Origin of the sequence: Lachnoclostridium sp. An181, from assembly GCF_002160325.1 — a bacterium.
In the GTDB taxonomy this organism is placed as follows: domain Bacteria; phylum Bacillota; class Clostridia; order Lachnospirales; family Lachnospiraceae; genus An181.
In genome coordinates, this window is the sequence record NZ_NFKJ01000011.1 from 57672 (window position 1) to 100713 (window position 43042).

The window sequence follows — 43042 nt, forward strand, 5'->3', positions numbered from 1 at the left end:
CGGCGTGGAGATCATTCCGCAGGCGATTGAGGATGCAAGGGACAATGCAAGAAGAAATGGAATTGAAAACGCAAAATTTTTCGTTGGGAAAGCAGAGGAAGTGCTGCCAAGAGAGTATGAGAAGAATCAGGTGTACGCGGATGTCATTGTGGTGGATCCTCCGAGAAAAGGGTGCGATGAGAGCCTGCTGGACACGATGCTTAGAATGCAGCCAAAAAGAATTGTGTATGTGAGCTGCGACAGTGCGACACTTGCGAGAGATTTGAAGATCTTGTGTGAGGGCGGATATGAGATTGTGAAGGTAAGAGGAGTGGACCAGTTTCCGCACACGGTGCATGTGGAGACGGTTGCTCTACTCATACGAAATGCTGTATAAATAAAATGAAAAATCAGATAAATACCACGAGATATAGTTATTTCTCCTTTGGGAGGAAAGCTCAAGGATGTGTCTTTGTACATCATTCTCACCGATCTTTTGATTTGATAATAAGCTTATAAAGAATCCGTATCGTTCTGATGTCAATTCTCCTATACTTGCCAAAGCAATCATTGTATCTAGTATTTTCTTATCTTCAATTTGTTTATAGGAGTATGGAAATACTATGTGTGGCAGATGCTTTTATGGATTTTGAAATAGCAATCAGGACAGAAAGCGTATATAATTTTGAAGGGGGCTAAAGTTGTCAAAATAGCATGATGGGAGAGAAGTATTTCTTTCCGATTGGAATTTTCCGGGATGTTGTCTTTAGTTGTCAGATTGCCAACAATAGTTGGTTGCCTATCAATTGGAAACTTTTGAGGTGTTTAGTTATGTATGAGAGAGAAAAAATAATCCGGTTATGGTTTAGTATGTGGCTTACACAACAGGATTTTGGCATTGATGATATTTTCGCAGAAGATGTGGTTTATATAGAGAGCTGGGGGCCAAAATATGATAACCGCAAAACAGTAAAACACTGGTTTGATGAATGGAATACGCGTGGTAAGGTCATCAGTTGGGATATTAAACAATTTATTCATAAAGACAATCAAACTGTTGTAGTGTGGTATTTCAAAAACGAAATGTACAATGGTAAAATAGAAGAATTTGACGGAATTTCTATGATTGAATGGGCAGCAGATAATAAGATAAAGTTATTAAAAGAATTTGGCTGTAATCGGAATAACTATAATCCTTATGAAAATGGGGACAAACCTCAATTTAGAGATGAAAAGGCAAGTTGGTTTTAATAGTTGAATCGTCCTTGTAACTATCGAAAAACCAATAGCGGCGCATGAAGATAATGCAGTTTTGGCGGGTCAGCGTGTTCAACGGTTTTCTGATCTGCGATACAGGTCCGATTTCCTGTAAAGCAATCGCATAGTAGCTGCTTTGTTTGGCTGCTCCCTTTCGCCAATAGATTTTCCGTAAAATGTTCCGAACAAGTATCCTTATTGACAAACCCCATAAAAATTTCTATAATACTAATGCTTGCTCGGAGGGCAGATCATTCGTTGGAAATGATTGGCTGGATAAGGCACAGGCTGAAATGTCTGTTCTTTATCCGGCTTTTTTTGTTTTTAACAATATAAGCGGAGGTGTGAAAAAAGAATGGATTTTCTAAACGAAAAAATTAAAAAGATTTACTTTAAATATTTAGCGGCAGCTTTTGGGAGTGCCTTGATCACGGCGATTTATTCCATAGTAGATATGGCGATGGTCGGTCAGTATCATGGACCAGAAGGGTCGGCAGCTCTGGCAGTGGTTGCTCCTATATGGAATATCATCTACAGTTTTGGCCTTTTGATGGGCATCGGTGGGTCAGTGCTTTTTAGTATTATCCGCGGCAAATCAGAGGGTGACCAGAAGAAATCAAACGAATATTTTACGGCCTCAGTGATCGGCTCTCTTATTCTTACTGCGATTATTTGGCTTGTGATCGTATTTTTTGATGAGAAACTGCTGTTGATTTTTGGGGCAAAGGACAACACGCTGGTACTGGCAAAAGAATATGTTGCTCCGATCAAGTTTGCAATCCCGTGTTTCCTGTTCAATCAGATGTTGGCAGCATATTTGCGAAACGATAAGAATCCGGCTCTTGCAACAGGAGCTGTTTTGACAGGTGGAATCTTTAATATATTTGGAGACTATTTCTTTGTGTTTACCTGTGATATGGGTGCATATGGAGCAGGGCTTGCCACAGCCATTGGTTCGGCCATCAGTTTTGTTGTCATGATGTCCCATTTCTTTCAGAAGAAAAATTCCCTGCATCTGGTCAGGCCGACTCATTTATTCAAAAAATTGAAAGAGATTTTTGTCACAGGGTTTTCGACCTTTTTTATCGATGTGGCAATGGGGATCCTTACGATCCTGTTTAACAGACAGATCATGAAGTATCTGGGAACAAATGCCTTGGCTGTGTACGGGATAATCGTTAATATCAGTACATTTGTACAGTGCTGTGCTTACAGTGTCGGGCAGGCTGCTCAGCCGATCATTTCCACAAATTTTGGCGCAGGAAAGGGCAAAAGAATCAGAGAGACATTGAAATATGCATTGGGGACAACCGCATTTTTCAGCGTTCTGTGGACAGTGTTGAGTTTGGCGGTCCCAAATATGTTTATCCGCATTTTTATGGCCCCTACGCAAGAGGTGCTGCAAATAGCACCGGCAATCTTCAGGTACTATGGAATTTCTTTCCTTTTGTTGCCGCTGAACATTTTTTCGACTTATTATTTCCAGGCTTTGATGCAGCCGAAAGCGGCATTTGTTGTTTCTGTGAGCAGGGGATTGATCATCAGCGGAATTTTTATATATTTGCTGCCGTCAATTGTTGGGGCCGATTTCATTTGGTTCGCTATGCCGGTGACAGAAATGATCGTCGCAGTTTATGTCATAAAAGAGATGGTAAAATATACAAAACAGTTGAAAAATGAAAACAGCAGTGATGTTGATTGTAAATGTGAGAATGGCTTGCTATAATGTGGTTAGTTTTACGTTTGTTTTGGCTGGTGAACACCTGCTGGAAGGAAAATGATATCAATGGAGAGGCACATTGATAAAAGGCTATGGAAAGGAACCGTATATAAAAGACAATGGATTGTAAATTGAAAGAAAAAGGCTGCGGCGGATGTCCGATGCTTCTGATGCCGTATGAAGAACAGTTGAAAAAGAAACAAAAATATGTAAAAAAGCTGCTGGGATGCTTTGCAAAAGTGCAGCCCGTAAAAGGCATGGAACATCCATGGCATTACAGGAACAAAGCAATCTCCACCTTTGCCGAAATCCAAGGAAGGCAGCTGATCAGCGGTATTTATGCATCGGGCAGCCATTATGTTCTGCCTGTGGATACGTGTTTTTTGCATCACCCCGCGCTTGACGAGGCCATAAAGGCAGTGCGGAAAGCAGCGCGGGAATGCCGTTACCGGGCGTATGATGAGGATAAAAAAACAGGACTGATACGCCATGTTCTTGTGCGGCACAGCCTGAAGACAGATGAGCTTCTCGTGGTTTTGGTAACTTCAGAAAAAGTACTGCCCGGGGCAAAAGATTTTGTAAAAAGAGTAAGACAAAAGTGCCCGAAAATCACCACCATTGTCCAGAATATCAATCCGCGCTCTACGAGCGCAGTGCTGGGATTTTCCGAGAGAGTGCTTTATGGGAGAGGATTTATTGAGGACTGTCTGGGCGGAGTGGATTTTAGGATTTCTGCATCAAGCTTTTATCAGGTGAATCCTGTACAGACAGAAGTTTTGTACAAGACAGCCATTGAGATGGCAGCGCTAGACGGGACACAGAGTGTTTTGGACGCCTACTGTGGAGTGGGGACGATTGGATTGGTGGCAGCAGGACACGCAAAAAGTGTGATTGGGATTGAAAGAAATGGACAGGCCGTCAAATGTGCAGTGGAAAATGCGAAAATCAATGGGATTCAAAATGTCCGTTTCGTAAATGCAGATGCAAGTGATGCCATACAGCGCATGGCGGCAAGAGGTGAATGCGTGGACGTGGTATTTATGGATCCGCCAAGAGCCGGGAGTACTCCGCAATTTTTGGCGGCAGTAAACCTGATGGCCCCGAAAAAACTGGTGTATATTTCCTGCAATCCGGAAACCCAGAAAAGAGATTTGGAGATTTTGAGAAAAATGGGATGGAAGGTGCGGCGCATACAGCCGGTGGATATGTTTCCGCACACGGATCATGTGGAGACGGTTGTACTCCTGGAGCGGAAATCTTAATCTATGAATAGATAATTCTACCGGTACTCTGCCGGGATCGCAAAGCATCGAAGGATCCCGGCAGGTACGGTGGGTGATCTTCTTTATTTGGAAAATTTATTGTACGATTTGAATGTGGTATTTTTCCAGCCAATAATTTACCTGCAGCATATAGGCAAGCATTTGCGGTCCGGCCATCAGCTGTCCGTACCATGGTTTTCCATAATCGGACGGACTGTTTAAGAATGCGTGGACTTTTTTATCGTCCAATAATGGCCGGATCGGTGCGGAGGGGTCAAAAAGAACTTCCTTCAGCTGGTTTCCCAGCATTTTTTCATAGGCAGGATCATAAGTTTTGGGATATGGACTCTTTCGCCTCCAAAGGATGTCATCTGGCAGCATTCCTTCCCCAACGTGCCGCAGCAGCCCCTTTACAATGCCATTCGGGCATTTGATGTGCCATGGTATATTGAAAACATATTCCACGATCCGGTGGTCAGCAAGAGGCACTCTTGCCTCCAATCCGTTGTACATACTGGTGCGGTCCATCCGGTCCAGAAGCGTGACCATAAACCAGCGCAGATTCAGATATGCAATTTCCCGTCTCCGTTTCTCTTCCGGAGTGTCTTCGGGCAGGAGAGGGGTTTCGTGAATGGTTTGTTCATAAGCTGCGCGGGCATATTCCTCCATGTGCAGGGCTTGAATGACATCATCGCTTAAAAGTGCCTGCCTGGGTTCCATACTCATGGACCATGGAAATGCATCTGTTTGAAATGCTTTTGCATCGTGGAACCACGGATAACCGCCAAAGATTTCATCTGCACACTCACCGGTCAATGTGACCTTATTGTAATCCGTAACCTTTGAACAAAAATACAGCATGGAGGACTCTACATCAGCCATGCAGGGGAGATCTCTGGCATCCACTGCTTTATAGAGACACTCCAGCTGATCCTGGTTGCTGCATTCCAGAAAATGGTGGTTTGTGCCGGCAAAGGCAACCATTTGTTCCACATATGGCCGGTCCTGGCTGGGTTGGAAAGAATTTGACTCAAAATATTTGTTGTTATCCTGAAAATCAAAGGAAAATGTATTCAGTACTTTTCCCTGCTTTTTTAGCTCTCTGGCGCAGATTGCTGTGACAAGACTGCTGTCCAGGCCGCCGGAAAGAAAGGTACTGATTGGAATATCCGAAAGCATTTGCTTTTTTACAGCATCTTCCACAAGCCATGCGGTCTTTTCAATGGTTTCTTCCATGGAATCTTCATGAGGACGGCTTTCCAGTTTCCAGTAGGGTTCAATGGTACAGGATTCATGATTAAAGATAAGGCAGTGGCCCGGGAGGACTTCCTTGATATTTTTAAAAACACCTTTTCCATAAGTTTTTGCAGGGCCAAGTGCAAAAATTTCACAAAGTCCGCTGCTATCCAGAACGGGATTGATACCCGGATAGGCGAACAGACCTTTAATCTCAGAGGAGAAAACAAGTGTTTTGTTTATCATCGTATAGAACAGGGGTTTCACACCAAGGCGGTCCCGGAACAGATAAATCTGACCAGGTATGGAATCCCAAAGTGCAATCGCAAAAATTCCATTCAGTTTTTTGATATAGTCTTTACCGTGCAGCATATATCCGGCCAGTATCACTTCCGTATCACTGGTGGTATGGAATGTAGCTCCTTCCGACAAAAGTTCTGTTTTCAATTCTTGCATATTATAGATTTCACCGTTAAAGACAATCGCACATTCTCTGCCTGACTGTTTTCTTACCATGGGCTGCTGCCCGGTGAGCAGGTCAATGATTTCCAGCCGCACATGGGCCAGACCGCACAGAGGACTTAGATAAGTCCCCTCATCGTCAGGGCCTCTGCGTTTTTGCGCACGGTTCATATCATCCAGGATTTGCTCCCATTTGTCTTTTTTTGCGGTGTAATTTTCATTAGCATTATAAAAACCTGCAATTCCACACATCTTTTACACTCCTTTTAACATATGATAGGCTGATACTGTCTGCCCTCCAGAGCAGTTTCCAGGGAAGGGATCAAAAGCTCTGTATGCGCGATCATGGAATTTGGCTTTTTCTCCGGGTTATCCTGGCCAAAAGGAATAAAGTAAATATTTTTTGCATTCAGCAGCAGGCCAATATTTTTCATATTCATACCAAGGGCGTCGTTTGTGGAGATTGAGATCAGCAGAGGCTTATTATTCCGAAGATGTGCTTTTGCCGCCATCAATGCAGGGGTATCTGTGATGCCGTTGGCAAGTTTGGCAATCGTATTGCCGGTACATGGAAAAAGAACGAGGATATCCAGAAGGTTACCAGGCCCGATCGGTTCGGCATCAGAGATGGTAGTGATCGGCTTATTGCCTGTGATTTCCTCGGCTTTTTTCATAAAGTCTTCTGCTTTTCCAAAGCGGCTGTCAATGGTTGTGGCGGCATCTGAAAAGATTGTCTGTACTAAGGCTCCTTGGTCAGTGAGTTTCTGAAGTTCTTTAAATACCTTTTCGTATGTGCAAAAAGAGCCTGTAAGGGCTACTCCTACACGCTTTCCTTTTAAAGACATTTTTGTTCCTCCTTTAGAATCCTTTCAATTGTTTCTTTTATGGCTTTGGCGGATGAGGAAGGAGCATATTTTCCAGGGAGACCTGGGCAAGGCAGAGCATTGATCCCAAGTTTCTTGGCAGATGCAAAATCCACGCCGCCGGGAGCAGAGGCGATATCGATGATCGCAACAGTACATTTCATCTCTGATAAAAGGTCTGAAGTTATCACTTTGGAGGGGATTGTATTAAAGATAAAATCAAAATCTCCCACGCATGTTCCAAAATCTTTTAAGGTTCCGGTTCTGTCAGCAATAAGGGCGGCCTTCGCACGTTCGTCTTCTTCATTGGAAACAACATACAGATTGGCAAACATTCCTTTCAGGTAGCATGAGAGAGTGCTGCCGCATTTTCCATATCCTAATACTGCGCAGGAACTTTTGTGCAGATTTACAGGGCTTTGCCGGATTGCTTCACATATGGCGCCTTCGGCTGTTGCAATGCTGTTATAACGGGCCAGAGACTGATCTGACATCAGGTCAAAGACATGTACACCCCTTCCCACAGCTTCTAATCTGAATTTTTCAGGTATACATCCCGCAAAGAGTGTTTGATCGGGTTTCAGATTAGAAAGAATGAGGTTTATGGGCAGATCCTCGTCAAATACGGATTGATTCAAAAAATTCCCATTTCTGGTAAAAGGAATGGGGCAGATAATGCAAGAGGAGACATTACAGATTTTTTCCAGAGAACTTTTGGCGGCAACAAGAGAGGTATCCGAACAACGACGATGATCCGGTGTTGCACAAAGGGCATAGTGGCAGATACGGGTTGTATGGTGCGCAAGCTCTTCTACAAGATACACCTGACGCGTATCGCCGCCTATGACTGCATAATCGTACTGGTAGTTCATTGAGAACCTCCAAAGAAGTTTAATTTATAATATGTAGAAACGGGGAAATGTGTTATTTAGAAGAGATTGTCCTGCTGGTTATAACTGGGCTTTTTTATATTTGATACTTTCTGATCTCCACCGGAATATCTTCGGCCGCAATACATTTCACTGCGTCTTCTGTACCAGCGGCTACGGCTGTATCGTAATACCAGCATTTATATTTTAAAAGATTCATTGTCTCCTTGAGAGCCTCCATCTGCCGTTCTACTTCTTTCATACGGTTGTGGAACAATTCCTGGCGCTTTTTCAGGGAGGAGTCGCCTTCCTGACACCAGCTTAAGAATTCTTTGATATCCTTGATGGACATTCCGGTGTTTTTCAGGCATTCAATGACGCGCAGTGCAGCGACCTCCTTGTCGGAAAAGACGCGGATCCCTCCGTTGGAGCGCTCCAGTCCAGGGAACATTCCCTCTCTGTCGTAGTATCGCAGCGTGGATATCGCAATACCGGTCATATTTGAAATTTCTCCAATAGAATGATACATATACGTTCTCCTTTAAATAAAAAATTTTAATAAAATGTCTTGACCTAAAGTTAACTTCAGGTTCTATAATCATGTTAAAACTAAAAACCAACCATGTCAACAAGAGGTTGCTTTAATCGTAAAAATTGCAGATCAATGCGTTGATCTGGATGAAAGAAAGGAAGTTTAAACCATGAATATGAATTTTGATTTCAATAACCCAACAAGGATTTTGTTTGGAGCAGGTAAACTCAATGAATTGGGAGATCAGGCAATGCCGGGCAAGAAGGCAATGGTGATCATTTCAAATGGAAAATCCACAAAGGAAAACGGATATCTTGACCGCACACTTGCACAGCTTGAGAGGGCGAATGTGGAAAGTGTTGTATGGAATGGAATTATGGAAAACCCATTAAAAGAAGCAGTCATGGAAGGCGCGGCTTTTGCAAAAGATAATGGCTGTGATTTCCTCGTGGCATTGGGAGGAGGAGCAGTCCTGGATTCCTCCGTGGCGATCTCCGCGATGGCGGCAAATGAAGGCGATTTATGGGACTATGTGTGCGGCGGAACAGGGAAAGGCAAGATGTTAAAAAACAATGGGCTGCCGATCGTCACCATCACCACAACTGCAGGAACAGGCTCTGAGATCAATTGCTGGGGCGTAATCTCCAACCTGGAAACGAAAGAAAAAATCGGATTTGGCGATCCGAGACTGACTCCGGTGCTTGCGGTTGTTGATCCGGAACTGATGCGGACAGTTCCGCCAAAATACACGGCATACCAGGGATTTGACGCATTATTCCACAATACAGAGGTCATGATGTCAAAGGGTGTGAATATTTTAAGTGAAACAATCGCGCTTTCCGCGATCGAGCATATTGCCAAATATCTGCCAAGAGCAGTAAAGGATGGAAATGACCTGGAGGCGCGCGAGCATGTGGCCTATGGAAGTACCATGGCGGGAATGACCATGCAGCTTACGAGCACAACAGCCCAGCACTCCATGGAACATTCCATGAGTGCATATCACCATAACCTGCCGCATGGAGCAGGACTGATCATGATCTCCAAGGCATTTGCAGAGTTTTTCATTGAGCGCCATGCATGCGATGAACAGTTTATCAAAATGGCAAAGGCAATGGGAATAGAAGATGCCGATAAACCGGAAGATTTTATCACAGCTTTGGTAAATCTTCAGGAGGCGTGCGGGGTGGCTGATTTGAGAATGAGTGATTACGGTTTTACCCCGGAGGAGTCCATGACACTTGCCAAAGGCGCAAGAAGTATGCAGGGAGGCCTTTTCCTTGCAAATCCATGTGAGATGACGGACGAAGACTGCGCAGGAATTTTTGAGAAATCCTACCGTTAAAATAAGGAGAGTGAATTTGATGGAAAGACCATATATTTTCTGCCACATGATGACGTCCCTGGACGGCAAGATCATGGGAAATTATATGACAACCCAAAACAGTGAAAAAGCAGGAGAGGTTTTTTACAATATTGCATTTGGAGAACATCCGTATTATGAACACAGAGGCTGGCTGTCGGGAAGAGTGACAACAGATGACAACTTTACATTTTACAAAAAACCCAAATTGGATGAAAGTGCGCCTAAAGTGCCGGAAGGGGATTATATTGTAGCCCCGGATCTGCCGATGTATTATGTATCTGTAGATCCTTCGGGAAAACTTGGCTGGGAGTCCAATGAAGTGATATACCAGGATACAAAGGCACATGTGCTGGAAGTGCTGACGGAAAAAGCGTCCAATGCATACAAAGCTTTTTTGAGAAAAAGGGGGATTTCCTATATCATTTGTGGAAAAGAAGGACTGGATTACGCGCTGGTTTTGAAAAAAATAAAAGAAATATTTGGAATCAAGACATTGATGCTTGGCGGCGGGGGAGTACTGAACTGGTCGTTTATCCAGGCAGGCATGTGCGATGAACTCAGCATTGTGATGGCGGCCTCAGCGGACGGCTCTTCCAAGACACCTACGTTATTTGAATGCGGAGAGGGATTTGGCCGGGATCGGGCAATTGACTTCAAACTTTTGGATGTGCAAAGAAAAGAAGGAGACAGCCTTTGGCTGCGTTACAAAGTTTTATACGACGAAAATTAAAAATTTAGGAGGCGGTAAAGATGAGCAAAGCATTGGTAGCATATTTTTCAGCGAGCGGTGTGACCGCAAAACTGGCCAGCAAACTGGCCGAAACAACAGGAGCAGATTTACATGAGATTGAGCCAAAGCAGCCGTATTCTGCTGCGGATCTGAATTGGAACAATCCAAACAGCCGAAGCAGCGTGGAGATGAAAGATAAAGCGTTCCGCCCGGAAATCGCAAATAAGGTAGAGCATATGGACCAATATGATATCATTTATGTAGGATTTCCAATCTGGTGGTATGTGGCTCCGACCATTATCAATACATTTCTGGAACAGTATGATCTGAAAGGGAAAACAGTGATTCCTTTTGCAACTTCCGGCGGCAGCGGTATGGGAAATACAAACGCAGAGCTGGCAGGTTCCTGCCCGGGCGCGGTACTAAAAGAAGGAAAGAGATTTTCAATAAGCGTAAGCGAACCGGAATTGAAGGCGTGGACAGAACAAGCAACAGTATAAAACTGGCTGTACAGTAAAGGTCAGTCAGGAAACAGACAGTCTTAACAGGGGTAAGGAATGATTCATATGAATCATTCCTTACCCCTATAAATTTGTCCTTTCCATTGCCTTGTTCATTAGTAGGAAGTATAATCAGTTTAGAAATTTATGCTATAAGAAAAAGGAGACAGGCAGATGTATATCCGGAAATACAAACAAGAGGACTGTGTAGATTTAAGCAAACTGTTTTATGAAACCGTACACACTGTCAATTCCAAAGATTACACAGAAGAACAATTGTGTGTCTGGGCGACTGGAAAGATAGATTTGGAAAAATGGAACCAATCCTTTTTGGAGCACTGCACATATGTGGCAGTTGAAAAGGAAATGATCGTGGGATTTGCCGACATGGACGATACCGGATATCTGGACAGACTGTATGTGCATAAAGATTGTCAGGGCAGGGGTGTGGGAAAGGAACTCTGTGATGCGTTGGAATTGTCCGTGGGGAGCAAAAAGTTTACGACACATGCGTCCATTACTGCAAAACCCTTTTTTGAAAAAAGGGGGTATCAGGTTGTGAAAAAACAGCAGGTCGAAAGACAGGGCATTTTTTTGACGAATTATGTCATGGAAAAGAGACAAGAACAGGAAACGTTTCAGGATACACAAGGAGGGACGAAAAGATGAAGGCGTATAAGCAGATGCGGGGAAGATATGAGATTATTTATTACAGCGTAGAGATCACAGAGGATATGAAAGCACTGGCGCTTGACTTTGCAAAGAACATCATCCTTACAGACAATCAGTATTCCAGACTTTTGCCTGAAAATGTGAAAAATTCTCATGATGTGTCGCTGCAGCAGAAGATTGAGATACAGAGAACGTATATGGGGAAACTTGGGGAACTTGCCTTTGCCAAATTTTTGGATGAAAAAGGAAAACAGGTGGACATCCGGGGCATGTTTCAAATCTATGAGGGGCAGACAAATGTGGATAATTTTGATTTCAGGACCAGAAACGGAATGTCTGTGGATATCAAGACGGGATTTCGCAACATACACAGAAGGCTGCTTGTAAATGTGGAACAGTTTGAAAATCTTCCAAAGGATTATTATGTTGCAGTGAAATTAAACGCAAAAGACGTCAATTCCCAGGATAAGCTGGTAGACTGGGACGATATCACGGAAGCGTACATTCAAGGGTATGCCCAGTACACATATCTCAATGAACACCCACAGATCCAGGATTTTGGCGAAGGCCCGGCAAATTGGCTGATGTATGACCAGCTGATGGGAATTGACAGATTGCTGCCTTTGTTTTAATTCATTTTGTACACCGCAAAATTAAGGATTGCGGCAAATACACACCACAGAAAATACGGTATCTGCAGAATAGCGGCCAGAGGGCTGATTTGGTAAAAATAGTAGATCATCAAGGTGAGGATGAAAAGCAGTGCCAGCAGCCATAAAAATGCAAGAAAATATTGTGAAAATCCGAAGAACAGGATACTCCACGTAAAGTTGAAAAACAGCTGAAGTCCATAGAGGAACAGAGCTTTTTGTTTCTTCGGATCTTCTGTTTCATAGATCAGGTATGCACTGATGCCCATGAGGAGATAGAGTACGGCCCACACAATGGGGAACAGTGCGGCCGGCGGTGCAAATGATGGCAGGATCAGATCGTCATATCCTCTGGCATTTCCGCTAAGCAGAGAGGAAATGGAGCCGATGGCGAGGGGAGTGAGGAGAAAGATCGCAAAAACAGACTTATCTTTGATTTTCATAAGGTTTACTTCCGGAAATTTTGTTGATATATCCTATGAGGAAGAGGAAATAAATATACGAATATTTTGAGGACAATTGGGCATAATCGTTCATTATCCGAAGAATTGTTTGGAAAAAACCGGAGGGGACAACAATGGAAGTGGATCATAAAGAGAAAGCGGCCTGTATGAATGCAGGATGCAGTGCAGTATCGTGGGAGACAATGGATGGGAAACATTTGTGGGGGAGAAATTTTGATTTTAACCGGCTTGCAAAGGGGACAAATGTCTTTTTCATTCCGGCAAAAACTCCCTATCAAATCTGTCCGGAAGAGGAGCCGACGGGGAAAGGGGACAGGGAAAGAAAGACGATATACGGGATCATTGGAATCGGGGTTTCTCTTTCTTTGGATTGTCCCATTTTTTACGAGGGTATGAATGAAGAGGGGCTTATGGGGGGACAGCTCTACTACCGGGAGTTCGCAGATTTCTCCCGGAAAACAAATGAAGAGCGCACACCGGTGGCGCCGCCGTTACTGGTAACTTATCTTCTTGCAACCTGCAGGGATGTAGGGGAGGTTGCAAGGGAAATGAAAGAGAATATTCAGCTTGCCATGCAGCCGATATTTGGCAGCGTTCCACCATTACACTGGATGTTTACAGATAAACAAGGGCGTTCCATTGTAATCGAGTCAAGGAAAGAAGGCCTTTTTCTGTATGAAGATGCTATGGGTGTGCTGACAAACAGCCCGGGCTATGACTGGCACTGTACAAATTTACTCAATTACATGCACATTCGGGATGAGGACTATGGAAAGAGAGTGATAAATAGTCATGTACTAAATCCTTGTTTTTCCGGCAGCGGAGCTTTGGGGCTGCCGGGAGATTGTTCGTCTCCGTCCCGGTTTGTCAGGCTTGCATTTTTAAAGGAATTTATGCAAAAAGGAAGAAATGAGGAAGAAGGGGTTGCAGGTCTCTTTCATATGATGGGCCATGTCTCTTTTCCTGCCGGACTTGTGAAGGTAGGCCAAATAGGTGAGATTACAGAAATAGAGGAAGGGCTTGTCCCGTATGATTATACAGTTTATACGGCAGTGATGTGTGCAGAGTCTCTGAGTTTTTACTGGACAACGTACGAAAACCAACAAATCAGATGCGTGGACATGAGAACGCTTTTGCAGGACAGAAGAAAAAGGGAATTTCCGCTTAAGGAAAAGGCAGAGTTTTGCCGCCTTTCCTAAAAGGTTGGCCAGAATACAGAGAATGTAATAAATTTATCAGATTTCCTTCACAAATCATTAAGAAGCCGGTCACAGTTCCTTCACAAAAAAAGGGTATAGTATACTTAACAAAGGAAACAAACTCCTTTGTAAAAAATCTTTTTCATAAATACTTTCCTCTGCCGGAGCGTGGTGCTCCGGCTTTTTGTGTGGATGAACAGGATGATCTATGTTAAAATAGGAAAAGAACAAAAAGATAAAGAGGTTGAAATCATGACGAAAGAAAAGCTGACGTTGGAAATAATAGAAAGACTTAGAGAGGAGTATCCGGATGCAGATTGTACGCTCGAGTATGAAAAAGACCAGGCATGGAAACTGCTGGTCGGTGTGAGACTGGCCGCACAGTGTACGGATGCAAGAGTCAATGTGGTCGTGCAGGACCTGTACGCCAAATATCCGGATGTGAATGCACTTGCAGATGCGGATGTGGACGATATTGAAAGGATCGTAAGACCATGCGGACTTGGGAAGAGCAAGGCAAGGGATATCAGCGCGTGCATGAAAATTATCCGGGATGAGTATGACGGCATGGTGCCGGATGATTTTGACGCGCTTTTAAAACTGCCGGGAGTGGGAAGAAAAAGTGCCAATTTGATCATGGGAGATGTGTTTGGAAAGCCGGCCATTGTGACCGATACGCACTGTATCCGCCTTGTAAACCGGATGGGGCTTGTGGACAACATCAAAGAGCCGAAAAAAGTGGAGATGGCACTGTGGAAACTGGTTCCTCCACAGGAGGGCAGCAATTTTTGCCACAGGCTTGTGTATCATGGAAGAGATGTATGTACAGCAAGGACAACTCCGCACTGTGACAAATGCTGCATTGCGGATATTTGTCCGAAGATCGGAGTAAAGTAAAAGGACAATGAATTAAAAAAGGGGCGGGCACTTTGTGCCAGGCCCCTATTCAATCATGCTGATTCCTTTTTCCAAAGTTGCTTTGTCGATCGCGCCCTGTGCGCCTGTGACTACATTTCCATCTTTGTCAAGAAAATAGGTGGTCGGGAAAGCGGAAACTCCGTACGTGTAGACAGCCTCCTGGCTGGTGTCATAGTAGACAGGGAAGGTGAATTTTCCTTCCTCAACGTATTTTTTTCCAGCCTCCAGTGTCTCGCCCATAAATCCGACCGTATCCACCATGACGAAGGTGATGTCATCTTTTCTGGACTGATATACTTCTTCAAACTCCGGCATTTCCTGTTTGCACGGAGGGCAGTTGCTGTTCCAGAAATTAAGTACGATCGGTTTTCCAAAAAGGCTGTGCAAGGATACCTCTTTTCCGGATACATCATATACACTAAAGTCAGGTGCCTGCATGGACGAGGAACCGGCTCCCTCATTGGAATCGGAAGTATCGTTTGCATTGTCCGTTTGTTCGGATGATGCATTTTTTTTGTCTGTATCCTTCGTTGTATTTGCCTCTTTGAGCACATTTGCCTGCCCTTTGTCCTTTAATGCCTGGTATGCAATGACACTGCCCGCGATCAGGATAATAAAAACTGCCAGCAGAAGGATAAATTTTTTCTTTGATTTCATGATACACTCCTCCAAAATTACTATGCTAAGAAAAACAATAATTTGCTAAGCCATCCCGCGGCCATCGCAATGCCGACGATGATGAGAAGAATTCCGCACACTTTGTTGATCACACCATAATGCTTTTTGATCCAGGTAAATGCGGACTGCAGCTGCTTAAGAAGGATGGCGCTGAAGAAAAACGGCACGCCAAGTCCAAGTGAGTAAGCGAGTAAAAGCAGCACTCCTTTGAGCACGGAACCCTGCTGGGAGGCAAGCATCAGGGCGGAGCCTAAAAAAGCGCCGACACATGGTGTCCAGCCAATGGAAAAGATCATGCCAAAGATGATCGCTTTGAGAAAATTCATATTGTGGACATTTGCCTCGTGGTTATTTCCATGGAAAAACGGAAGACGGAAAATGCCAAGAAAACTAAGCCCGAACAATACAACGATAAGTCCGCTCACAAGATTGACGATCGTCTGGTGAGAGCGCAGCATCATGCCGATACTTCCGGCAAATGCGCCCATCACGACAAAGGCAATGGTAAAGCCAAGGATAAACCCCGAGGCGTTTATAAGGATGCGCCGTCCCTTTGCATCCGGTTCTCCCCCGGCCAGATAGGATACATAGACCGGGAGCATGGGGAGAAGGCATGGGGAAATGAAGGTGATCATGCCCTCTAAAAAAGTAATCAAAAATTCCATATGTCTGCTCCTTTAATTGATATCGTAATGTCTATAGATAATCATAAAATCCTGCTTTTGTAAAGTGATGAAATCACAAAAACAGCCGCGGAAAAATCATGGCCGCGGCTGTGGTCATTCAAGAATGCTAAACGGGGAAACGTATTTTCCGGCCTTTTCATATTGCTCCAAAGTCATGGTGATCTTCCCCTTTTCCAGTTTGATGATACCATCGTCTTTCAGTCTTGCAATCGTACGGTTGATGGTCTTCACAGTGACCCCGATCTCCTCGTACAGTTCCTGTCTTGTAAGAGGCACGGTAATCTGTCCTTTTTGGCGGATGCCGTTTGCATTGGCATAGCGTGTGAGAAAATCAAGGAGAAGGAAATGGGGCGGATAAAAAAGTTTTGCCCCGCGGTTGTAGGAGGAGCGGTAGAGTTTGAAAGCGACTTTGCGGGACACAAGTCTTAAAAAGTGGATGTCCCTGGAAATCCAGTATTCAAAATCTTTTCTGCTCATATAAATGATCGTGCTCTCTGTAGTCGTCTCAATAGTAACAGAGGTCCTTGGTTTCTCTGCGAGTATAGTCACTTCGCCGATAAAATCAATCGGTTCATTTCTTTCGATCATGAAAACATTTCCGTTTTCAAATTCATTGATCACCCGGTGTTCTCCGGAAGCAACAATGCCAAAATAGTCCAAAGGCGCGTCTTTTTGGTGGATGATATAGCCTGGCGGATGTACCTTTACCACGCATCTTTGCCGGATGTCATCCGGCATTGTCTGTATGTACTCTTTAAGTTCCGGCACTTTTTTTAAAACGTCGTCGATCGTCATGAAAAACCCTCCTCTTTGTTTCAACATTATAATACAAAAAAGGAAAAAAATGTTCAAAATCTTCCCATTTGTCCTTTTTTTCTGTGCCTGTTCCCGGATATAATAGGGCGAAAAATGAGAATACGAGGGAGAAAGTAATATGGAAAAACAATCTTACCCATCACTTGGGGCGCGCGTGAAGAACGAGTACAAAGTTTATATTCTTGGATTTCTGTTTATTTTGATCGCAGATTCTATCGGACAGATTCAGGTGCCGATGGGACCTGGGACATTTATTTTGTTCCCGATTTTTTATGCGATCATTCTTGGGATCCTTGTAGGACCGCAGGCTCTTAAGATTTTGAAGAAAAAGGAAGTTAAGGCGGCATCAAGCCTTGTCATTGTCGGAATCTGTCCTTTTATCGCAAAACTTGGTATCAATGCAGGAGCAAGTCTTGAGACTGTGATCTCAGCAGGGCCGGCGCTTTTGTTTCAGGAAATCGGAAATCTTGGGACCATTTTCCTGGCCCTTCCGGTTGCACTGCTTTTAGGGCTAAAGAGGGAAGCAGTCGGAGCGACACATTCTATCAACAGGGAGACAAACCTGGCGCTTATCACAGATATGTATGGCCCTAATTCACCGGAGGCAAGGGGAAGTCTTTCTATCTACATTGTAGGTGGAATGGTGGGAACCATTTATTTTGGATTTTTGACATCAATGGCCGCGGCAACCGGATTCTTCCACCCGTATGCGCTGGGAATGGCGTCCGGTGTGGGAGCGGGAATCATGATGGCGAGCGCAACGGCATCACTGTCCGCCATCTATCCGTCCATGTCTGAACAGATTTCAGCCCTGGCAAGTGCAAGTGAGACATTGTCCGGCATCACGGGAATCTATGTGGCGATCTTTGTGGGGATTCCGCTCTGCAATAAGCTGTACGATATATTGGAACCAAGGATCGGAAGGCTTGGGAAAAAGAACAAGGAGGAACAATAATCATGAGATATGTAGAATGGATCGTACTGTTTATTCTGGCAGGACTTGGAATCGCACTTGCAAACTTCGTTGGATTTCAGGTCGGCTTTCTGGAATCCCTCCCTGGGATCCTGGTACTTCTTGTCATCTCTTTGCTGGCAGTGGTGTGCACAAAAGTGATCCCTTTGAAACTTCCGATCGTGGCGTACTGCTCCATCATCGGCTTGTTGGCAGCATGCCCGATCTCACCGATCCGGGAGTTTGTCATTGATGCTGCAGGAAAGATCAATTTCACTGCACCGATCACTTTGGTAGGTGCGTTTGCGGGGATGTCCATCAGCGACCAGATTAAGACATTTGTGAAACAGGGTTGGAAAATGATCATCATTGGAATTTTTGTCATGACAGGTACATTTGTGGGTTCTGCCTTGATCTCACAACTTCTTTTGAAACTGACAGGCACGGTTTAGAGACAGGTGGTGTGTCTTTATGCTAATTAAGAATACAATGATTTTGGATGAAAACCTGAACATTCAGGAGAAAAAAGATATCCGGATCCGGGATGGAAAAATTGCAAAAATCGGGGAACAGCTGTCCTTTGAGGAAAAGGAGGAAGTGCTGGAAGGGAAAGGTTTCCTTTTTATGCCAGGGCTCATTGACAGCCATATGCACACAGGGCAGCAGCTGCTGCGAGGAAAAGTGCTGGATGAGATGCCGATGATATGGACAAGGGTCATGCTGCCTTTTGAGAGTACACTGACAGAGGAAAAAATGAGGCTTAGTGCAAAGGTGGCTGCTCTTGAAATGATAAAATCCGGGACCACCGGGTTTGTGGATGCAGGAAGCTATTTTATGGAAACAGCGGCAGAGGTTTATGAAAAATCAGGTCTTAGGGGCGCACTGTCCTACTCCACCATGGATCAAAAAGGGCTGCCAAAAAGTATTGAGGATAATGCGGACAGTGCCGTGAAAAAAACAGACGAGCTATATGAGAGTGTGCATGGAAGGGGAAATCTGAAAGTGTATTATTCTCTGCGCTCCCTGATATCCTGCTCAGAAGAGTTGATGGAGAAGGCGGCCATGAGAGCTTTGGAGAAGGAAACCATGCTGCAGGCGCACATGAATGAATATCCGGGGGAAATCAATTATTTTCTTGAGCACTATAAGATGAGACCGTATGAATTTTTGGAGAGCAGAAAGCTGTTGGGCGAAAACTTTCTGGGTGCCCACAGTCTCCTTTTATCAGAGGATGAGATGGAGATCTTAAAAGAGCGGAAAGTGAAAATTTGTCACTGTCCGTTCAGCAATTGTGGAAAAGCTGCTCCAAAGACGCCGCAGCTGTTGAAAAAAGGAATTTCCGTAGGCCTTGGGACAGACGGAACCGCGCACGGGGGAATGAGTCTGTGGAATGAGATGAAAATTTTTCGGTCCATTGTGAACCTTGTACAGGGGGTGCCTCTGGCAGAGCCGAAGATCATGCCGGCAGGGCAGATTTTAAAGATCGTTCTCGAGGGCGGAGCAAAGGCGCTCAACGAAGAAGGCAGTCTCGGAGTATTGAAAGAGGGCGCAAAAGCGGACATCATTGGGATCCGGCTGATGCAGCCACATCTCCTCCCAAGCGGAAATCTTGTAAACACGCTTGTGGAGAGCGTAAACGCAGGGGATGTTTCCCACATGATCGTGGGAGGAGAGCTGCTCATGAAGGACAGAAGGGTGCTGACTATGGATGAGGAGGAAATCCTCTTTGAGGCAGCCAAATATCAGAAGGGAGAACTTGGATGGTAGTGGAGATACTCATTATTGCCGCGGCCAATCTGGTCATCGGAGGACTGATCGGGATGACCGGGATCGCCGGTTTTCTTTTGCCTATGCTGTATGCAGGATATCTGCATATGAGCGTGACGGAAAGTCTGGCGCTTAGCTTTTTTGCATTTTTGATTTCAGGAGTGCTTGGCTCAAGAACTTATTATAAGAAAAAAAACTTGGACATGCCGCTTGCGTGGACATTGAGCGCAGGCAGTTTTTTGGGGGCTTTGCTGGGCGTGTTTTTGAATGTGCAGATACCGGAGGATAAAGTCAAGATCTTGCTGTACCTGGTGGTTCTGCTCTCAGGAATTTCCATTCTTCTTAGAAAAGAGCCAAATGAAACACGGAAAGAAAAAGGGAATTTATTAAAAAAATATCCGGCAGCAGCAGTGGTATTGGGGGTTCTGACAGGTGCAGTGTGTTCCATGTCAGGTGCAGGGGGGCCGGTTCTTGTTATGCCGCTCCTTGTGCTGTTCGGAGTAAATGTGCGCATGGCAGTGGGGATTGCCTTGTTTGATTCCATTTTTATTGCCATCCCTGCGGGCGTGGGATATTTTCTTCAGTGCAAAATGGAAACCCTGCTTGTTCCCCTTCTTGTCTCTGCGCTCGCTCATGGGATCGGCGTGTATGCAGGAAGCAATCAGGCTGAGAGAATTCACCAGGGAGCACTGAAAAAAGGAATTGCCGTCTTCTCTGTTTTGATAGCAATCTGGAAGTTGATAGGGTAAAGAAGTAGCTGAATATGATAGGTTAAAGCATAGGGCTGTGGCAACGGAATAACTTAGGGCTAAAAAGTGTTCCGGGTCATAGCCCTTTAAAATTAAAAAGTGTTTGAAAATAAAAGACTTTTAGATGCTATAACTTTGAAACAAACAAATGATTGTGCAATAAGAATAAAAACATACAAAAATAATGTGCAAAATGATGAAAAATAAATATAATAGTTATTTCTATTAACAAATAAAGCGGATGTGTTATAATATATTCGCCAACAACAAAATGAGGAAGCTACGAAAGGAAAGGTGTATGGAATGGGGAAACGAGGAAAAAAGGCCTGGAAAAAGGCAGGCGCGTATTCTCTTGCAGCAGCAATGGCCGTATCATGCCTTCCGGGTATGCCGCTGAAAGCAGCGGACAGTAACATGATCGGTGTGTCAAAGACGGCGGACAATTTAGCGCAGACAGATGAGACGAAAGCAGACGAGGAGTTAGTTCAAGGACTGCTAAAAGCAGCTCCGGCCTGGGCGAATCTGACGAAACAAGGGGACATTGACTGGGTGCACATGGATTCAGATCAATTTGGAAATTTTAACCGGAAAAATGTGACAGAACCTGGCATCACTGATATGACATTGATAGGACAGCAGGACTATGTGACAGGAAATTCTCAGAGCGAATTTGTCTACAGTGATGGAATGTCACCGATGATGTCAGAGGAGAACAACAGAAAAGCGCTTGTGTTTACAGGGCAGGGGAACGGATTTTCCTTCCATGTTCCTGCCAGTACACAACAAAGATATCTGGATATCTACACAGGAGCATGGGCAGCGGATATCAAAGTGACAGTTTCCGTAAATGGAGAGGAGACATACAGCAATGTGTTCGGCAGTGAAGATACCACATCCGGAAGTCCTGCAAAATATCAGGTACTGGAGCTGGATTATCACACAGAAAGTGAGGACGATGAAGTCGTTGTCACTGTGATGGTCGATCAAGTTTACGATGCAGTATACGGAAACATGAATATCGGGGGCATTACTCTTGGAACAAAGCGTGTAGTGGATGACGGCAGCCTTGTCGGAGGAGAGATGAAAGCTGCTCCTGCATCTTCCAATCTGACATCGGACGGAAAGCTGGACTGGTTTTATTTAAATAATGCAAATCTGCAGGATTACAACAGAAAAGCGGTGGATGAGCATCTGATCAGTGATGTGACATTAATAGGAAGGTCACAGAGCGATCCGATCAGCGAAAAAGCAAAGACGGCGTTCATTTACTCGGATGGAATGACGCCTAAGGAAGAAAGCGGAGGACACCGCGCATTTGTATTCCAGGGCGAGGGAAGTGGAATTGAGTTTACCCTTCCTGGAAGTACGGACATGAAATATGTAAGTCTGTATGCAGGGGCATGGGCATCGGATGTAAAAGTGGAAGTGCTTGTAAATGATAAGGTTCAGTACACCACAAGTTTTGGAAGTTCCAACACAACACCGGATACGACAAACTATCAGGTGGCAAGGCTGCAATACCAGACCGCAAAAGAAGATGATGTGGTAAAGGTGCGTGCAGTGGTGACAAAAGTATACGACGCTCAATGGGGCAATATGAACGTGAGTGCCGTGACTGTATCTGACGAGGCGCCTGTCAATCTGGATGAGACGATCAAGACCGATAACTGGGAGATCAATTTTTCAGGCGGGGAAATACAGTCTTTGAAAACAAAGATTAGCGGGGAAATGTACAATATCCCGGTTCGGACAGATAAATACAGCGGGTTTGCGTGGACATTGAACGGAACAAAAGTGGGTCTTCCGTTTGTGGAAGAGCAGGATGACGGAAGTCTTGTGTATACCGGAAACTATAAACAGAACGGACAGGATCTGACCTTTACCATGCACTATACTGTCAACGAAAAAGAGCAGCTTGTCGTGACCGCGTCCATCAAAAACAATAAAGATGAGGATGTGGACATTGAGCAGGCCAGCATTCAGCTTGGGTTCAACACTTATCTGGAAAGATATCCGGATTACAATGACCAGCTTTTCCCGACACTGATAAGATGTGAAAAGACTCATGCATGGGGGTATTTCTCAACACCGTCAGGAAGACTGATGACCATATCCACGGACAATCCGGTTGCATCGTACACATTGGACTATGAAAGCGGAGCGCACCGTATTTATTCCGCTTCCCTGGATGTTTTACAGTCCGGAAAATTGCCGGAGAGACATCCGCAGGATTTGGATCATCTGAAGGCAAAGGAAGAGAAGACATGGAATATTTATCTGCAGCCAGTGGAAGAGATAAATGATACAAAAAGTGTAAAACCTGTTATCGCAGAAAATTCACAGCTGCCGATGTTTGATGCAGACCGTTATACATTGGCGCAGGAGGAGGAAAGCCAGATCACGATTTTATCGGAATCTCCGATCGTGGATGATGAACTGAAAGTCGAAGATCCGGATGGAAATACATCCGCACTTTCTGTGAAAGAAGAGTCTGAAGGGGTCTACAAGGCAGTATTTGAGGCTGGAGAAAAGACGGAGGGCGTCTATAAAGTCATGGCAGAAAATGAGGCCGGATATCTCAGCGAAATGACATTGAGCATCCGTAAAGACTGGTCCTGGTATATTAAGAAAGCAAGGCAGGCAGCAGTGGAGGCTCCTCAGAAGGGAAGCTCCCATGCAGAGACTTACTATGGTTTTTACTCCGGTTATGTGGCAAAGAAATATTTCCCTGACGATGAGCTGGATGAACAGATCGATGCAAAATTTGAGGAAGTATATCCTTTGATGTACGATGTGAACACAGGTATCCCTACTTCCTGGCAGGACCGCATCCAGAACCACTCCACAACACTCGGGATTTCAGTCGATCAGTATGAAAGCTCCGGAAATATGGAAGATCTGGAGCGCGCGGAGGGACTGGCTGATTATCTGATGACAAAACAAGGCGAAGATGGAGGATATTACAGCGGAAGCACAGACTATACTTCTGTTATCTATCCGGCAAAATCCATTATGGAGCTTACGTATGTGGAAAAGGATCTGATGAACGATGAGTCCCTGAGTGAGGAAGACAGGGCTTACTATAAAGAAAGATATGAACTGCACATGGATTCCCTGACAAAAGCCATGGATAAACTGGTGCGTGTGGATGGAAACTTTGACACAGAAGGCCAGGGGACCTTTGAGGACGGTGCAAACTCCTGCTCCATCACACAGTTGTCAGAATTTGCGCTGATGTTCCCGGAGGGAAGTGAGCAGAGAGAAAAATATACTAAAGCTGCGGAAGAATATATGAAACGCCATACTTCCCACCAGCAGTCCGTTATTCCGGATTCCCGCATGAACGGAGGTACCCTCCGGTTCTGGGAGGCACAGTATGATGTGGAGATGGGAATTACATCCGATGCGCCGAACATGATGAACTCCCCGCACGGATGGTCTGCATGGAGTATTTACGGATTGTTCAATCTCTATGAGTTGACAGGAAATACAGACTATCTGGAACGCGGTATGAATGCCATGGGGTCCTGTGCACAGCTGATGGGATATGATGGTATTTTGAACTGGGCATTTATCGCGGATCCGCAAAGACATACGAAATTCTTTGTAAAAGACGAAGAGGCATCTGAGGGCGAGAAGATCGTAGGAAAACATGTGGATAAAGTGATCGGCGAAGAGTATGTGCCAATGATCAGTTACTGGTGGAAAGCGCCAAAGAATACCTATGTAACCGGATACACAGCAATGGGCGGAGGACAAGGTTCCTGTTGTGACAACGATGTGCACGAAGTATTTAAAGCAATGGGAGAAGTTGCCCTCACAAAGGCATATGTTGTGGAAAAGGAAGACGGAAGCTTTGAAGCATACAATGCAAAAGTGACTATGGACGGCGAAACAGTAAACATCACACCGGAGGAAGATGTAGTATCCAATGTCAGCGTACAGCTTTTGAGTGATAAGAAAGTTGCTGTAAACTTCTATGACGGAGTGAAAGAAGAGACTGTAAAAGCCGGCAAACCGGTTTGGGTTTCCACAAAAGAAAATGCTGTGGACACAAGCAAGCTTGACAAAGACAGTTCCCTTAAGAACCTGCAGGTTACAGGAGGAGAACTTGATAAAGAATTCGACAAAGACACATATGAGTATGCAGTGGATATCGGAAATCAGGCAGGTGAAGTGACGATCATCCCAACAGTAAACAGTGACAAAGCGATTGTTTATGTAGATGGAAATAAAGTGGAGAGCGGAACAGGATATACGGTAAAACTGGACAGTGCTCTCATGGAAAAAGACATTAAAGTCATTGTAAAATCGCAGATGCAGTCAAGCTCCACAACCTATACCGTGAAAGTATCCAGTATGGGCAGCTGCGAAACAATGTCCACAGAAGGACAGGTTGCGACAGCAGGAAGCCAGCACGCGTCCAGCGGAACGGAAGGCCCTGCATCCAATGTTTTGGACGGAAATACGAGTACGATCTGGCATACAAACTATAGCGGCGGAATCATTCCAATGGAAGATAGGTGGATCGATATTCAGCTCAAAGAACAAGAAAACGTGTGCGGAGTAAGATATCTTCCACGCCAGTCAGGGGACAATGGAAAGATCAAGAAATATGAAATCCATGTAAGCAATGACAATGGAAAGACTTACACAAAAGTTGCAGAGGGAGAATGGGATACAAGCGCATCCTGGAAGACAGCAGCATTTGATGAAGTACAGGCCACCAATGTAAGGATCGTTCCGATCACAACATCAGGGGATTACGCAAGTGCAGCGGAAATCCGTATAATAGCAGCTGGTGAAGAACCGCAGGAGCCGACAGAGATTTCCACGGCAGTTCTTGAGTATGCATTAAGCCTTACAGATGGAGTGAGCACAGACGGCGTGGTTGCGTCTGTGGCGGAAAGATATCAGGCAGCGCTTGACAATGCAAAAGACATTCTTTCAAGAGTACAGTCCCACGATGCAAGCGTAACGCAGGAAATGGTGGACGGCGCATGGAAAGAGCTTATCAGTGCAATGCAGTATCTGTCCTTCAGACAGGGCGACAAGACGGACCTTGGAAAGGTTATCGCGCTGGCAGATGAGATGAATGGCAACCTGGATTCTTACCTGGATGCAGGAAAAGATGCATTCACAAAAGCGCTGACAGCAGCAAAAGCAGTGTATGAAGACGGGGATGCAATGCAGGAAGAAGTGGACAGTTCATGGAAGACACTTATGGATGCAATGGCAGGCCTTTTCCTGAAACCGGATAAGAGTGCTCTGGAAACACTGTTAAATAAGGCCGAGAGTTTCAACGAGGCGGATTACGAGGCAGCGGGATTTGCAGCATTCAGAACAGCATTTATGGATGCAAAAGCAGTATATGAAGACGAACAGGCCACTACAAAAGAAGTCAAAGCAGCACAAGAAGGACTTGAGAACGCGATAGCAAACTTGACTTCTGTAAAAGATGAACAAAAAGACTTGGTGGCAGATGCAAATGGAACATCAAACGGAACCGGCGACGAGGGTAAAGATTCAGACAACAAAGGAAAAAGCACAGACAATTCCCTGGGCCAGGCAAAGGGCACAGCAGCAAAATCTGCAAAGACCGGAGACGATACAAACGGCGCGGCGGCGGCAGCGGCATTGGCAGCAGCGGTGGCAGCATTGGCGGCGTGGAAGAAAAGAAAATAAATTTTAGGAACTCTGGAAACAGGGTTCCTTTTTACTTGAGAAAAGTATGACCGATCATATATGGAATACGATCAAGCATTTCCTTATTATGATAGTTTTACCATTATGATAGTTTTACCGAACAGGTATATGATATAATAAATGGGACAAAAAATGATTGAAGTTTAACAGGAATTTTACAAAAACCATAAACAAAAATATTCAATCATGCAATATGATTGTTTCATACAGGAAGGGGTGGTCAGAAAGCGGGAAATTATAGGGAAAATACAGGGCAAGAAAAAGAGGAAAGGAGAAAAACAAAAATGAAAAAACGTAAACTGCTTGCAGGCATCACAGCTGCATGTATGATGTTCACAGCTGTATTTCCGGCAATGGGCATGTCGGCCGCGGCTAAGGAGGAGACGACGATAAAGGCCGGAAGTTTTAATCTGGCTGCGTGCCGAAACTCTACTGTCGCAGAACTGAACGAGGTGATGAAAAAGCATGAAATCGAGATAGCGGGTGTTCAGGAAGTCGACAAAAACACATCCAGAAATCCGATAGATATGCTGGATGAATTTGAAAAACAGGGATATTTTACAGACAGCTATTTTCAGAAAACCATTGATTTCGGTGGAGGAGAGTACGGAATCGGTATTCTTTCCACAGATACCTTGTCAGAGAAAAGCGGAGATGCATTGTTCAGCGAAGGGATTGATGAGCCAAGGGCTTATTCCAGAGCGGTGATCACAAAGGATGGAAAAGATATTGCTTTTTACTCCACCCATCTGACCCATGAGGATCAGGATGTCAGACAAGAACAGCTTGCGCAGGTGCTTGAGATCATGGACAATGACCCAACGCCTTACAAGATCCTTACGGGAGATTTCAATACGGATACTTCCATCAAAGAAAGCTATCCGATGATGGAAAATTACAATATTGTCAATGGGTACAACGGAGAATGGCTGGATACATACAATGGCGATGATGTTGCCTGCAAGGCGATCGACAACATTGTTGTGAGCAGAAACATTGAGATTGTTTCCAAAGGAATTGAAAAAGGGGATTCCTCTGACCACAATCTTCTGTATGCAGAACTGAAACTGCTGGATAAGGAAGTCCCTTCAGACCAGCTTTTAAACCAGCTGATCACGGATGCAAAAGCATTGAAGGAAGAAGATTACAGCGAGGCCGCTATCCGGGCGCTTGAAAAGGCAATAGAAGATGCCCAAAACGCATCACGCACTTCCCAGGCAGCTATTGATGAAGCATGTGAGAATCTCAAGGATGTACTGGAGGCCCTTGGCAGTGTCAATGCCGTGTGGACGATGGATGAGGGGGAAGGACAGACAATTACAGATACAACAAACATCTACACCGGAACCTTACACGGCGGTGTGAGCTGGACAGAAGGAAAATATCATACCGGACTTGCTTTTGACGGTACAGGTTATGTGGATACAGGAATCAAGGAAGACCTGGAAGGTAACTGGACGATCGGTATGTGGGTAAACCGAGGAGAGCATACAGGCAGCAATACGATCTTAGTTTCCGGGAATGCAGGAGAGCTGAAACTGGAGCAGTGGAACAATACCGGAAAGGTAGGAGTTACAGAGTTTGGTGTGGGAGATTATACATTTGATTACAGCGCACCGATCGGAGAATGGGTACATCTTGCATTTGTAGATGACGGCAACGGGATCACTCTGTACGTAAATGGAGAAGAAACTGACCATTTAAATGTTTCCATCAATGGGCCTGTCTCAGGAATTGGGGCAAACAGTGAAGAGGCAGCAGCCGGAGATGAAGGAGGCTACCTGGTAGGAAAGATGGATGAGCTGAAGATCTACAACCGCGCTCTCAATGCAGATGAAATTGCCAAGATGATGGAGAGTTCGAATGAACCTGTAACACCGGGCAAAGTTTCCACAGCGGTTTTGGAATATGCAATTGAGCTTGCAGGAAAAGCAGACACAGAAGGAATCATTCCAATGATCGCAAAAGAGTTTGAGACAAGACTTGCAGCTGCAAATGAAATCCTTGACAGAGTAAATGGCGGTGATACAGAAGTCACACAGGAAGAAGTGGACAATGCATGGAAAGCACTCATCGATATCATGCAGTATCTGGAGTTTAAACAGGGCGACAAGACAGACCTTGAAAAAGTCATTGCATTTGCGGAAAGTCTGGATATGAATGATTATGAGGACGATGAGAAAATGGACGCATTTCTCGAGGCGCTGGACGAGGCACGAGCGGTAAGAGATGATGAGAATGCAATGCAGAAAGAGATTGACAATGCATGGATGGCACTCTTAAAAGCAACCGCAGAGCTGAACCGCAAGTTGGCGGACATGACAGATTTAAACAAGGTGATCGAGTGGACAAGTGCATTGGATCTTGACAAATATCTGGAGGAAGGACAGGAAGAGTTTAAAGCAGCACTAGAGGCAGCCAAGGAAGTTGCAGGAGATATCCTCTCCACACAGAGAGAAGTGGACAGCGCATGGAAGACACTTATGGATGCAGCAAGCGCACTGAGACTGAAACCGGACAAGAGCGCTCTCGATGAACTATTGCAGACAGCAGAAAGCTACATGGCAAAAGAGGGAGAATACGAGGCAGCCGCATTTGCAGCATTCAGGACAGCATATGCGGATGCGGCAGCAGTCTTTGAAAATGAACAGGCAACCGCGGACGAAGTAAGGACAGCCCAAAAGAACCTTGGTGATGCGATCACAAATCTGGATGACAGCATAGCAAAGACAGATGAAAAAGCAGAATTTATTGCAAATGCAGGTGCATCCACAACAAGTGACACAATCAAGAAAGACGTAGCAGGTACAAAGACAACAGAAGTCAAATCCGCAAAAACCGGAGATATGGCAAATCCGGCAATTTTTGCAGCAGCTATTGTGATGGCAGCATGCGCGGCTGCAATGGCGGGAGTGAAGAGAAAGCATAGATAAGCTGTAATGCAAAAAATGAGGGATTTGGGAATTGTTCCCAAATCCCATTTTTGTACTGCTAAATCCAAAATAAAGACGGACGATTAATTTTTTTTGCCATTTCAATAAAAGTGGATTATCATATATAGAAAAGAGGAGGAAGAAAAACATGTATATAGCATCACAGACACGTTATCAATCAATGAAATACAATCGTCTTGGAAACAGCGGATTGAAACTGCCGGGGGTTTCCCTTGGGCTTTGGCACAATTTCGGGGATACTGCCTGCATGGACAATATGAAGGCGCTGTGCACGACCGCATTTGACAATGGGATCACGCATTTTGATCTGGCAAACAACTATGGACCAAAGCCTGGAAGCGCTGAGAAAAATTTTGGCATCATTCTAAAAGAAGAACTGGGAGTGTACAGGGACGAGCTTATCATCAGCACAAAAGCCGGGTATGAAATGTGGGACGGCCCTTACGGCAATTGGGGCAGCAGAAAATATCTTCTGGCAAGCTTAGACCAGAGCCTTCAAAGGATGGGGCTTGACTATGTAGACATTTTTTATCACCACAGAATGGATGCGGATACACCTCTGGAGGAGACGATGGGCGCCCTTTCCCAGGCAGTGACAAGCGGGAAGGCCTTGTATGCGGGACTGTCCAACTATGATGGACAGACATTAAAAGAAGCGGAGAAGATTTTAAGGGAACTTCACTGTCCGTTTGTCATCAACCAGAACCGGTACTCGATTTTTGACAGAAAGATTGAGGAGAACGGATTAAAAGATATGGCAGTGGAGTTGAAAAAAGGGATCATTGCCTTCAGCCCGCTTGCGCAGGGCATGCTGACAGACCGTTATCTCCACGGAATTCCGGCGGACAGCAGGGTGAAGACAGATGGGAGATTTTTAAAAGAATCCTCCCTTACAAAAGAAAAACTTTCCAAGATTGAAAGATTAAATGAACTTGCAGGAAAACGTGGACAGACATTGGCCCAGATGGCGCTTAGCTGGGTACTCAAAGACGGGGCAGTGACAAGCGTGCTTGTGGGAGCCTCAAGGCCATCCCAGATTTTGGACAACATCAAAGCACTGGAAAATACGTCTTTTACAGAGGAAGAATTAAAGATTATCGATAGGATTACACAGGAATAAAAAAGTTGGGCATGTAATTTGAAAGCTGCATGCCCAACTTTTTCTCTTAAAATTTATATCCCGGACGTTTTTTTGGAAAACGTGCGTTTGTACAAAAATATTCCCAGGACTGCAACCAAACATTCTGTGGCCGGGAATGCAAGCCAGACTCCTGTCATATTAAATAGGAAGGAGAGCAGGAACGCGATCGGGATGATCAGGAAAATTCCCCGGAGAAGAGAAATGATCTGAGCCGGCGTCGCTTTTTCCGTGGATGAAAAATACATGGAGAGGATGATATTGAATCCTACAAATAAAACAGCTGTAAAATAAAGTTTCAATCCCTGTACAGCGATCGTGTACAGAGCTGCATTGTTTTCGCTGTTAAAAAGCTGTGCGATCGGGCCTGCAAAACCAAACAGGAACGCGTATAAAATAACGGACAGGATGGACATGGAAATCATGGCGTACCGAAGGAGACCGCGCGCATCCTTCCAGCAGGACTGCCCGTATGCCTGGCTTGTCAGCGGCTGAATGCCCTGGGCAATTCCGTTGTAAATGGAGACCACCACAAGGGAGATATTTGCTACCACTCCATATGCCGCGACTCCGGTATTTCCTTCCAAAGAGAGGATGATCTTGTTGAAAGTGATCATGACAATCCCGGAGGAAAGCTGGGCCACAAGGGATGGAAATCCAAGGGAGAGAGTGCCAAGGGCCATTCCTTTCACCGGAGTTTCCTTTGTAAAATGGAAACCACGTCTTTTTGAGCGCCAGTGCAGTAATCCCATCATACAGATGCTGGTGACAGGGGAAATCCCTGTTGCAAATACAGCTCCGAAGATGCCCATTCCACAAGGGAAGATAAAGATATAGTCAAGGATGATGTTGGCGAAACTTCCCGTGACGGTAGCGATCATGGAGAGTCTTGGGTTTCCGTCATTCCGCACAAAGCAGAGCATAATATCATTGCAGATAAAAGCAGGGGAGAACAAAAGAAGAACCTGAAGGTACGTATTTGTCATTTCAAATACTGCTTTGTCTGCGCCAAGAAGTCTGGACAGAGGGCCGGAAAAGAAAAGCCCTGCTAAGGCAAATAAAACAGCTGCAGCGATAGCCAGGCGGATGGTTGTAGTAAATGCCTGATCAGCCTCTTTTTCTTTTTTCTGGCTTTTGTAGATTGAGTATTTGGTAGCCCCGCCCATGCCAAGCATCAGACCTGTGCCATTGATGAAATTGTAGGCCGGAATGGCAAGGTTCAATGCAGCAAGACCGTTTGTACCGACTCCCTGGGCAACAAAGAAAGTGTCGGCCAGGATATAGCAGGAGATGCCGATCATCCCCAGGATACTGAAAGATGAGTATCTTATAAATTCTCTAAACAGTGTTGTCTGTTTCATGTTTTAAAATCCCCCTTTTCCCATAAGAAAAGCGCTGATATTTTGCATCTACAAGGCCTACTGATGCAAAAGTCAACGCTTTTAACTTACCCGGCGGCAAGTTCTTAAATCTTATATAAAACTCATGATTAGGATAGCAAATAAAAAAATTCCCGTCAAGAAAAAATTATTTTTCTTCGTATCCGGACAGTGCGGATACGATTTTTGGAAAATCCATCATATGAGAGGATTTTACAAGTATGGTATCCCCTTTTTCCAGGATGTCTGTAAACACGGACAAAAACTCTTCCTTTGTGGAAAAGTGATATGTCTTTGTGTGACTTCGTGAAACCTCATTTGCACCGTCTATGTATTCTGCGGAAATGGAGCCGATGCAGACAAGGACATCTACCTTTTTTTGAGCAGCATAAATTCCAACTTCTCTGTGAAGGGAGCGTTCCTGAGACCCAAGCTCACCCATGTCTCCAAGAATAGCGACTTTTCTTCCTTTTGCCAGGGAGAGTACGTCCAGAGAGGCTTTCATGGACACCGGGTTTGCGTTATAACAGTCATCAATGATATCAAACGTTTCTGTGCGGATAAAATGGTTTCTTCCTGCAACCGGAACAAGGGACTCGATCCCTTCCCTGATCTCCTGGGGAGTAAGGCCAAGAAGAGTACCGACAGCAGCGCCTGCAAGTGCATTGTATACCATGTGTGTGCCTGGAATAGAAATATGTGTATTGATTTTGTTCTCTTTGGAGTGGAGCGTACACGTTGTTCCTTCAAGGCCAAGATCCAGAATCTCATCTGCATAAAAATCAAATCCAGGATTCAGTCCAAAGAAATAAGGAGCTTTTCCCTTCACCTCTTTTACCGTAGAGAGCATGTCATCGTCTCCGTTTAAGACAACAGAAGAATTTTCTGCTAAATGATCAAAGACTTCTGTCTTTGCCTTTAAAACCCCGGCTCTGTCGTGCAGCTGCTCCAGGTGGCATGGGCCGATGTTAGTTATGACACAGATATCCGGCTTTGCAATTTTTGCCAGACGGTGCATTTCTCCAAAGTCACTGATTCCCATCTCAAGAACAGCAATTTCATGCTCTTTTTGAATGCGGAACACAGTCAGCGGCAGACCAATCTCGTTGTTGAAATTTCCTTCTGTCTTTAAAACATTGTATTTTCTGCACAGAACGGAGGCGATCATTTCCTTTGTGCTCGTCTTTCCAACACTTCCCGTGATCCCCACAACTTTGATATCAAGTGAAGAGCGGTAATGTTCTGCCAGGTCTTTTAAAGCCTGTTCACAGGATGAGACAAGGATGTAAGGGAAGGAGACGTCTGTAAGTTCCTGTTCAGATAAAGTACAGAGCGCACCTTTCTCTTCCATAACTTGAGGGATGAAATCGTGGCCGTCCACGCGGGCTCCCTTTATTGGCACGAAAAGAAAATCTTTTTTTATTTTTCTGCTGTCAATGGCAACGCCGGAAACTTCTTTTTCCAGAAACGCCAAGTCTCCGTGATATACACCTTTGCAGGCAGAAGTAATCTCTTGTAAAGACATATGCTCCATAACTTTAACATCCTTTCTTTTCATAGCGTGCCATGGATTTCTCAATGATCATTTCACAAAGTGAAGTATAGTCGATTCCGGCGGCAGCGGCTTCTTTTGGCAGAAGACTTGCAGGTGTCATGCCAGGAAGGCTGTTCACTTCCAGACAATAGATATTGCCGGATTCATCAAGAAGAAAGTCTGCCCGTGAGTAAACATCCAGTTTCAGAGCATGGAAAGCACTCACAGCAGCGTCCTGCATTTTTTTTGCAGTCTCGTCGTCAATGTGTGCAGGACAGATCTCTTCGGTGCAATTGTCCTGGTATTTGTTCTTGTAGTCAAAGAATCCGCTCTTCGGAATGATCTCAATGACAGGAAGTGCTTTCCCGTCAATAATACCGCAGGCAAATTCGCGGCCCTTGATGTATGGTTCGATGATGATCTCATCTTCATAGAGGAAGGAGTCGGCAACCGCTTTCTCGTATTCTTCCTCTGTATGTGCAATATAAACACCAATGCTGGAACCGCCGCAGCACGGTTTTACGACAACAGGCAGCTCAAGGCCAAGGGAGGACAAAGAGGTGTCCGTCTCATTTTTAAATGCCCATGTCCCGCCAGGTGTCGGAATGTTGTTTTTCTGGAAAATCTGTTTTGTGATCCCTTTGTCCATGGCAAGAGCGCTGCCAAGGTAATTCGGCCCGGTATAGCGGATGCCGAGCACATCAAAGGCTGCCTGCAGTTTCCCATTTTCTCCGATATCTCCGTGAAGACCCATAAATACGATATCCGCCATGCGGCAAAGTTCAATGACATTTGGTCCGAGCAAGGATGGGGACTGGTCCGGGCGGCTATTGCGCACAGCCTCCAGATCCGGCTCGCTGTCTTTGATATTGTTTGCAATCTCAAGACCTCCTCCCGGAAGTGTGAAGACTTCATTTAACTTCGCAGGATCATACGGAAGTCCCATGAATACATCCAGAAGGAAAGCATGATGCCCGTGCGCCCTCAAGGTGCGGCAGATGCCGGCTCCGGATGTCAGGGATACATCTCTTTCCGTGCTCAGTCCTCCGGCTAATACGATAATATTCATTATTCTCAATCTCCTTTTTTATTTTACGAATTTACGCTCATCTGGTCGAGGAGCTGTTTCTTTACCTGATACAGGCTGTCGGATAAATCAACGTGGACGCGGTGCGGGTTAAAAAGACGTTTTGTTTCATCCCACAAAGTTTCCTTTTCCTGGTTACAGTAAGCTGCGATCTCCATGACGCTTGGGGATTCATAGACACATTCTCCGTGTACGAACACAGGAACCATGATCTCGCGCATCGTGTAGGTGCCGCCTTTTAAGAGCGTCTTTTTCCATGTCTCGATAGGGTCAAACAGAAGCAGATCTTGGGAAGGATCGTATACCTCGTCCGCAAAGCAGATCAAGTCTGCTTTGATCTTTCCGCTCTCTTTATCATAGATGCGGAAAATGGTTTTATTCCCAGGATTTGTAATTTTCTCTGTATTTTCGGAAAGTTTGATTTTTGGGACAAACTCTCCGTCCTTGTTCTGGATGGCGGCAAGCTTGTACACTCCTCCAAAAGAAGGACAATCCTTGGAGGTGATCAAATTGGTTCCAACTCCCCAGGAAGTGATCGCTGCTTTCTGCATTTTCAGGTCATGGATGAGGTATTCATCCAGGTCATTGGAGGCGGAGATGACCGCATCTTCAAAACCTGCAGCGTCCAGCATGGCCCTTGCCTTTTTGGAAAGATAGGCAAGATCTCCGCTGTCCAGGCGGATACCGTAATTTTTCAGCGCGATTCCGGATTCTTTCATTTCCGTAAAGACACGGATGGCATTTGGAACCCCGGACTTCAAGGTGTCGTACGTGTCCACAAGAAGAAAACAGGAATCCGGATACAAATCTGCGTATGTCTTGAACGCTGTATACTCGTCCTTGAAACTCATGATCCAGCTGTGGGCATGGGTTCCTTTCACCGGGACGTTGAAAACCTGCCCGGCCAGCACATTGGAAGTTCCCACGCAGCCTCCGATCATGGCAGCTCTTGCCCCGTAAAGCCCTGCATCCGGGCCCTGGGCGCGGCGAAGTCCAAATTCCATGATACCGTCACCCTGGGCTGCATACACAATGCGCGCAGTCTTTGTGGCGATGAGTGACTGGTGGTTGATAATGTTTAAAATAGCTGTTTCCACAAGCTGCGCCTCCATGATCGGTGCAATGACTTTCAGGAGAGGTTCTCTTGGAAATACGACGGTTCCCTCCGGAATAGCGTAAATATTTCCGCTGAAGTGGAAACCGCTCAGGTAATGAAGAAAGTCTTCGCTGAACATATTCAACTTCCGGAGATAATCCACATCCTCATATGAAAAATTTAAATTTTTTATATATGAAATGACTTGGTCAAGACCGGCAGCGATCGAATAGCCGGACTTACATGGGTTTGCACGGAAGAACACATCGAAGACAACGGTCTCGTTTTCCTGGCTTTCAAAGTATCCCTGCATCATGGTAAGCTCGTATAAATCGGTCAACAAGGTTAAATTTTGTGAATTCATAGGCTACACTCCTTTTTGCATACTTAGCTCATTATAGCACGCATAATTTTAGAATACCATAGGCAGGGCGCATGAAAAGTGTTGTTGAACAGGTGGAAATATATTATAATGATGAAAAATCAAAATGAAGGAGAGACATTATGACGCCTATTTATGAGGTAAACACAAAGCATTCCAAAGAAATGCTGTACCGGTTTATAGATTTTGATTACAAGCAAAGACATGCCAGGATCCCGATGCATCTTATCGTGTTTGGAATCTGCTGTTTTACAGTGGCAGCCCTTCTGTACAGACATTATGGGCAGATCGGAAGTTCTATTCCATGGATCTGTGTCGGAATATTACTCGTGCTGCTTGTATTTTTGCGCAGACCGATCGCGTTTTTGAAACTATCCACACAGGATGAAAACTATGAAAAGCAGAATGTGATCGGGTTTCATTTTGGACACAGTGAGTGGACTGTAAAAAACGAAGACCAGATTTCGCGTATTCAGTACAGCGAGATAAACGGACTGTACAAGGATAAGAAATATTATTATATCAGCACAAAAGAAAACGAACTCTTTCTTCTTCCGTTTCAGGATTTTGTAAAAGGAGAGTTCAAAACATTCCAGGAATTTGTAGAGCAAAAATCAGGTATACAAACTCAGGATCTGGCATTGCCGTTTAAAGAAAGATACAAACGAAAACTTGCTCAGATAAAAGCAAATCAGGCAAAGGCAGACGAAGCATGGGAAGAACAGCGCCAGAAGAACCGTGAGAAGGCGATGGAAAAGAAAAGACAGCGGCAGGAGAGAAAGAAAAAGTAGAGATCAGGAAAACAGACAAGGCGCATCCCTGAAAGGAGTGAAGGCTCCAAAGAAGGGAGGGCCTTTCTTTATTGTATGCGACAGGGAGGACAGAAGATGGCTATCATTGGAATCGTGGAGGATGACATGCTGCTCAACGCGGCACTAAAGAGAATGCTTGAAAAAGAAGGATATGAGGTGCGCATTGCCGCGTCCTTGCGTGAGGGGGAACAGCTTTGTGAGGAACCTATTGATCTTTTGGTCATTGACTGGAATCTTCCGGACGGAGAAGGTATCCGGCTTTGTGCAAAAACAGGCGGACAAAAGGAAATTTTAAGCATTCTTCTCACTGCAAAAGATGAGGAGGAGGACGTCATCCGGGCCTTTGACGCAGGGGCAGACGACTATATCACAAAACCGTTTTCCTCAAGAATATTGTTAAAACGGGTGCAGGCTGTGCTGCGCAGGGCAGAGGAAAAAAAGATTGTTTCCTGCCAGGGACTGACACTTGATCTTGAGAAAAAACAGGTTTGGAAACACGGGGAGGAAATTTTGCTGACGCCAAAGGAATTTTCCCTGTTGGAGTTTTTGGCAAAAAACAAAGGAAGGACGCTTACAAAAGAAAATATCCTGGATGCAGTCTGGGACAAAGACGGATTGTTTGTGGGGGAAAATACGATCTCGGTCACGATCAACCGTCTTCGCAAAAAAATTGAGACTGACTGTGCGGACCCGGTATATATCAAAAATGTATTTGGAATTGGATATCGATTTGGAGAGTAGGAGAAAGATGGAAACGTGGTTACTCGCAGGAGCGGCCGGGGTCCTTTTTGGGGTTGGTACATTTTTCTTTCAGAGGAAAAGGCGTAAAAAAGAACTGGAAAAGATTTCGGACGATCTTGCACGGATAATAGATAAAAAGCAACTTGCAAAACCGTCAGAGTATACGGATGATCTGATCTCAAAGATCGATCACCAGACATTTCGTGTGCAGACGATGACGGAACAGTATGAAGAAACACTGAAAAACGACAGGGAGGAGATCAAAAACCTCATTGCCCAGATTGCGCATCAGCTGAGGACTCCCCTTACAAACATGGGTGCATATCTGGAATTTCTGGAGGAAGATCTGGAAGAAGAGGAGAGACGCACATATACACAGGCAGTAAAGAGCTCCTGGGAGAAAATTTATTTTTTGACCGAGAGTTTTATCAAAATGTCCAGGCTCCAGGGCAAAGTGATCCAGATACAAAAAGAACAGGCGGACATTTCAAGCACCCTCACAAGAGCTGTAGGGCAGATCCAAAAGAAAGCAGAAGAAAAGCAGATCAAGGTAAAACTGGAAGGCGGGAAGGAGATAAACTATGCGCACGATGAAAACTGGATTTGTGAAGCTGTCTTTAATCTTTTGGATAACGCAGTGAAATACAGCAAAAAAGGGACAACCGTGCGGGCAGGAGCAGAAAAAAATGAAATGTTTTTAAGGATATGGGTGCGCGATGAAGGGATCGGTATTTCCCCGGGGGAGGAGAACAAGGTGTTCCAAAGATTCTACAGAGGAGACAATGCTGCAGGTGTGGAAGGATTTGGACTTGGTTTGTTTCTTACGCGGGAGATTGTGCTAAAACACGGCGGATTTATGCGGATAAAAAGGGAGAAAACAGGGACAACTGTGGAAATCTACCTGCCCCGGGAGTAGATTTGTTGATAAAATCCCAAATTGTAAGCAGTCTGTTAGATTTGGCCATTAAAATGGGAGGGGAAGGGAGGAAAAACAAATGGAAGTTGTAAGAGTGGCAGGGCTGCAGAAAGTATACGGAGATGGAGGGAATCCGCTTTATGCGCTTGACAATGTTACCTTTTCCGTGGAAGAGGGGGAGTTTCTTGTGATCACCGGAAGTTCCGGGAGCGGAAAGACGACATTGTTGAACATGCTTTCCGGTCTTGATGTGCCAAGCGCCGGAGGAGTGTGGATCTGCGGCAGCAGTTTGAAGGATATGGAGGCAGAGGAGCGGACTGTTTTCCGCAGGCGGAATATTGGAGTGGTCTTTCAACAGTACAATCTCATTCCTGTAATAGATGTGTACGAAAATATTGTGCTGCCTTTGAGGCTGGACGGTGCTTTGATCGATGAAGGCTATGTGGAGGAAATCGCAAAAATGCTGAAAATTTATGAGAAACTTCACAAAATGCCAACGGAACTTTCCGGAGGCCAGCAGCAGCGGGCAGCGATTGCCAGGGCCCTTGTGATGAAACCTGCGGTTATTTTGGCAGATGAGCCAACCGGAAGTCTGGATTCAAAAACAAGTATGGAAGTCGTGGGACTTTTGAAAAGCTGCTCGGAAAAGTTTGGACAGACCGTGCTCATGGTAAGTCATGATGAGGATGTGGCACAGATGGCGGACCGGATCATCCGTATCGAAGACGGGAAAATCCGGGAATAGAGGTGGCAGTATGGAGAGAAGAGGATTTCGGATCAATGACCGTGCTGCCACCTTGACACTTACAAAGGCATTCATGCGGCATGGCAGAGGAAGAAACCGGATTTTATCAGGAGCAGCAGCTTTGGGAATGCTTGTATTGTGTATCGTGTTCGGCATTTCCATCGGAAAAATTGAAACAGAATACATAAGTGCGCTAAGGAGCCGGGGGAGCCTTGCCTGTACTTTTTTGGAAGACGGAACCATGGCCCAGTACGCAAACATCAAAGGACTTCCCTATATTGAATCAGCGGGCGTAAAAAAGACGGCAGGACAAGCCCATGCGGGTGAAGAGTTTTTGGGTGAAGTGGTCATGTTGGATAAGACCGGATGGGAGGAACTGACAGCTCCTGCCTATGGGCAGATAAAAGGAAGGTACCCACAACACGCAGAAGAAATCATGCTTTCTTTGCGGACACTGGAAACCCTTGGAATGAAGGAGCCTAAAATAGGTGATGCCGTTGAATTGCGCATTCGGATTGGGCTATTCAAAGAAAAAAAGGAAATTTTTACGCTGTGCGGGTGGTATACGGACTATGTGGAGCCGGAAACACATAGTCCACAGTGTTATGTTGCCGAGGAAAAATTTGAGGAGTGGGGGATAGACACTGAAAAGCCGGACTATATATTGATGAAACAAAAAGATGATATGAGCGGGGAAAAGGTGGAGGAAAAGCTTTACTGTGATATTCCGGTTGTAAATAAATCTCAGCAGTTCATTGGCGGTGATACAGTGAAAAGTCAGGTGCTGGAATCATTTGTGGGAGGATATGGAGCGGCCGGAATCTGTGCGTTTCTCATTCTTTTGAGTGTTTTTCTTGTCATCACGAATGTGTTTTGCATTTCTTTTTCGCGTGATATCCAAAGCATGGGACAGCTTACTTCCCTTGGCGCTACAAAAAGGCAGATCCGCAAAATTTACTACCGGCAGATGGGGAACGTGCTCATCCGGGGGCTTTTTGTGGGAGCTGTGCTCTCTGCGGTGGTTATGATGCGAGTGGTCCCAAAACTTTTGCAGAATTTATACCTTTACCGTATGGGAGAAGTTTCTGTCCGGTATTGGCTGCATCCGGAAATTTGCGTGGCTGCGGCAGTTGGCGTTGCGCTGGCCTTTCTGGCAGCGTCCGCATATGCGGTACACAAAACAGTGGACATGCCGCCGTGGGAGGCGCTTAAATATACCGGGATACCAGCAAAAAGAAAAGAGGGGCGTCCGGGGAAGAAAAGAAAGGAAATCCGAAATGAAATTGCGTGGATGGCAGCCAGAAATGTACTGCGAACGCCCAAACAGTTTTGGATGACAGTGCTCTCCCTCGTACTTGGCGTGTGCGTGGCATTGTCTGCGGCTGTCATCACAAGAGGAATGGATGAGACAAATGAGATTGCCGGGAGGGCAGATTTTCGCATCCGTGCAAATGGTATTCAGGAAGTGTCAAAAGAAGGAGAATGGATCCATATGTACGATGAATTTTCCCCTTTCAGTGAAAGTGTAAAGGAAAAAATTTTATCGATACAAGGATTGAAAGAGGAGAGAACAATCATAAAGGGAATCTATATGGAGGTGGCGTATGGGGAAAAAACACTGAAACCATTGACAGATGCAGAGCTTGACAGGCCAATGTCGGACGAAGAACATGCGCAGTATACTTTTCCCATAGCCAATCTCATCCGTGTTGTGGACGAAGAGTATGTGAAGGAACTGGCGGATTATGTGGAGGAGAATGGCTTGAAAACGGATATTTCTTTATTCAAAAGCGGAGAAGGAGTTCTGCTTTTGCATGACCATGCATTGTCCCCTGAAATGGAAAAAGAAGCAGATAAAGTAATCGGGGAGGAGATTGTCTTTGCTCATCTTTTGGACAAGGAAGAAAAGGAAAAGCGCCTGGGGCTTAGCATGGAGGAGCTTATGAAACTGCCGGATGTAGAACCAAAGACAGAGAAAATGAAGATGGCAGGATATCTGGATACAGCAGAAAAAGGATTTCCAAAACTAAAAGGGGAGACAAAAGAGGAAAACATCTTATATTTTCTTGTCACCCCAAAGGGAGCGGAGCATTTGAATTCTGCGGTAAAAATCCTGGGGTTTGATCTGAATGTGGAAAAGCAGCGGGAACCTGCTGCAAAGGCAGCAATCGAACGGATTTTGCAGGAAGAAAATGCAAAGGATGAATACCTTGGACTTTCCCTTGAGAGCAAGTCGGATGATCTTTCCAAAGCAGAGAATCTTATTATGACGAGCAGGCTTTTGATGGGCGGAATTGGGGCGGTTCTTATACTTATGGGAATATTGAACTATCTGTATGTAATTGCCATGAGCACAGTGTCCAGAAAAAAAGAATTTCAGGTATTGGAAAGCGTGGGCATGACGAAAAGGCAGAGAAAAAGGATGCTTATGCTGGAGGGTACGTTGTATTGGACAGTTGTGCTGGCTGGCGTACTGGCGGTTGGCATACCGGCGATGAAAATACTGGGAATTTATATGTCTGGAAAGGTGTCGTATTTTCGGTTCTTTTGGCCTTGGAGAGAGTTTTTGGTCTCTATGGTACTGCTTGGTGTTTTTTGCGTGGTAGTGTCTGGGAGAAAAGAGTTAGTGGAAGTTGATTTTTAAATTAGCAAATCGTAAAATTTATTGAAAATGAGAGATTTTTTCTTGAACGTTGTGTTTAATGCCGCAGAACCGTATTTTCAAAAGTTCTGCGGCATTCATGTTAGGATGCCTGATTTATCATTCAGTGTGAAAATGGTGTAGAGAAGGGAGTTCTATTCATATTTTTTCCCAATAATATATGTTGCTATTATCAATCCAATAAGTAAAACAACTATAGATACATATTTTACAACATCCCATAAAGCTACACCACCGATCAAAAGACTGATATAGAAGAATATGGGATATAGAATAGCGGTACTTAATGTAAATACTCGAAATACCGTTAATACATATGTCCAATTCCCGTTATTAAACGATAAGCCGACCATGTGTATTTTGAAAATGCCTTGTGAAACAAAATTGATTTTGTTCTTGTCATAATATGTTGGCAGTAAGTCTTTTGCAAAAATGCAAAACCAGCTTGCAAACAAAAGCATGATTGCAGAAACCCACAAACTATCGGCCATTTGTTTTATTGAAATTCCCGAAACCATAAGCAAGATAATCTCTGTAATTAAAATACCGATAGAAATAAGAAAAGCAAATATCCAATTCTTTTTTTGCTGGCGAATGGAATTACGAGCGGATAAATCTAAAGAGTTTATAACAAGATTGTCTACTTCAGAAGTGTTCAGTAGTTTTTCATCACTTATTTTTTCGCCTTTCAAAAGTTCTGTTACTGTTACTCCGAGTACATCAGCAATAGGAAGAAGGAGGGTAACATTAGGCATACTATTTCCTCGCTCCCATTTACTTACTGTTTTATCAGAAACAAACAGTTTATCAGCAAGTTCTTTTTGTGTCATGGATTTTTCTTTTCGCATCGCACTTAGGAATTTTCCAAATTTATCGTTATTTATTTGATGCATCTGTCTACACCTCCTAGGCTTATTTTAAGCGTGTGGGGTGTAATAGACAATCTACTAATGGGAGAGTTGCGGATGTTGGATAGATTGTAGGGCGGATTTCCTTGGAAATGGTAGAAGAAGACTTCCGCAGTTCTCTTGCAATCATTGATAAGTTACTTTTTTGTTCAAGGAGAACTTCAATCCGAATTCGGTCATCAAGGGTAAGATGTTTGTTGTTACCAATATAATTAACAGCCATAAAGAGCCTCCAATCTATTCAAGAGGTTCCTGTGCAGAGTTTGAATATAATGTACAACAATGCAAGAGTAAATGCTACCCCATATCATAAAAACTGTTCTGGTAAAAGGAAAAGGTAGAAATAACTATTTCATTTAATACTTCGAAAAAAATAGTTGAATGAAAAAGTAACTGCAACTAAGTAGAAATCATTGAAAAGTCAGCGGTTAATGAAAAAGTTATTGCATCCAGGAACTAAAATATCCTAGTAAGACTAGCTATCTTTTATCGCTTTTATTATACTTAAGGAACAGGAAACGTGATGGGATTCCCTTTTTCAGGCAGCATGAAAAGACGGCTGGGTTACTTTTGCAGAAGTAACTGCTACCCGTCAAACAGCACTTTATGGAGCCTTCGCCCGAAGCTAATGTTGTTTATTTATTTTAGAAGTGAC

General features: G+C 44.7%; 37 protein-coding genes (1 of these 37 running past the window's edge). 23 read left to right on the forward strand and 14 right to left on the reverse strand.

All coding sequences use genetic code 11. The features are described 5' to 3' along the window. From rlmD (B5F18_RS08225) to rlmD (B5F18_RS08240), 4 genes are all read left to right on the forward strand, one after another. Window positions 1-376, forward strand: the end of a protein-coding gene (gene rlmD / locus B5F18_RS08225) for a 23S rRNA (uracil(1939)-C(5))-methyltransferase RlmD (RefSeq protein ID WP_087157196.1). It extends 998 nt beyond the left edge of the window; the window shows 376 of its 1374 coding nt (coding positions 999-1374); the start codon falls outside the window, past its left edge; its stop codon occupies window positions 374-376. Between the two features lie 434 nt (window positions 377-810). Continuing rightward, window positions 811-1230, forward strand: a complete 420-nt coding sequence (locus B5F18_RS08230) for a nuclear transport factor 2 family protein (RefSeq protein WP_087157232.1) — start codon at window positions 811-813, stop codon at window positions 1228-1230. 361 nt (window positions 1231-1591) lie between these two features. Further along, the gene (locus tag B5F18_RS08235; RefSeq protein WP_087157197.1) at window positions 1592-2962 is read left to right on the forward strand and encodes an MATE family efflux transporter; all 1371 of its coding nucleotides are present in this window, start codon (window positions 1592-1594) and stop codon (window positions 2960-2962) included. 113 nt (window positions 2963-3075) lie between these two features. Then, window positions 3076-4218, forward strand: a complete 1143-nt coding sequence (gene rlmD / locus B5F18_RS08240) for a 23S rRNA (uracil(1939)-C(5))-methyltransferase RlmD (RefSeq protein WP_087157198.1) — start codon at window positions 3076-3078, stop codon at window positions 4216-4218. Window positions 4219-4314: 96 nt separating this feature from the next. Here rlmD (B5F18_RS08240) and asnB read toward each other — a convergent pair whose 3' ends face one another. From asnB to B5F18_RS08260, 4 genes are all read right to left on the reverse strand, one after another. After that, entirely contained in the window at window positions 4315-6168 is a 1854-nt protein-coding gene (gene asnB, locus B5F18_RS08245) for an asparagine synthase (glutamine-hydrolyzing) (protein WP_087157199.1), read from the reverse strand. Window positions 6169-6182: 14 nt separating this feature from the next. Then, window positions 6183-6761 (reverse strand): dipicolinate synthase subunit B, encoded by a 579-nt coding sequence (locus tag B5F18_RS08250; RefSeq protein ID WP_087157200.1) that lies wholly within the window; start codon window positions 6759-6761, stop codon window positions 6183-6185. Then, window positions 6752-7651, reverse strand: a complete 900-nt coding sequence (gene dpsA, locus B5F18_RS08255; RefSeq protein WP_087157201.1) for a dipicolinate synthase subunit DpsA — start codon at window positions 7649-7651, stop codon at window positions 6752-6754. The genes B5F18_RS08250 and dpsA overlap by 10 nt, the downstream gene beginning before the upstream one ends. A 94-nt stretch (window positions 7652-7745) precedes the next feature. After that, window positions 7746-8177 carry a MerR family transcriptional regulator gene (locus B5F18_RS08260; protein WP_087157202.1) on the reverse strand — a complete coding sequence of 144 codons (432 nt, stop codon included), beginning with the start codon at window positions 8175-8177 and terminating at the stop codon, window positions 7746-7748. A 172-nt stretch (window positions 8178-8349) separates the two neighbouring features. Here B5F18_RS08260 and B5F18_RS08265 point away from each other — a divergent pair, with 172 nt between their 5' ends. From B5F18_RS08265 to B5F18_RS08285, 5 genes are all read left to right on the forward strand, one after another. Then, window positions 8350-9525 (forward strand): iron-containing alcohol dehydrogenase, encoded by a 1176-nt coding sequence (locus B5F18_RS08265; RefSeq protein WP_087157203.1) that lies wholly within the window; start codon window positions 8350-8352, stop codon window positions 9523-9525. A gap of 19 nt (window positions 9526-9544) precedes the next feature. Continuing rightward, window positions 9545-10276: a RibD family protein gene (locus B5F18_RS08270; protein ID WP_087157204.1), complete on the forward strand. Its 732-nt coding sequence runs from the start codon at window positions 9545-9547 to the stop codon at window positions 10274-10276. A 20-nt stretch (window positions 10277-10296) separates the two neighbouring features. Next, window positions 10297-10776 carry a flavodoxin gene (locus B5F18_RS08275; protein ID WP_087157205.1) on the forward strand — a complete coding sequence of 160 codons (480 nt, stop codon included), beginning with the start codon at window positions 10297-10299 and terminating at the stop codon, window positions 10774-10776. Between the two features lie 174 nt (window positions 10777-10950). Further along, window positions 10951-11445 carry a GNAT family N-acetyltransferase gene (locus B5F18_RS08280; RefSeq protein WP_087157206.1) on the forward strand — a complete coding sequence of 165 codons (495 nt, stop codon included), beginning with the start codon at window positions 10951-10953 and terminating at the stop codon, window positions 11443-11445. Continuing rightward, window positions 11442-12080 carry a hypothetical protein gene (locus tag B5F18_RS08285; RefSeq protein ID WP_087157207.1) on the forward strand — a complete coding sequence of 213 codons (639 nt, stop codon included), beginning with the start codon at window positions 11442-11444 and terminating at the stop codon, window positions 12078-12080. Before B5F18_RS08280 ends, B5F18_RS08285 begins: the two co-directional genes overlap by 4 nt. On the opposite strand, the gene B5F18_RS08290 is transcribed toward B5F18_RS08285, so the two are convergent. Then, window positions 12077-12541: a TspO/MBR family protein gene (locus B5F18_RS08290; protein WP_087157208.1), complete on the reverse strand. Its 465-nt coding sequence runs from the start codon at window positions 12539-12541 to the stop codon at window positions 12077-12079. The two genes, B5F18_RS08285 and B5F18_RS08290, sit on opposite strands and share 4 nt — an antisense overlap. 134 nt (window positions 12542-12675) lie before the next feature. On the opposite strand from B5F18_RS08290, the gene B5F18_RS08295 reads away from it, so the two are divergent. Then, the gene (locus B5F18_RS08295; RefSeq protein WP_087157209.1) at window positions 12676-13761 is read left to right on the forward strand and encodes a linear amide C-N hydrolase; all 1086 of its coding nucleotides are present in this window, start codon (window positions 12676-12678) and stop codon (window positions 13759-13761) included. 252 nt (window positions 13762-14013) lie between these two features. Beyond that, a complete protein-coding gene (locus tag B5F18_RS08305; RefSeq protein WP_087157233.1) occupies window positions 14014-14658 on the forward strand; it encodes an endonuclease III domain-containing protein in 645 nt (214 codons plus the stop codon). A 45-nt stretch (window positions 14659-14703) separates the two neighbouring features. On the opposite strand, the gene B5F18_RS08310 is transcribed toward B5F18_RS08305, so the two are convergent. From B5F18_RS08310 to B5F18_RS08320, 3 genes are all read right to left on the reverse strand, one after another. Continuing rightward, window positions 14704-15336, reverse strand: coding sequence for a TlpA family protein disulfide reductase (locus B5F18_RS08310; protein ID WP_087157211.1), 633 nt, complete (start codon window positions 15334-15336; stop codon window positions 14704-14706). Window positions 15337-15356: 20 nt separating this feature from the next. Further along, the gene (locus B5F18_RS08315) at window positions 15357-16022 is read right to left on the reverse strand and encodes a cytochrome c biogenesis CcdA family protein (protein ID WP_087157212.1); all 666 of its coding nucleotides are present in this window, start codon (window positions 16020-16022) and stop codon (window positions 15357-15359) included. Between the two features lie 114 nt (window positions 16023-16136). Next, window positions 16137-16838: a Crp/Fnr family transcriptional regulator gene (locus B5F18_RS08320; RefSeq protein ID WP_087157213.1), complete on the reverse strand. Its 702-nt coding sequence runs from the start codon at window positions 16836-16838 to the stop codon at window positions 16137-16139. Between the two features lie 139 nt (window positions 16839-16977). Here B5F18_RS08320 and B5F18_RS08325 point away from each other — a divergent pair, with 139 nt between their 5' ends. The 7 genes from B5F18_RS08325 to B5F18_RS08355 all read left to right on the forward strand — a co-directional run bounded on the left by B5F18_RS08325 (window position 16978) and on the right by B5F18_RS08355 (window position 30107). Continuing rightward, window positions 16978-17814, forward strand: coding sequence for a DUF3100 domain-containing protein (locus B5F18_RS08325; RefSeq protein WP_087157214.1), 837 nt, complete (start codon window positions 16978-16980; stop codon window positions 17812-17814). Window positions 17815-17816: 2 nt separating this feature from the next. After that, entirely contained in the window at window positions 17817-18263 is a 447-nt protein-coding gene (locus B5F18_RS08330) for a hypothetical protein (protein WP_087157215.1), read from the forward strand. A 19-nt stretch (window positions 18264-18282) separates the two neighbouring features. Continuing rightward, on the forward strand, window positions 18283-19578 hold the full coding sequence (locus B5F18_RS08335; protein WP_087157216.1) for an amidohydrolase family protein: 1296 nt from the start codon (window positions 18283-18285) through the stop codon (window positions 19576-19578). Beyond that, window positions 19572-20327, forward strand: coding sequence for a sulfite exporter TauE/SafE family protein (locus B5F18_RS08340; RefSeq protein WP_087157217.1), 756 nt, complete (start codon window positions 19572-19574; stop codon window positions 20325-20327). Before B5F18_RS08335 ends, B5F18_RS08340 begins: the two co-directional genes overlap by 7 nt. Before the next feature lie 303 nt (window positions 20328-20630). Continuing rightward, window positions 20631-26012 (forward strand): discoidin domain-containing protein, encoded by a 5382-nt coding sequence (locus B5F18_RS08345; RefSeq protein ID WP_087157218.1) that lies wholly within the window; start codon window positions 20631-20633, stop codon window positions 26010-26012. Window positions 26013-26317: 305 nt separating this feature from the next. Beyond that, window positions 26318-28966: a LamG-like jellyroll fold domain-containing protein gene (locus B5F18_RS08350; protein WP_087157219.1), complete on the forward strand. Its 2649-nt coding sequence runs from the start codon at window positions 26318-26320 to the stop codon at window positions 28964-28966. A 148-nt stretch (window positions 28967-29114) separates the two neighbouring features. Then, window positions 29115-30107, forward strand: a complete 993-nt coding sequence (locus B5F18_RS08355; RefSeq protein ID WP_087157220.1) for an aldo/keto reductase — start codon at window positions 29115-29117, stop codon at window positions 30105-30107. A gap of 53 nt (window positions 30108-30160) precedes the next feature. Here the strand turns inward: B5F18_RS08355 and B5F18_RS08360 are convergent, their stop codons facing one another. The 4 genes from B5F18_RS08360 to B5F18_RS08375 form a co-directional block, all read right to left on the reverse strand. Further along, on the reverse strand, window positions 30161-31486 hold the full coding sequence (locus B5F18_RS08360) for an MATE family efflux transporter (RefSeq protein ID WP_087157221.1): 1326 nt from the start codon (window positions 31484-31486) through the stop codon (window positions 30161-30163). A gap of 166 nt (window positions 31487-31652) precedes the next feature. Beyond that, the gene (locus B5F18_RS08365) at window positions 31653-33038 is read right to left on the reverse strand and encodes a UDP-N-acetylmuramoyl-tripeptide--D-alanyl-D-alanine ligase (protein ID WP_087157222.1); all 1386 of its coding nucleotides are present in this window, start codon (window positions 33036-33038) and stop codon (window positions 31653-31655) included. A 4-nt stretch (window positions 33039-33042) separates the two neighbouring features. Continuing rightward, entirely contained in the window at window positions 33043-34107 is a 1065-nt protein-coding gene (locus B5F18_RS08370) for a D-alanine--D-alanine ligase family protein (protein ID WP_087157223.1), read from the reverse strand. 23 nt (window positions 34108-34130) lie between these two features. Further along, on the reverse strand, window positions 34131-35585 hold the full coding sequence (locus B5F18_RS08375; RefSeq protein ID WP_087157224.1) for a nicotinate phosphoribosyltransferase: 1455 nt from the start codon (window positions 35583-35585) through the stop codon (window positions 34131-34133). 140 nt (window positions 35586-35725) lie between these two features. Between B5F18_RS08375 and B5F18_RS08380 the strand changes: the two genes are divergently transcribed. The 5 genes from B5F18_RS08380 to B5F18_RS08400 all read left to right on the forward strand — a co-directional run bounded on the left by B5F18_RS08380 (window position 35726) and on the right by B5F18_RS08400 (window position 41461). Continuing rightward, a complete protein-coding gene (locus B5F18_RS08380; RefSeq protein ID WP_087157225.1) occupies window positions 35726-36394 on the forward strand; it encodes a YcxB family protein in 669 nt (222 codons plus the stop codon). Window positions 36395-36490: 96 nt separating this feature from the next. Continuing rightward, a complete protein-coding gene (locus B5F18_RS08385; protein ID WP_087157226.1) occupies window positions 36491-37156 on the forward strand; it encodes a response regulator transcription factor in 666 nt (221 codons plus the stop codon). Window positions 37157-37163: 7 nt separating this feature from the next. Beyond that, window positions 37164-38072: a sensor histidine kinase gene (locus B5F18_RS08390; RefSeq protein ID WP_087157227.1), complete on the forward strand. Its 909-nt coding sequence runs from the start codon at window positions 37164-37166 to the stop codon at window positions 38070-38072. 79 nt (window positions 38073-38151) lie between these two features. Further along, a complete protein-coding gene (locus tag B5F18_RS08395; protein ID WP_087157228.1) occupies window positions 38152-38817 on the forward strand; it encodes an ABC transporter ATP-binding protein in 666 nt (221 codons plus the stop codon). A 10-nt stretch (window positions 38818-38827) separates the two neighbouring features. Next, a complete protein-coding gene (locus B5F18_RS08400) occupies window positions 38828-41461 on the forward strand; it encodes an FtsX-like permease family protein (RefSeq protein WP_162607568.1) in 2634 nt (877 codons plus the stop codon). A gap of 152 nt (window positions 41462-41613) precedes the next feature. Here B5F18_RS08400 and B5F18_RS08405 read toward each other — a convergent pair whose 3' ends face one another. Together B5F18_RS08405 and B5F18_RS12725 are read right to left on the reverse strand one after the other, a co-directional pair. Beyond that, window positions 41614-42372, reverse strand: coding sequence for a helix-turn-helix domain-containing protein (locus B5F18_RS08405; RefSeq protein WP_087157230.1), 759 nt, complete (start codon window positions 42370-42372; stop codon window positions 41614-41616). A gap of 19 nt (window positions 42373-42391) precedes the next feature. After that, window positions 42392-42610: a helix-turn-helix domain-containing protein gene (locus B5F18_RS12725; protein ID WP_087157231.1), complete on the reverse strand. Its 219-nt coding sequence runs from the start codon at window positions 42608-42610 to the stop codon at window positions 42392-42394. Window positions 42611-43042 lie beyond the last annotated feature (432 nt).

Bases quoted from the DNA above. Each gene is read 5' to 3' on its own strand.
- B5F18_RS08270 (WP_087157204.1), top strand. From the start codon at position 9,545: ATGGAAAGACCATATATTTTCTGCCACATGATGACGTCCCTGGACGGC.
- B5F18_RS08315 (WP_087157212.1), bottom strand. From the start codon at position 16,022: ATGGAATTTTTGATTACTTTTTTAGAGGGCATGATCACCTTCATTTCC.
- B5F18_RS08285 (WP_087157207.1), top strand. From the start codon at position 11,442: ATGAAGGCGTATAAGCAGATGCGGGGAAGATATGAGATTATTTATTAC.
- B5F18_RS08345 (WP_087157218.1), top strand. From the start codon at position 20,631: ATGGGGAAACGAGGAAAAAAGGCCTGGAAAAAGGCAGGCGCGTATTCT.
- B5F18_RS08320 (WP_087157213.1), bottom strand. From the start codon at position 16,838: ATGACGATCGACGACGTTTTAAAAAAAGTGCCGGAACTTAAAGAGTAC.
- B5F18_RS08370 (WP_087157223.1), bottom strand. From the start codon at position 34,107: ATGAATATTATCGTATTAGCCGGAGGACTGAGCACGGAAAGAGATGTA.
- B5F18_RS08265 (WP_087157203.1), top strand. From the start codon at position 8,350: ATGAATATGAATTTTGATTTCAATAACCCAACAAGGATTTTGTTTGGA.
- B5F18_RS08290 (WP_087157208.1), bottom strand. From the start codon at position 12,541: ATGAAAATCAAAGATAAGTCTGTTTTTGCGATCTTTCTCCTCACTCCC.
- B5F18_RS08365 (WP_087157222.1), bottom strand. From the start codon at position 33,038: ATGGAGCATATGTCTTTACAAGAGATTACTTCTGCCTGCAAAGGTGTA.
- B5F18_RS08235 (WP_087157197.1), top strand. From the start codon at position 1,592: ATGGATTTTCTAAACGAAAAAATTAAAAAGATTTACTTTAAATATTTA.
- B5F18_RS08360 (WP_087157221.1), bottom strand. From the start codon at position 31,486: ATGAAACAGACAACACTGTTTAGAGAATTTATAAGATACTCATCTTTC.
- B5F18_RS08325 (WP_087157214.1), top strand. From the start codon at position 16,978: ATGGAAAAACAATCTTACCCATCACTTGGGGCGCGCGTGAAGAACGAG.
- B5F18_RS08280 (WP_087157206.1), top strand. From the start codon at position 10,951: ATGTATATCCGGAAATACAAACAAGAGGACTGTGTAGATTTAAGCAAA.
- B5F18_RS08380 (WP_087157225.1), top strand. From the start codon at position 35,726: ATGACGCCTATTTATGAGGTAAACACAAAGCATTCCAAAGAAATGCTG.
- B5F18_RS08250 (WP_087157200.1), bottom strand. From the start codon at position 6,761: ATGTCTTTAAAAGGAAAGCGTGTAGGAGTAGCCCTTACAGGCTCTTTT.
- B5F18_RS08340 (WP_087157217.1), top strand. From the start codon at position 19,572: ATGGTAGTGGAGATACTCATTATTGCCGCGGCCAATCTGGTCATCGGA.
- B5F18_RS08330 (WP_087157215.1), top strand. From the start codon at position 17,817: ATGAGATATGTAGAATGGATCGTACTGTTTATTCTGGCAGGACTTGGA.
- B5F18_RS08295 (WP_087157209.1), top strand. From the start codon at position 12,676: ATGGAAGTGGATCATAAAGAGAAAGCGGCCTGTATGAATGCAGGATGC.
- B5F18_RS08375 (WP_087157224.1), bottom strand. From the start codon at position 35,585: ATGAATTCACAAAATTTAACCTTGTTGACCGATTTATACGAGCTTACC.
- rlmD (WP_087157198.1), top strand. From the start codon at position 3,076: ATGGATTGTAAATTGAAAGAAAAAGGCTGCGGCGGATGTCCGATGCTT.
- B5F18_RS08275 (WP_087157205.1), top strand. From the start codon at position 10,297: ATGAGCAAAGCATTGGTAGCATATTTTTCAGCGAGCGGTGTGACCGCA.
- B5F18_RS08335 (WP_087157216.1), top strand. From the start codon at position 18,283: ATGCTAATTAAGAATACAATGATTTTGGATGAAAACCTGAACATTCAG.
- B5F18_RS08400 (WP_162607568.1), top strand. From the start codon at position 38,828: ATGGAGAGAAGAGGATTTCGGATCAATGACCGTGCTGCCACCTTGACA.
- B5F18_RS08260 (WP_087157202.1), bottom strand. From the start codon at position 8,177: ATGTATCATTCTATTGGAGAAATTTCAAATATGACCGGTATTGCGATA.
- B5F18_RS08310 (WP_087157211.1), bottom strand. From the start codon at position 15,336: ATGAAATCAAAGAAAAAATTTATCCTTCTGCTGGCAGTTTTTATTATC.
- B5F18_RS08350 (WP_087157219.1), top strand. From the start codon at position 26,318: ATGAAAAAACGTAAACTGCTTGCAGGCATCACAGCTGCATGTATGATG.
- B5F18_RS08390 (WP_087157227.1), top strand. From the start codon at position 37,164: ATGGAAACGTGGTTACTCGCAGGAGCGGCCGGGGTCCTTTTTGGGGTT.
- dpsA (WP_087157201.1), bottom strand. From the start codon at position 7,651: ATGAACTACCAGTACGATTATGCAGTCATAGGCGGCGATACGCGTCAG.
- B5F18_RS08395 (WP_087157228.1), top strand. From the start codon at position 38,152: ATGGAAGTTGTAAGAGTGGCAGGGCTGCAGAAAGTATACGGAGATGGA.
- B5F18_RS08305 (WP_087157233.1), top strand. From the start codon at position 14,014: ATGACGAAAGAAAAGCTGACGTTGGAAATAATAGAAAGACTTAGAGAG.
- B5F18_RS08405 (WP_087157230.1), bottom strand. From the start codon at position 42,372: ATGCATCAAATAAATAACGATAAATTTGGAAAATTCCTAAGTGCGATG.
- B5F18_RS08355 (WP_087157220.1), top strand. From the start codon at position 29,115: ATGTATATAGCATCACAGACACGTTATCAATCAATGAAATACAATCGT.
- B5F18_RS08230 (WP_087157232.1), top strand. From the start codon at position 811: ATGTATGAGAGAGAAAAAATAATCCGGTTATGGTTTAGTATGTGGCTT.
- asnB (WP_087157199.1), bottom strand. From the start codon at position 6,168: ATGTGTGGAATTGCAGGTTTTTATAATGCTAATGAAAATTACACCGCA.
- B5F18_RS08385 (WP_087157226.1), top strand. From the start codon at position 36,491: ATGGCTATCATTGGAATCGTGGAGGATGACATGCTGCTCAACGCGGCA.
- B5F18_RS12725 (WP_087157231.1), bottom strand. From the start codon at position 42,610: ATGGCTGTTAATTATATTGGTAACAACAAACATCTTACCCTTGATGAC.